A 57,671-nucleotide genomic window follows, 5' to 3' on the forward strand; every position below is an offset into this window, starting at 1 on the left:
TGGCCGTACAAGGGGCTGCGGCCAGCAGGATTAATCCGGCAATATAGCTGTCGATCTGATCTGCGGGCAAAAGGGGACGGAACAGCCAGGCGATGAACAGCCATCCCAGCAAAGCCATGGAGAAGGGTTTGATGGCCCAGTTGATGAAGACCGTCACGGCTATGCCTCGCCAATGCTCCTTGACCTGGCTGAGGGCTCCAAAGTCGATCTTTAACAGCATGGGGATGATCATCAACCAGATGAGGATCGCAACGGGAAGGTTAACCTGGGCCAGCTCCACGGCGGCGATGGCCTGGAAGGCATCTGGCGCAAAGTGACCCAGGGCGATGCCCGCGACGATGCACAGGCTGACCCAAACCGTCAGGTAGCGGGAGAAGACATCCAGTTCGGCGGCGTTTTCGCCGGTGCTGTCCTGGGGTTCCTTCTTCTGGGGTGGCCGGCTCATGGTTTCGTCACTCGCCCATCAGTCCGGTCCGTGACCAAGCCGATTTGATCGAGCTTATGCTGTAAAGCCAAGCGATCAAGGGACACCAGCGGGAGCGAAAGGAAAATTTCGATCCTGTGGGACAGCATCCGGTAGACATCTGCGGTCATCAAAGCCTGTTCGGTTCCGTTTCCCTCCGACAGGGTTGGATCGGGAACACCCCAATGGGCGGTCATGGGCTGACCGGGCCAAACCGGGCAGGGCTCGCCGGCGGCAGCGTCGCAAACGGTGAAAACAAAATCCATGGGGGGCGAGTCCGGTAAGGCGAATTCGTCCCAACTTTTGGAGCGGAAGGAGGCGGTGTCGTAGCCTTCCCGTTTCATCAGGTCGAGGGTCACGGAATCCACCTGTCCACGGGGATGGCTGCCACCACTGTGGGCCAGGACCTTGCCCCTGCCGAGACGGTTGAGGAGGCCCTCGGCCATGATGCTTCGGGAAGAATTGCCCGTGCAGAGGAAGAGGACGTGGTAGGGACGATCAGAAGCGCGCATGGGGGAGCTGTCCTTGCCAGTTCGGTTCAGTATCGAGACGTCAGGTGAGGAGGACGGAGTGGATCCGAGGTAAGCGGTCAAGGCGGTCAAGGTGGCGTAGCTGGCGGAATAGAGAATCCAGCGCCCGTCGCGTCGACTGTCCACCAAGCCTGCAGCCCGCAGGTCCTTCAGGTGAAAGGAGAGGGCCGAGGGGCTGAGCCCCGTGCAGGAGGACAAGTCCGTGGCACTGAGTTCTCCCACTTGGGTGAGGGTCCGAAAAACCGTCAATCGGGTGTCATGGGCGAGGGCTGCGAAGACTCTGGCCGCTGTTGCTGTGGTCATCATAGGATCAATGTTTCAATTATCGTTGAAGTATTCAAGTGTAATTTTGTGACAGTTTTGCAGAATGCGGCATCCGCGCGCTATTCGAATTGCGGATTCAGGGGCTGATTCTGTTAGGTTTTTCTCGGATTGATGATTGTGAGGAGTACCCAGGTGACCCTGACCCCCTATGCGCCGTTAAACGTTCTCAAGGCGTTGGCCGACGATCTGTGGATCATTGATGGACCTGTCACGCATATGCGCTACCTGTTCTGGAGCATGCCGTTTACCACCCGGGCGACCTTGGTTCGGTTGCCTGGGGGTGGCCTTTGGGTCCATTCCCCCACGCGCTTGACGCCCGAGTTGAAGGCCGCCGTGGATGCCCTGGGGCCGGTCACGGATCTGGTCGCGCCCAACAAGATCCACTGGGAGGGGTTGGCGGCATGGAAAGCGGCCTATCCCAAGGCTCGGATTCGGGCCGCGCCGGGGGTGACGGAAAAGGAGGCCGAGGGGGGCTTTACGGTCGATGAGGTGCTCGGGGCGACCCCGCCCGCAGATTGGGCTGGGGCCGTCGACATGCGCCTGGTGCCCGGCGATTTTATGACCGAGGCAGTTTTCTTGCATCGCCCCTCGGCCAGTCTGATCTTGACGGATCTGTATGAGAACTTCGCGCCGGACCGGGTCGAGGGGGTGGGCATGCGCATGTTGATGCGGCTGGGCGGCGTATTGCATCCCCATGGGGGAACGCCCAAGGATCTGCAGTTCACCTTCCGCTCCCACAGGGAGGAGATCCGAGAGGTCGCGCGCGTCCTGATTGGTTGGGCGCCCCGTCGGATCATCCTGTCCCACGGCGAACTGGTTGAGGCGGGAGCCTCCGGAACCTTGGAACCGGAGATCCGCCGGATTTTTGCGTGGACGGGTCTGTAGCTACGACGTGACGGGTTTGACCAAGGGAAGCCCGGTGACGTCATAGGTCCAAACCCGGAAAGAGGAGAGGATATGGGGGCCGAAGGAATGGATCAGGGGGACATCGGCGGCGTCCCGGCCATGGGCCACGACGATCCGGCCAATGCGGGGCTTGTTGTTGCGCGGGTCAAAGGTGATCCAACGCCCCCCCAGATAGACCTCCATCCAGGCGCTGAAATCCATGGGGTCCAGGATGGGGACGCCGATGTCGCCCAGGTATCCGTTCACGTAGCGGGCCGGGATGTTCATGCAGCGACAGAGCGCAATGGCCAAGTGGGCATAGTCCCGGCAGACGCCGGTCCGGTCCGAGTAGGCTTCATAGGCGCTGCGCGTCGCACGCGCGTTCATGTAGTTGAACGTGATGTGATTGTGAACGAAATTACATATGGCCTGAACCCGGTTCCAGCCCGGTGCCGTTTGCCCGAAGGTGTCCCAGGCGATCTGGCTCAAGCGGTCCGTTTCGCAATATCGGCTTCCCAATAGATAGACAAGGCACTCATCGGGCAGGTCGGCGACGGGAATCTCTTGGGCATCCCAATCGACCGGGTCGGTCTGGCCGCTATCCTCAATCGTGCCGTCTCCCCAAACCGTCAAGATGCCCGGGGGCGCAACGAAGCGCAGGCAGGTGTTGCCGAACAGATCCGTGTAGGTGGAGGTGTCAACGTCGGGATTGGTGACCGTGGTCTCGAGAGAGCGGATGTCGGCTTTCCGTTCGCTCCGGGTCCGCAGCAGGCAGATCACGGGCGTCGGGTTTTGGCATTGGATGGATATTTCATGGCCAAAGCGTATCAGCATGAAGACCGGTTCCTTTCGGGAAGCGTTGGGGCGGGAGGCTTCACGAGGGAACGGTCAGGATTTACGGCTTTTCTGGCCCGTGGTTTTCATGGCCAGGCGTTGTTCCCTCAGAGCACGGGTGCGTTCGGCGCGGGCGGCCCGTTCCTTGTCCAGGTCGGAAGGGGGCTTGTTGGGCGTGTTGGGTTCGGTCTTTCTGAAAGCCATTTCAGCCCGTTCCCACGCCTTACTTGTTGATTGAGGCATGTCTTAAGTCCTTGGTCGATGTGCGGTCCGACAAGATGAATCCCGAAACCTCTTCCCTATCTCGCGGAGCATTTCTGCTCGGGCGTGGGATGGGAAAGAGAGGCTGTGGGAGATCCCCTGGGGATCCGCGAAAGAGTCAGTGAGAAACCGCAGGAGGCTCTGAGCCCCAGGGCGGTCAAGGTGCATGTTATTTGTGGAAACGCTTTATCCCCTGCCGGTATTCCATGTATCGCAAATGGCGGTTGTGTGGGGGCCGGAGTCGGAAGACGTGTCTTCTTGGGGCGTGTCTTTCCGAAAAGGTCTGTTTGTTTCGGAAAGACGGAGATGACGTCGCGTTTCAACCTATATGCAAATGATATGAATCGCTGATGCCTTGAAGTCAATCGAATATTGCAATGTGAGTGAATTATTGTCTTTGGACGAGAGATATTTCACCAAACTGCATTGGCTGGCGGGAAGGTCAAGGGAAACGGGTGGGAAACCGGGCTGGTGGATGTTGGCTGGTCTGGACCGCAGCGGGAAAACGTGAAATCTTGCGCCCCGGCACGGTCGCAGGTGGACTCCCGCAGATATCGGGGGCGCCGATGGCATGTCGGGGAGAGGGAATAGGGCAATGAAGCTTTCCAACGAGGACATCTGTGCGCATATGGCTGATGGCAAAATTGCCTTCGAGCCGCCGCCGACCGAAGACCAGATTGGGGCCATGTCCGTGGACCTTCAACTGGGCAATGCGTTCCGGGTCTTCTTGCCAGGCAAGGCCAGCCATGTGGATCTGGCCCCGCCGGGCGGGTTGAAGGGGGAAGATATCGAGGCCCTGATGGGGCATGTGGACGTGGCCGACGGCGAGCCCTTCTACCTTCATCCCGGGGAATTCGCACTGGGGATCACCGTCCAACGGGTGCGCATTTGGGAAGGGTTGGCCGGACGACTGGACGGACGCAGCAGCCTTGCCCGACTGGGATTGATGGTCCATGCCACGGCCCATACCATCGATCCCGGCTGGGATGGGCGGATCACCCTGGAGTTCTTTAACTGTGGTCCTCTGCCCCTGGCCCTGCGGCCGGGCATGCGCATCTGTGCCATCAGCTTCGAAGCCTTGATGACGCCGTCCACGAAGCCCTACGCCCTGAGCCCGACCTCCAAGTACAAGGAGCAACTCGCCCCCCTCCCCAGTCGCATCAGCACCGAAGGGGCCGCCGAATAAGGCGCCCCAGGACCGGCAACCGGTCCGGCTGGAGGAGAGTCAGGCTCAAGCCCAAGGCGATGACCGCCGCGCCCCAAAGGTCCGTGGCGCGGATCTCCGATCCCAGCACCCAATGGGCGAGCAGGATACCCGTCACCGGATTGAGCAGGTGGAATGAGGCTGCCGTCCCCGCCCCATGGCGGCGGATGAGCACCAACCAAAGGGTCATGCCGAAGACCGTCACCACCAGTGTGAGATAGAGGATAGCGCCCGTCAGAGTCCAGGAGGGCAGTGCGGGGGGCAAAGGCTCCAACATGGCGATGGCGGGCAACAGAGCCAAACAGGCCCCCAGGGATTGCCAGAAGGCGAGCGGTCCCATGGGCAGGCGCCCCGCCTTGCCCCGAAACAGGACCGTTCCGAAGGAAAAAGCCAAACCGGATCCCAGGGCGTAGAGCAGTCCAAGGGGATTTGGGTTGGCATCCGTGCCGATTCCCGAGACCAGGGCGACACCCATCAAACCCAGCAGGACACCGAGAACCTTGAAGAGACTCAGGCGCTCCACCCCCGTGGCCGCGGCGATCAAGAGGGTGAAAAAGGGCGTCAGACCAATGACCACAATCACCACCTCGGGCCGCAAAAGGCGGATCGCGCTGAAGGACAGGCCAAGATAGATGGCGCCGTTGAGGACGCCCATGAGAAGGCCCAGAGTCATGGCCCGGCGATCCACCGGCCCCCAGGGGGAGGGCGCCCGCAAAGGGGGCAGGCTGGTGGCCTGGGCGCCCCGGCGCAGGGGGGGCGGGGAAGGGGGCTTCTTCTTGGGCGGGGGCGTGACACTGCGGGGGATCGCTTCCGGCAGTGTGATCAGGGCCGGGCTCAGCAGCAGTGCGGCAAGGGCGAAGCGCACGGCCAGGATCGTGAGGGGCGCCCATTCCACCAGGGCGACTTTGGCGACGATGAAGGCCGAACTCCAAACGAAGCTGAACAGCAGGATGAGGGCGGATGTCAGGATGCGGTCCATGGCGGGGTCTCCTCTTTTTCTGGAACCCGGTCAGCATGGATGGTTGGTTGGGGATGGAAAAATTAATAAGGAATGCATATAAATAAGTTTCACTGATTTATGGGGGATCTCATGGGAGTCGAGATGATCGAGGCACTGGGCGATCGCCGAGTGACCCTGGAGCAATTGCGGGCCTTTGTGCTGGTCAACGAGGACGGCGGCTTCATGCGGGCCAGCGAGGAATTGGGTCGAACCCAATCAGCGGTCAGCCAGAGTCTGCAAAAGCTGGAGGAGGCCGTGGGCTGCCGTCTGGTGGAGCGGCGTCGGGGGCAAGTGGAGGGGCTGACAGAGGAAGGACGACGATTCCTTCCGACTGCCCGGGAGATCCTGTCTCGGCTGACCGATGCCCTGGGGGCCTTGAAACGGCCAGAGCTGTTTGGGCGGGTTCGTTTGGGGGTGCCCGATGATTTTCCTCTGGCAGCCGTTCAGGGGGCGATCTCCCATTGTCTCGCCCTGAACCCGGGTTTGCGGGTGGAGGTGGAGTCGACCCTGTCGAGCAGGATCGCAATCCTGCTTGATCGCGGCCAGTTGGATGTGGGGGTGTATAAGCGCATGGTGGGGGCGCCCGACGTCGGCGTGGAAGAGGGCGTGCAAACCTGGGTCCTGCGCGAGGAACCCCTGGTCTGGGTGGCCCGGGATCGGATACGGATCGGCGCAGAGGCGCGGGCGGTGCCCCTGATCCTCTTTCCGGAGGGCTGCGCCTATCGGGCTGCGGCTCTGGCGGCTTTGGGGGGGGCTGGTGTTGCCCATTACCCGGCCTACGTGAGTTCGTCTTACGATGCCATCCGCAGAGCCCTTGATGCCGGGCTTGGGGTGGGCGTGCTCAGTTTGGGGGCCGTGGGGGCGATGCATCGGATTTTGTCAGAGGTGGATGGGTTTCCGCCCCTTCCCACTGTCCGGTTGCTGTTAACGGTGCGCGGTCGCGCGCCGGAGGCCCTGGGTCTGGCGGACATGCTTCGGGATTCGGCGGGGCTGATGCGTTTGCTTGACCCCGCCGCGTGATCGGCCGTTGGTTTTAATAGGCGCCGTTGGATTTGCCTAGAACGTCGATGGCCTCCTTATAGGATGCGGCCAGGGCGGAGGTTGCGCGGGCCAGCAGCACCGTGTCCACGCCCACGGCGACGAAAAGGGCGCCCGCGTCCAGATAGGTGCGGCTCATCTCCGGCGTGGCGGACAGGATCCCTGGTGCTTTGCCCAGGTTGGCAATGGTGCCGAGCGCGTCCGCGATAATCGCCTGAACCTCGGGATGAGCCGGGTTGCCCAGGTGGCCGAGCGCACCGGCCAGGTCGGCGGGGCCGATGAAAACACCGTCCACCCCTTCGACCGAGGCGATAGCGTTCAAATTCCTCAGGCCCTCGCGGTTTTCCACTTGGACCAGAAGGCAGATGTCCTCGTCGGCTCGGCCCAAATAGCCCCCGTCGCGGTTCCAACCGGAGGCCCGGGCCAGGGCTGTGCCAACACCGCGGATGCCCTTGGGGGGGTAACGGGTGGCGGCGACCAGGGCTTCGGCCTCCTCGGCGGTTTCGACCATGGGGACCAGCAGGGTGGGGGTGCCGATGTCCAGGAGCTGCTTGATCTTGGCCGGATCCTTGTCCACCGGTCGAACGACGGGGGCGGAAGGATAGGGGGCGATGGCGCGGAGCTGCTCCAGGATGGTGCGGAGGTCGTTCGGCGCGTGCTCGCCATCGATCAGCAGCCAATCGAACCCGGCGCCTGCGCAGATCTCGGCGGAATAGCCATCGGCGAGGCCCAACCACAGACCGATCTGGGTTTGGCCTTGGGTGATGGCGGTTTTGAAAACATTGGCCATGGCCTCATTCTCCCTTCGCGAAATGGCTGGTGATGGCGCCCATGGGACCATAATCCACATGAAAACTGTCGCCGGGACGGGCGGCCACCGGGCGGGTGAAGGATCCGGCGAGGATGACCTGTCCCGCCTCAAGCCCAATGCCATGGGGGGCGAATTTACGGCAGAGCCAGGCGATTCCATTGGCCGGGTGGTTCAGCACGCCCGCAGCCACGCCTGTCTCCTCGATCACCCCGTTACGATAGAGCAGCCCGGCGACCCAACGCAGGTCCAGGTCCAGGGGTTTGATGGGGCGCCCTCCCAGGATGATCCCGGCGTTGGCGGCGTTGTCGGAAATGGTGTCGAAGACTTTTCGGGGACGTTTGCTTTCGGGGTCGATGCGCTGGACGCGGGCGTCGATGATCTCTACGGCGGGGGTGACGTAGTCGGTGGCGTTCAGCACGTCGAAGATCGTCACCTTCGGGCCGAACAGGGGGGCCTTGAGGAGAAAGGCCAGCTCGATTTCCACCATGGGTGCGATGAAGCGGTCGGCGGGAATGGTGGCGCCATCATCGAATTGCATGTCGTCCAGCAGGGTCCCGTAATCGGGTTCGTCGATCTGGGAGGACTGCTGCATGGCCCGGGAGGTCAGGCCGATCTTATGGCCAAGGATGGACCGCCCCTCGGCGATCTTGAGGTCTACCCAAGCCTTCTGGATGGCATAGGCATCCTCAATGGTCATCTCCGGGTGGTCCAGGGAGAGCTGGCGGATCTGGACGCGGGATTGTTCCGCCTCGTTGATACGGGTCGCGGCGGCCTGGATGGTGGCTTGGTCGAGCATGGGCGGGTCCTCAGGTCTTTTTGAACTTGGAATGGACGTTATTGGACTTCCAGGTGCCCGCTTCATCGAATTCCGAGAATTCCATGGACAGCGCCAGATAGCGGCGGGCCTGGATGTCGGCGAAGTGGTCCTTGATCATGGCGAACAGGTCATCGCAGGCCTTCTTTTTCTGTTCGGGCGTGCGCCCTGCTCCCACCTTTAGGGAACAATGGACGAAGGCGTAATCCTCCTGCCCGTCGGCCATGACGTAGTCGGTCAGACGGATAGCGCGGGAGCGGATGCCGCCGATGGGGAAGACGCCTCCCTGGTCGATCAGGATTTGGTTGACCTTGCGCAGCACGGCCTTGATGTCCGTCTGGCCGTCCAGATTGTCGGTGTATTCCATGACGAAATGAGGCATGGGAGAGTCTCCGGATGGATCGGGTCAGACTGGGAAGCAGGCGTTGATCTGCCCCGTGCCAGAACTGGGGAAATAGTCGGTGATGATCTCCGCCTTGCCGGTGTAGTCGGCGCCGCCCAGCAGACCCAAAAGCATGGCCGTATCGTGCATGCCGCCCTCGCCATGGCAGAGGCTGGCGAAGGAAGGGAGCATCCTGATGAACTCCTTCCAGCGACCGTCCTTCCATAGTTCGACCACCCGTTGGTCCACTTGGTAGAAGAACTCGTCGGTGATCTGGTCCATGGCTTCTTCCGGGCTGCCGTCATCGCTGAAGCGATGGGAGAGCGAGCCGGAGGCGAAGACGGCGACGGTTTTGTCACTGGCCTCAATGGCTTCGCGTACCGCAGCACCCAGCGCCATGGAGCGATCCAGAAAATGCCAGGCGCACCAGGCGGCGATGGAGATGACTTTGAAATGGCGGTCCTGGTTCATATAGCGCATGGGGACCAGGGTGCCGTATTCCAGCTCCAGGCTGGCGACCTCATGGGCGCGGCAATTGATTTTGTCCTGCCGGTTGGCAGCCTCGGCGATGGCCCGGCCCAAGTCGGGGTCGCCGTCGTATTCGAAGGCCATGTCCTTGATGAAATGGGGCAGTTCATTGGACGTGTAGACCCCCTTGAAGAGGGGGCCGCAATTGATGTGGTAGCCGCCGTTCACCAGCCAATGGGTGTCGAAGACGACAATGGTATCCACGCCCAGGTCCCGGCAACGTTGGCCGATGATCTTGTGTCCCTGGATGGCGGCTTCGCGGCAGCCCTGGTGCTTGCCCGGCAATTCGGACAGATACATGGACGGGACATGCGTGATTTTCGCAGCGAGGGCGAGTTTGCCCATGGTCGTTAACCTCCCTGATGACCGCCCGTTTTCGGGCTGGCGCTTTGGTTTTTGTTCGTCATTCCCGCATGGGGACAGAGGGATGCCCATATCTCCTTCTTGCTTGGAGTTTTGTTAAGGTATTGTTTTTCCTCGTCATTCCCGCGCAGGCGGGAATCCAGGGTTGATTTCGGTGTCATCGGCGAAAAGCGCGCCCGTTGCGTCGACCGATTCCCTCACCTGTTCCCACCCTGGATGCCCGTTTTCACGGGCATGACGGCATTAGAGCAAATCCCGAGCAATCTGGAACAGATTGCGACGACGATTTTCTTTAATATCAGAGGTTTAGAGCATGTTGCGTGAATCACATTTCACGCAACATGCTCTAAATGCACCAAAAAGAGAAGACGGGTCTCCCCTTCCCTATTCCAATCCCCAGCGGGGGATCATGTGGGTACCCAGGGACATGCAGACGTTCTTGGGCTCGGTGAAGACTTCGAAGCTCCAATGGCCGCCCTCCCGCCCGGTGCCGGACGCCTTGACTCCGCCGAAGGGCTGGCGCAGGTCGCGGACGTTCTGGCTGTTGACGAAGACCATGCCCGCCTCGATCCCCTGGGCCATGCGCAGGGCCTTGGCATTGTTCTCCGTCCAGACGTAGGAGGACAGGCCATAGGCGATGTCGTTGGCGAGCCTCAGGGCGTCGGCCTCGTCCTCGAAGGGGATGAGGGTGGCGACGGGGCCGAAGATCTCGTCCTGGGCGATGGACATGGCGTTGTCCACGTCGGCGAAAACGGTTGCTTCGACGAAGTGGCCCTTGGAAAGCTGGCCCTCGAAGTGGGGCGTGCCGCCACCGGTGACCAGCGTAGCGCCTTCATCCTGGCCCTTGGCAATATAGCCGTTGACCTTCTCCCAATGGGCGCGGCTGATCATCGGGCCGATGATCGTCTTGGGATCCATCGGGTCGCCGACGGTGATGCGGGCCGCGCGGGCGGCGAAGTCGGCGACGAATTTGTCATAGATGGATTTTTGCACCAGGGTGCGGGATCCAGCCGTGCAGCGCTCGCCGTTGTTGGAGAAGATCATGAACAGCGCAGCGTCCAAGGCCCGGTCGTAGTCGGCGTCGTCGAAGACGATGAAGGGGGATTTGCCGCCCAACTCCATGGAGTACTTCTTCAATCCGGCCCGGGAGATGATCCGGTTGCCCGTGGCCGTCGAACCGGTGAAGGAAATGGCCCGCACATCCGGATGGGTGACCAGGTTTTCTCCGGCACTGGCGCCATAACCGTGGACGATGTTGAAAACGCCGGCAGGGATGCCCGCTTCCATCACCAGCTTGCCCAGGTGGTCGGCGCTCAAGGGGGAGAGCTCGCTCATTTTCAGCACCGCCGTATTGCCCAGCGCGAGGCAGGGAGCGGTCTTCCAGGTGGCGGTCATGAAGGGCACGTTCCAGGGGGAAATCAGGGCGCAGACGCCGACGGGCTGGAACATCGTGTAGTTCAGATGGCCGGTGTCCGACGGATAGCACTCCCCGTCCATGCGGGTGCAGACCTCGGCAAAGAAATGGAAGTTGTCCGCCGCCCGGGGCACCAGGGCCTTGCCGGTCTGGTGGATCACCTGCCCGGTATCCCGGGTCTCCATTTCGGCAATCAGGGGGACATCGCGGGTGATCAACTCCCCCAAGTTGCGCATGAGACGGGCGCGTTCCTTGGCGGGCAGGCCCGCCCATTTCGGAAAGGCCGCCTTGGCTGCGGCGACGGCGGCGTTGACTTCGGCTGCTCCACCGGAGGCCACTTCGGCCAGGACCTCGCCCGTGGCCGGGTTGACGGTCTCAAAGACTTCGGCGCTGGAAACGGACCGGCCGTCAATCAGGTGTTGGATCATGGAACGCGCCTCATCTGGTCAGGGAAAAATAGGTCTCGTCGTCGACGATGGTGTTGGTCAGGGAACAGATGCCCTCGATTTCGCAGACCACCTCGTCACCATGGGTGACATCGACCAGCCCCTCGGGCGTTCCGGTCAGGATCACGTCGCCCGGCTCCAGGGTCATGAGACCGGACAGGTAGGCGATCAGGGTGGCGACCGGGAAGATCATGTCCTTGGTCGTGCCCTCCTGGGTCACCTTGCCGTTGACCCGGGTCCGCAGGCTCAGGGCCTGGGGATCGGCGACGTCGGCGGCATCCACCAGCCAGGGGCCGAGGGGCGTGCAGCCATCCCGATTCTTCACCCGCAGGTTCGGGCGGTAATAGTTCTCCAGGTAATCGCGGATGGCATAGTCGTTGGCCACCGTGTAGCCCGCCACATAGCTCAAGGCTTCGGCCTCGGGTACGTCCTTGGTGGTTTGGCCGATAACCACGGCCAGCTCGCATTCATAGTGCATATAGGTGGCGTCCGCCGGGCGCCGGGAAACGCAGCGGTGGGCGGTAAAGGCATTGGCCCCCTTCAGGAAGACCAGAGGGCTCTCCGGCGCCTTGAAGGCCAGCTCCCGGGCATGGTCGGCGTAGTTCAAGCCCAGGGCGAAACAGGTCCTTGGGGTGACCGGAGGCAACCAGGTCACGGCGTCTTCGGCCACAAGGCGACCATCGGGAAGCTGGACCTGGCCGTCCTTTTCGGTGACGGCCAGGATGGCCCCGTTCAGCAGGATGCGTCCCCGTTTCATGCCCGGCCCCCCGCGATGTGCGTGGTGAGTTTGCCGAGGCCTTCGATCTCCACGGTGACTTCGGACCCTCTGGCGGCGATGGGCGCGCCCAGGGGCACGCCTGTCAACAGCACGTCGCCGGGGTTCAGGGTCATGAAGTCGGTGATGTCCACCAGCAACTGGGCTACGGACCGCACCATGTCGGAGAGTTTGCGCTCTTGGGCCAGGGCGCCGTCCACCAGCGTTCTCACCGTCAGGGTCGCTGGATCGCCCATCTCCGCAACCGGAACCAGCTCCGGTCCCAGGGCGCAGGAGCCGTCGAAGCATTTCTCCTTGATGGCCGGGCGGTAATAGGCGCCGCCGGACGCCATGACGTCTGCGGCCAGGGTGAAACCCGCGAGCGGATCCAGGGCCGTCTCGAGGGACAGGCGGCTGGCCGCCCGGTCCATGACCAGGGCCAGGGTGCCGCCGATCTCCAGCCCGGTCTCGCCGTTTGGCGGCGTGATCACCGCCCCATCGCCAACAACCGTGTTCCGCGGCTTGATGTAAAGGACCGGCGCCTGGGGCGGGGCATTATGGGGTGGCTCCGTCAGGGCAGCGCCCATGCGGGTCAGGGAGGCCCTGTCGTTGAGGATGACCCCATAGACCGTTCCGCCGAACGGATAGGGGGCATGGGTATAGGGGCGGCGCGAGGCTCCGCGCCCGGTCCCGATCTTGGTCATGCGACCTCCCTGGTCTCGCTGCCTTCCTTTTTGGAAGGGCTGTTTGTTCCTGTGGTCATGATCAAATCATTAACATATTACTGAGTCAAGGGGCGGCACTTGCCCCGTTTCATTTTGTTAATATGTTATCGTTAGGCGGCGCGGGGTGGTAAACCGGAGGCTGAGCCGCTATACCCGCAAGACACAGCAGGGAGGGATCACTGGCAATGGAGGAGCAAGAGGAGAGGAGCACCCCGACAGGGGCTATGGGACCGATCGCCTATGGCAACCTGCCCTTGTTGCTGGCGCGCTCTCGAGAAGCGGTAATCTCCCATTTCCGGCCTTTGCTGAAGCATATTGGCTTGACGGAACAGCAATGGCGGATCATCCGCGTGTTGGCCGACCAGGGCGAAATGGAACAACGCCTGTTGGCCGAGACCTGCCATATCCTGGGGCCGAGTCTGGCGGGGATCTTGAACCGCATGGAAGAGATGGGCCTGATTGACCGGCGCAAAGTGCCCACGGACCAGCGGCGGGTCATGGTTTCGGTCTCTGACAAGTCCCAGGCTTTGGTAAAAGAGATGGCGCCCTTGGTGGAAACCCAATACCGCTATCTGGAAGATGCCATGGGCCGGGAGTTCATCGAGTCCCTCTTCGCTCATCTGAACCAAATCCTGGCTTTGCGGGACCAACCCATCCGCCATGTGGAGCCCCCAGAGTCCCTCAAGCCGGTCCGGCGGGACGGCGAGGGCTGATCAGGGGGCGGGTGATTCCGGGGCTTTCAGGATCAGGTCGACAAGGGTCATCGCATCGGCTTTCAGGCGCGCGGAATCGTCATGGATGCGCTCCATAACGGCGAGGCCCCGGGTATGGGTGACGACAAGTCTGGCCGCCGCACCAACGGGGAGGCGCAGGTGGATCTGCTCCGACTCAAGGCGTTCGACGAGGCAGGTCTCCAGTCCAGTCAAGAGGGTCTGTAAAGCCTGTCGAATTTTCGGATCGCGCGCCGCTTCATCGGTCGCCGTCTTGGTTGTCAGGCATCCCCTGCCATTCTGCCGAATCGTCTCGATGGTGAAGTCGAAAAAGGCGGCCAGCGCCGCGCGTGGGTCCGGGGCGGCCAGGGTGGCGCGAACCCTCGAAAGATACCGGTCATGGAGCGCCAGGTAAGCGCGGAGAAACAGCGCCTCCTTGCTGCCGTAGGCGTTGTAGAGTGATCCCCTTTGCACCCCGGTCACGGCTGCGAGTTCCTGCATCGACGTGGCAGAGAAGCCCTTTTTCCAAAACAGCTCCAATGCGTCGCCCAGCAGCCGATCCTCGTTGAATTGCCTGACACCGACCATCGGCGACGTCCCCCCCCCCAATTGAGCGCCCCCTTGATGTAATCGGTCTTGACAGCTGCGTCAAATTTGACACTAGTGTCAATCTTGACGCAGGTGTCAAAGATTATCCCTGGATACCTACACATTGCCCTGCCGTCACCACAGCCCATCAGCCTCTCTTCGAGAAGGACATCCCATGATCCGCTTCTATTTCCACCCCACGCCCAATCCGGCCAAGATCGCCCTGTTGCTGGAGGAAACAGGTCTGCCCTACGAGTTGGTTCCGGTCGATATCAGCAAGGGTGAGCAGCATGCTGCGGCGTTCCGGGCGATCAATCCAAACGGCAAGGTTCCGGCTATCGTGGACACCGAGGGTCCCGATGGGGGGGAGGCGCGGGTTTTCGATTCAACGGCGATCCTGATGTATCTGGCGGAAAAGGTTGGCGCTTTCCAGGGGCGTCCGGAAGACCGCCCGGAGCTGCTGTCCTGGCTTCTGTTCATCGCTTCGGGTCTGGGACCGTTTTCCGGACAGGCTGTGCATTTTCAATATGCAGCGCCAGAGGGGCTCGACTACGCGTCCAACCGCTACCGTAGGGAAGTCGAACGCCATTATGCCGTTTTGGACGACCACTTGGCCGGGCGGACCTTTGTTGTCGGGGATCGCTTTACAATCGCCGACATCTCGGCCTGGGGATGGATTGACCGGGCGGCCCGGGTCATGAAGGGGGAAGAGGATCCCCTTGCGTCCTTCCCGAACTTGGCGCGGTTCATGGACACCATCAATGCCCGTCCCACTGTGGCCCGCGCTCGCGCTTTCGGAGCTGACCATACGTTCAAAACCGCCGTGGATGAGGAGACCAAGCGCGCCCTGTTTCCGTCAAATTATCCGCAGGAGGTCTGATTTCATCGTGATCTAATGGTGAAGGGCTGCAGCAGGTCTTTGCGCAGGTGAGGCAGAAGGATGGCAGCCCGCTTGGCGTTCGACCCCAATTGCACCCCCCCCCGCCAATTCCAAAGGCCGCAGTGAGGAAAGAGCTTGCCGCCGCCGTGCCAAGCAGGGCCAAGGCCAAGGCAAGGGATCGTCCATCGGGCAGCCAATCCATAGCCGACCTCTCGTTTTGTCCCTTGGGATGCGGGATTTGTGCGCCCTAAAGTGCTCCGAGGCCAAATTGGGCCACTTCTCGGCCCAATTTGGCCTCAAAGGCACTCTACATACCAAGCGGCGCGGGTTGAAACCCAGGCCGCTTTTCTTGCGTTCAAACGCCAGGCGGGCTGTTACGCGCCATAAGGCGCGGCGGCCACTTGGCCGCTTCCAAGGTGCGGTGAGGCAAACTCACCGCACCTGGGTATAAGTGGGTATCGGTCAAGGAATTGGAAAAAGGACAAAAAAATCCCCGGTCGGTAATAGGGGGGAACCGACCGGGGGAATACCCGGAGAGGAAATGCGTCGAGAGAGACTCCCCGGGCAGGGGAATAAGGGGATGAAATCTCGAAGGAAGACCCAAGGTTGGGCCACCAGTCTTGCGCCTTTAAATGAATCCTTCCCCAAATGGACACATTCTCTGGATCGGCACGCGACGCATCTTCCTTCGACAGGGAAAGACCTATCAGCTTTGTGTGCGACGCGGTATCGGCACGAATGCTGAGGATCTACGGGGTTAATCGGCTCTTCATCCGTAATAATACGGATGCGCGGCTGACGGAAATCAGGGCATCTGTCAAAACCAAACCTTCTTGTTTCAGGCGACCCTAACGATGCCTTTCCGAAAAAAAAGCCGGAGCATGACCCTCAAGCAGAAGATGATTTTGCTGGCGATTGTCCCGCTCGTTCTCTCCATGGCGTCTGTGACCGGCATGATCATCATGAAATCCCGGGCTCTGGTCGATGCCGAGGTCGGCGCTTTGGAGCGCCATGCTTTGAACGCGAAGAAGGCAGAGTTAAAGAACTACATGGCGCTCGCTTTGACGGCCATTGACCATATTTACCAAAACGCGGGGCCGGACGACGCGGAGGCCAAGGAGAAGGTTCGTTCTATCCTGAAGGAACTCCGTTATGGGCAGGACGGATATTTCTTCATCTATGACCGGAATGGGGTCAATATCGTTCACCCCAAACAGGCTTTCCGGGAGGGAGGACGCTGGCTGGACCTGAAGGACGTCCATGGTGTGCCCGTGGTCAAGCCCATGCTGGACAAGGCCTTGGCCGGGGGAGGCTTCCATCGCTACACTTGGGAGGTCCCCACCACGGGACAGGTCACCGATAAGATCAGCTATTCGGTCATGCTCGACCGCTGGGGTTGGATGGTCGGTACCGGGATCTACATCGACGATGTGTTGCGGGAGAGTGATCGGATCCGCGAGGATGTTTCCGCTAATATCCTGGAGATGGCGGTGGGTATGGCCGTGATTACCTTTGCCGGGATCGTCATGGTCTTCGCTTCGGGGGTGGCGGTAAACTTGGGGGAGCGGCGACTGGCCGATCGCAAGCTCAAGGACCTGACCCGACGCATCGTGGAATTTCAGGAGGAAGAACGGGCCCGTGTCTCCCGCGAGCTGCATGATTCGATCAGTCAGATCCTGGTGTCGGTGAAATATGCTCAGGAACTGGCCATGGATCGGGTGCGGGAGGGCGCCGACGATGCCTTGGGGCCCTTGGAGAAGGGGCAGGAGGCGCTTCGTCAGGCGATCAGCGAAGTGCGGCGCATCAGCCGTGACCTGCGACCCAGTCTGCTGGATGATCTGGGGCTGTCTCAGGCTCTGCAGGCCCTGGCCCGGGAGTTTGGTGAACGCACGGGGCTTCGGATGACGATTCGTGTGGCCGAGGATCAGGACACCCTGTCACCGGAAGCCCAGACGACCCTCTATCGGGTGGCCCAGGAAGCCTTGACCAATATTGAACGCCATGCCCAGGCCCGGCGGGTGAGCCTGCACCTGCGCCACGACCGGGAAGGCATGCATTTGCGGATTGAGGACGACGGTCGGGGATTTGACTCCGTGGAGATCAGCGACAGGACCCGGCCGGGGCAGGGAATCGGCTTGCGCAACATGGCTGAGCGAATGCAGTTCCACGATGGAAGCTTACAAGTGATATCCTCACCAGGCGGAGGGACAAAAGTGAGAGCCTCCCTGCCGCCGACAAATAGGGTTCTGGACCAGGGCGACATGTCCTTCAACCGGGATGCCCACAGGGAGACGGAAAGAGAATGACAATGGCCATACGGGTTTTGCTCGTGGACGACCATCCTTTGGTGGTCGAAGGGATCCATGCGCGCCTGGAGACGGAATCGGATATCACTGTGGTCGGCGAAGCTTTCGATGGGCTAGCGGCCCTATCCCTCATCGAAACGGTCCAGGCGGATATCGTGTTGATGGACATCAACATGCCCAAGCTGAATGGTATCGACACCATGGAGCGGATGAGGAGGGAACACCCAGACCTCAAGGTCCTGGTTCTGTCCATGCATGACAATCGGGAATATATCGCCAACGTCCTGCGGGCCGGGGCGCGGGGCTATGTGTTGAAGGATGTCCCCTCGCGCGAGATCGTCACGGCGATCCGTGCGGTCCACCGGGGCGGCAGTTACTTCAGCGGCCGGGTGTCAGAACAACTTCTGGACCTGGACCGGTCGGACAATGGACCTTTGACCAATCGGGAACAAACCATCCTGCACATGTTGGCCGAAGGGTTGAGTAACAAGGACATCGCCCGGGACCTGGACCTGTCCGTGCGCACGGTGGAAACCCACCGAACCAACATCAAACGGAAACTGGGAATCGACAGCACCGCAGGCCTGACCCGCTATGCCATGAGCCGCGGTTTGGTGAAATAGGAGAGAGGGGATCGCGAGGCGTATTTTCAGTCGGTGATCACAGGGCTTTCAATGCGCGGTTTTGCTGTGTTGGTGGCGAATTCCGTTGGTATACTCTCCCAAGGCCTCTGCGGTTGTGGGGAAACGCAGTATGAATCGCACAGTATATAACGAAAAAATTAAGCTTTTTGCTGGTTTTATCAATACTATGGCTGCGGCTTGCTTCTCGATTGGTGTCCTCGCACCCGTTGTCGCGACGACCTTTGATCTTCCGGCGGATGGAAAGGCAGGCGTGGGCGAAATGGTTTTCCGTGTTGTATATTGGTTCGCGGCATCCACTATACTCCACATCGGTGCATCATCCATTTTGGGGAGGTTGCGATAGCGATGGATATGGACGACTTCGCTTTCATCCTGTTGCCTTTGGCACTGTGCGTGGTGGGCTTGGGGATTATCGCTTGGGCTCGGTTGTGGCCGGTTCATGAGAAACGGTTGGCTACCAAGTATTCAAAGACGGAAAATGACGACGCCGCGATGGTCCGTCGTGACGTTGAGGCGATTATCGAACCTGTGTCCCTATTCGCATCGGGGCATCAAGCCAGAACCCATATGCGGAACGTGCTGAAAAGCGCCGAACTCACCGCACAGGGTGAGTATCCCTTACCCAATCCTTTACCCGAGGAGTTGAGGGAGTCGAGGCGGTTGTTTTTTGTCAAGGCATTCAATAAGTCCATTGGGGAGCGGGCGCAGCGTCGGAGTTTATGGGTGAAGGGTGCCGCCAAAAAGCAGGGAACAGGAAGAGAATCAATCTCCGGTCGATAAATCCTTCGGAGAAGGGGAAGACTCTGGCAATCTTCGCCTTTTCGGCTGGGCGATGGAAGGGTAGAGTCCGCTCACTTTTTCCTTCGCCCCGAAAACGAGATCATCTCCCATGCTCCAGATCAAGTACCTGCCCCATTACGACCGGGAGGCCTTTGGCCCCGTGGGCTATGCCAAGCCGGGCGATGCTGGCTTCGACCTGAAGGCCGCCCTTGCCGCGCCGGTCACCCTCGCGCCGGGGGATATCACCATTATCCCCGCCGGGATTGCGGTGGCCGTGCCCGAGGGCTTCGAAATGCAGGTGCGCTCCCGTTCCGGCCTGTCCACCAAGGGGGTGATCGTTGCCAACGCCCCAGGAACGGTGGATTCCGGCTACCGGGGCGAGGTGGGGGTGATCCTCACCAATATTTCCCGGGAGCCCATGACGATTCAGCCGGGGGACCGGGTCGCCCAGGCGGTCCTCGCCGCGGTTGCCCATATGCCCTTCCATGAGGTGACCGAGTTGCCTCCGTCGGAGCGGGGGGCTGGAGGCTTTGGGTCGACCGGCGTTTCCGCCACAGTCAAGGCCTGAGCTAGAGTGAAACGGGATCAGCTTGAGTCAAGCTGATCCCGTTTCACTCTAATTATAGAGATCTTAGAGTATCTTCGAGATCAAGTTTGGTCGCAAAGCGACCCAACTTGATCTCGGAATACTCTAACCCGTTTCGTTGCCCCAAACCGAGCTTAAAAGAGCCGCCGCATAAGGATCCCGCCCCATGTCCGAGCTGATTTTCGCCCCCACTGCCACGGTCGTCGCCTCTTCGGTCATGGATCCCGGAGGGATGGGACATTGGGCCGGAGAGATGGGCTATGGCGCGCTTCTCGCCGATCCCGAAACCCCCCTGGGGGATATCGCCCAGGCCGGGGCGGCGGGGGCCTCCGCCGACGCCCTGCCCGAGTTCTCCGGGCGGTTCTGCTACCGCTCCTTCAAGAAGGGGCGTCCGGCCAATGAATATGTCGGGCATATTCTGGACAGCGGTCATGGCTCCGTGCTGGAACACGCCTCCGTTTCCATGGCCATTGCCGGGGTCTCCCGCAGCCTGACCCACGAATTGATCCGCCACCGGGCGGGCACGGCCATCTCCCAGGAGAGCCAGCGCTACGTGGACGCCAAGGACGTGAACTTCATCCTGCCTCCGCTGCTGGTGGCCGAGGTGGAGCATCTGCGTGAAAAGGGCAACGGAACCGGAGCGGACGCCCTGGTCAAGGACTTTCTGGCCGACTGTATGTCCAGCCTGAAGGCCTATCAGAAGTGGCAGGAATCCTTCCGCGCCCATGTGGCGGAACTGGGGGTGACCGACAAGACCCTGATCAAAAAGCGCGCCAACGAGGCCGCCCGCTGCATGCTGCCCAACGCCACGGAAACCCGCCTCGTCTGGACCATGAACCTGCGGGCGGCCCGTCATATCATTGAACTGCGCGGTCACCGGGACGCAGACCTGGAAATCCGCCGGTTGGCTTGCCTGATGGCCCGCCGCCTGAAAGAGGTCGCGCCCTTGGTCTTCGAGGACGTGAGTCTGTTCACCGATGACGATGGCTTTGACAGCGTCAAGGTTGGCTACCGCAAGGTCTAAGATCTGATCTGGGGGGAGGGCCGTGCTATGGGGCGACCCTCGGAGCTGACAGCGACTCAGGCCCGGCGGATCGCATTGCGTGCCGCCGGGCTGGGACGCCGTCGCCCCAAGGCGGAACCGGGAACCCGCCATCTGACGGGGGTGCTGGATCGGCTGGGACTCCTGCAGATCGATTCGATTAACGTCCTGGCTCGGGCGCACCGGGTTCCCCTGTTCTCCCGCCTGGGACCCTATGCCGAAGCCTTGCTGACCCGCGCGGCCCAGGGGCCGCGCCGGACGCTTTTCGAATATTGGGGGCATGAGGCCTCTCTGATTCGTTTGGACCTCCATCCCCTGCTGCGGTGGCGCATGGCCGATGCCCGAGCCAATCGGGGTATCTATGGCGGGTTGGCCCGCTTCGCCCAGGACAAGGGGCCGCTGATCGATGCCGTGTTGGAGCGACTCTCCCGTGACGGTCCCTCCACCGCCCGCGCCCTCTCGCCGGAGGGGGAGGGGCGGACCGAAGCTTGGTGGGGGTGGAACAACACCAAGCGGGCTTTGGAATGGCTTTTCTGGGCGGGACTCGTGACCTGCCGGGAACGGCTGCCGACCTTCGAACGGGTTTATGACCTGCCGGAGCGGACCTTGCCGGGGGAGATCCTGGCCCTGGCCACGCCCCCCCGGGCGGAGGCCATGCGCGGACTGGTCGCAGTGGCAGCCAAGTCCCTGGGGGTGGCGACGGAATTGGACCTGCGGCGCTATTTCCGTCTCCCCTCCGGCGAGGTCGCCCAGGCCCTGGCCGTGTTGGAGGAAGAAGGGACCCTGCGCCCGGTCCAGGTGCGGGGCTGGGAGACTCCGGCTTGGCTTTCGGCGGAGGACCATGCGGTGACGCCCCTCAAGCTGGGCTGCCGTTTGCTCTCTCCCTTCGATCCTCTGCTGTTCGAACGCCCCCGGGTAGAGCGCCTGTTCGATTTCCATTACCGCATCGAGATCTATGTCCCGGCGGAAAAACGGGAATATGGCTACTACTGCCTCCCAATTCTGCTTGATGACCGGCTGGTGGGGCGGGTCGACTTGCGGGCGGATCGCGGGGCTAGGCGGCTGGTGGTGGAGTCACTCCACCTGGAGCTTGGGGTGGACCCGGCGGAACTCTCCCCAGCGCTGACCAGAGAGTTTTCTCTGGTGGCCCAATGGCTGGGTTTGAGTTTGGGGTAGGAGGTGTCGGAATCGGTGCCATTCCATCCAAATCCATGGTCCGGTCTTGAGGTCGGCGGAATCGGAGCTAAATGGGAGGTCATGACCGGGGGTTCTCCCCCATTCCCTCACCAAGGAGTCGCCCCGTTGAGTGATCAAACCGAATACACGCCCCCCAAGGTCTGGACCTGGGACCAGGAGAGCGGCGGCCAGTTCGCCAATATCAACCGGCCCATCTCGGGGCCAACCCATGACAAGGACCTGCCCGTCGGGAAACATCCGTTCCAGCTCTATTCCCTGGCCACGCCCAATGGGCAGAAGGTCTCGATCATGCTGGAGGAATTGCTGGCCCTGGGGCACACCGGGGCGGAGTACGATGCCTGGCTGATCCGCATCAACGAGGGCGATCAGTTCTCCAGCGGCTTTGTGGGGGTCAACCCCAATTCAAAGATTCCTGCGTTGATGGACCATTCGGAGCCGGAGCCGGTTCGGGTGTTTGAATCCGGGGCGATCCTGCAGTATCTGGCGGAGAAGTTCGGCGCTTTCCTGCCGACGGAGCGGGCCGCGCGGGCCGAATGCCTGTCCTGGCTGTTCTGGCAGATGGGCAGTGCTCCCTACCTTGGAGGCGGTTTTGGTCACTTCTACGCCTATGCGCCCTTCAAAATGGAATACCCCATCAATCGCTTCGCGATGGAAGTGAAGCGGCAATTGGATGTTCTGGACCGCCGCCTTGCGGAGGTGCCCTATCTCGGCGGCGAGGACTACACCATCGCCGATATCGCCACCTTCCCCTGGTACGGCGGGTTGGTGAAGGGACGGCAATATGAAGCCGCAGAATTCCTGTCGGTGCATGAATATACCAACGTTCTGCGCTGGGCCGATCGCATCGAGGCCAGACCTGCCGTGAAACGGGGGTTGATGGTGAACCGCGTGAAAGGCGACCCGTCGAAGCAGCTCCGCGAACGGCATGATGCGGGCGACTTCGACACCAAGACCCAGGACAAGTTGGAGGGGGAACAGGCGTAACCCCTCCCCAAAGAAGGGGCTTTTCCCCAAAGATGGAGGCGTTCAAAAGATCCAGTGCTTCGGGCCCTGGATCTTTTTTTATGGTCCCCAGAGCACCGTCGCTGGTCGCTTGCGGGGGCTTTGTGAGCGAAGAGTGTTCGCATCGCTGTGAAATCAGTAAGGTGAAACCTGGGGCAAGAGAAGAGGGTCGAGGAAATTGTCTTTTACACTCAGGCAACTGCAGTATTTCGTGGCCGTTGCCGAACAGGGGACGGTGTCGGGGGCGTCTCGTGTCTTGTCCATCTCGCAATCGGCCATTACGGAAGCGGTGAAGGAGTTGGAGAGTGATTTGGGGGTGTCGTTGTTCGAGCGGCATTCGCGGGGATTGAACATCACCCAGCAAGGACATCAGTTCCTCCGCCATGCCACGAAGATCCTCTCGAATGTCGCCGAGGCCAAGCAGGTCTTCACCGATGCACCCGATCAGAAATTCGGGTCCTTGCAATTGGGTGTGACCTCGCTGGTTGCCGGCTATGTGTTGTCCGATATTCTGGCCCGATATCGCCGCGCCTTTCCCGGCGTGGAAGTAAAGACCTTGGAAGATGACGGCAATTACCTGGAGCATCTTCTTGTGGGGGGCGAACTCGATGTCGCCGTCATGTTGCTCAACAATCTCCGTGACCGGCAGGCCCTGCAATTTGAAACGCTGGAAACCTCGCCTTTCAGCCTGTGGCTTCCCTCCGGCCATGCCTTGACGGCCAAGGACTCCATCGAGATGGCCGATATCGCCGATCAACAGTTGATCATGTTGACGACCGATGAAATGGAGGAGGCGACCCGCAAGCTGCTCGCCGTCTTCGATGCCCGCCCAAAGGTCGCCTTCCGGACGCGCTCGGTGGAGGCCGTCCGGAGTTTGGTGGCGACCGGGGCTGGGCTCGCGCTGCTGCCCGACATGATCTATCGCCCCTGGTCGCTGGAAGGCGACCGGATTGAGACACGCGACGTGTCGGCCTCCCTTCCTGCGGTCAATGTGGGGCTGGTCTGGCGCAGGGGCTTGAGCCTGTCCTCGCCCGTGAAGGATTTCATCGTGCTTGCCCAGACACAAAGAAGCCCGAGATTGCGGTGATCTGGGAGTGAATTCGGAAATTCCGATAGGATCTTTCTGTTTAATGAAATTGCGAAATCTCCCTTGCCTCGTATCCTCTTCCCTATCCAGAAAAGCGGTTTGGAGTGTCATTGATCGGCGGGAGATTCCATCCGCGCCGGGACCATAAAAGGGAGACTATGCATATGAAATCCACGCATTTGTTGAATTTCCTATCCGCCTCGGCCCTGACCATCGGCATGGTGGCGCCCGCCTATGCTGCGGATATGCAGACCTCCATTGGTCCGGGGGAAGGAGAAGTCGATATCGTCGCTTGGGCCGGTTATATCGAGAACGGGGAAAGCGACCCAGCCTATGACTGGGTGACCGATTTCGAAAAACAAACCGGCTGCAAGGTCAACGTCAAGACCGCCGCCACATCCGACGAAATGGTTACCTTGATGAATCAGGGGGGCTTCGATCTGGTGACAGCATCGGGAGATGCGTCGCTTCGGTTGATTGCTGGTGGCAAGGTGCAGCCCATCAATGTCGATCTGATCCCGAGCTGGAAGGCCGTCGATGAGCGCCTGCAGAATGCGCCTTGGCATACCGTAGAGGGCGTCCATTACGGGACCCCCTATCAGTGGGGGCCGAATGTGCTGATGTACAATACCAAGGCTTTCGGCGGAAAGGCGCCGGACAGTTGGGATGTCGTCTTCAAGGAAATGACCCTGCCAGACGGCAAGTCCAACAAGGGGCGTGTCCAGGCCTATGATGGTCCGATCTACATCGCCGATGCGGCGCTCTACCTGAAAACGGCGAATCCCTCGCTGGGGATCACGGACCCCTATGAACTGACCGAGGACCAATACGCGGCGGCGCTTGAGCTGCTAAAGGGCCAGCGTGCGTTGGTCAGCCGCTATTGGCACGATGCGACCGTTCAGACCGACGACTTCAAGAACGAGGGAATGGTGGCCTCCGGCTCCTGGCCTTATCAAGTCAATCTGCTGGTGGCCGATGGACAACCGATCGCCTCGACCATTCCCAAGGAAGGGGCAACCGGTTGGGCCGATACGACCATGATGCATGCCGAGGCTGCCCACCCCAATTGTGCCTATCTGTGGATGGAACATTCCCTGGACCCGAAGGTGCAGGGGGATGTGGCCGCCTGGTTCGGGTCGGTTCCCACGGTTCCTGCGGCTTGTGAGGGCAATGCGCTTCTTGGTGACGGCGGATGTGCCACCAATGGCTTCGATAATTTTGACAAGATTTCCTTTTGGAAGACGCCCGTTTCCACATGCGAGGCCGGTACCTGTGTGCCCTATCGCCGTTGGGTGAACGACTACATCGCGGTCATGGGCGGATAAGCCAGACCGTACCGGACGACGCTGGGCTGCCGCCCAGACCCGCTTGGGGGCATATGCCCCCAAGCCCCCTATTTTTCTATGACTGGGAGGCCGGGGCAGAGCTTTGCTTCAGATCCTGCCTCGTGCCGTCCTCTCAGGAGACGTCGAATGACGACTGCCGTCACGTTCCGTGCCGTATCCCGTCACTTTGGCCCCGTTCGCGCCGTCGACGCCGTCGATCTGGACATTGCCGCAGGGGAGTTCTTCGCGATGCTCGGGCCGTCCGGTTCGGGGAAGACGACCTGCCTGCGTCTGATCGCCGGTTTCGAACAGCCGACCAGTGGTACAATCACCATTTTCAAGGAAGACACGACCGGGGTGCCGCCCTGGCGCCGCCATGTGAACACGGTCTTTCAGGATTATGCGCTCTTTCCCCATATGAGCATTCGCGACAATGTCGCCTACGGATTGATGGTCAAAGGCGTTGACGCCAAGACCCGGCACAAGGCCGCCGAGGAGGCCCTGGAGCTGGTCAAGCTTGGCGGCTATGGCGACCGCAAGACCGGCCAGATGTCCGGTGGCCAGCGCCAGCGTGTGGCCTTGGCCCGCGCGCTGGTCAACAAGCCAAGTGTCCTGTTGCTCGATGAACCCCTGGGTGCGCTGGATCTGAAATTGCGCGAAGCGATGCAGGAGGAATTGAAGAGCCTGCAAAGAAAGCTGGGGATCACCTTTGTTCTGGTCACCCATGATCAGGGCGAGGCCCTGTCCATGGCCGATCGGGTGGCGGTGTTTAACCAGGGCAAGATCGTCCAGGCGGGCACGCCGGAGGATATCTACCACAATCCGAAGACCCGCTTCGTCGCCGATTTCGTCGGCTCGGCCAATGTTCTGCCGCCGTCGCTCATGGAAAAACTGACCGGAACATCCGCCTGGGCGGGATTGAGGCCGGAACAGATCGGCTTGTCCGGTGGCGAGGGCCGGTTGGCGATCGACGGCACGGTGACGGACTCGAGTTTCCTCGGCGCCGTGCGCCGTGTCGCGGTCAACGCCGACGGCCAAATCATCCACGCCAATCTCCCCGCCAATGTGGTGGTGCCCGAGGCCGGTGCCCCTCTGACGCTCCATTTCGAGCGGTCCGCCCTGACACTCCTGGACGATGCCTCATGATCGCGCCACCGACGGCTGACAGCCTTCCGTCACGGATATCCGGCGTGTTGTGGCGGCGGCCTGCCCTGCTCATCCTGCTACTCTTGACGCCGCCGCTCCTGTGGTTGGGCATTGTGTACGTGGGATCGCTGGTCTCGCTGTTGCTGCAAAGCTTCTTTTCCGTCGATGACTTCACCGGTCAGGTCAAATACGACCTGACCCTGTCCACCTATGCCGAGCTGTTTCGGCCATCGAATTTCGATATTCTCCGGCGCACAGTTGTCATGGCGGCACTGGTAACCATCGCCTCGGCGATCCTCGCCTTTCCCATCGCCTATTACGCCGCCCGCTACGCCAAGGGGCGTTGGAAGGCGGTCTTCTATCTCGGCGTCATGTTGCCGCTGTGGTCGAGCTATCTCGTCAAGATCTATGCCTGGAAGATGATTCTCTCCAAGGAGGGCATCATCAGCTGGGTTGCCGCCAAGCTGCACCTGACCTTTCTGCTGGAGGGTTGGCTGTCCCTGCCGGAGGTGGGGGGCAATTCCCTTTCGGTCAGTTCGACAGGCACCTTCCTGGTCTTCGTCTATATCTGGTTGCCCTACATGATCCTGCCGGTTCAGGCCGCCTTGGAGCGGGTTCCGTCCAATCTTGTCGAGGCGTCCTATGATTTGGGCGCGGCGCCCGGGAAGACCTTCCGCCATGTGCTGCTGCCGATGGCTCTGCCGGGCGTCGCTGCGGGCTCGATCTTCACCTTCTCGCTGACCCTTGGCGATTACATCGTGCCGGGCATTATCGGGACGTCCCGCTTGTTCATCGGCCAAGTGGTCTATGTCCAACAGGGCACGGCCGGAAACATTCCGCTCGCTGCGGCCTTCTCGGTCGTGCCGGTTGTCATCATGGCCTTCTATCTGTGGCTCGCCAAGAAACAGGGGGCTTTCGATGCGCTCTAATCACGGGAAAGCACCGCTGGCGCTGAAGCTGGCGGCGGGCGGGGGGCTTCTGTTCCTGCATCTGCCGATCCTTTTGATCTTCGTCTACGCCTTCACGACGGAGGACAAGAGTTTCCAATGGCCGCCCCCGGGTCTGACCCTGCGCTGGATCTCGGCCACCTGGGAGCGACCCGACGTCTGGCGGGCGCTGGCGCTGTCGGTCAAGGTCGCTTCGGTCGCGACGCTGTTGGCGATGACCCTGGGGACACTCTGCGCGGCGGCCCTGTCCCGGGCCCGCTTCTTTGGCAAGGAAGGCATCACCCTTCTGGTGATCCTGCCGATTGCCCTGCCGGGGATCGTTACCGGCATCGCCTTGCGGTCGGCCTTTGGTCTTGCGGATATGTCCTTTTCGTTCTGGACGATCGTGCTTGGCCACGCCACGTTTTGCATTGTGGTGGTTTACAACAACGCGGTGGCGCGCTTCCGGCGGCTGTCCACCTCCCTGGTGGAGGCCTCCTATGACCTTGGCGCCAATGGCTTCCAGACATTTCGCTACATCATTTTGCCAAATATTGGGACCGCGCTGCTTGCGGGGGGAATGCTCGCCTTTGCGCTGTCCTTTGACGAGGTGATCGTCACGACCTTCACCGCAGGTCAGCAACAGACATTGCCGATTTGGATGCTGGAGGAGCTCATCCGCCCCCATGAACGCCCGGTGACCAATGTGGTGGCCATGGCGGTGGTGCTCGTGACCTTCCTGCCCATCCTGTTGGCCTACTATATGACGCGTGACGGCGAAGAAACCGCCGGAGCCGGGAAGTAAACGGACAGAAAGGACTTTATGCATGGATACCGAAATGCTCATCGGCTCGGCCTTCGTCAAGGGAGAGGAGCAGGAGGAAACGATCCTGAACCCGAGAACCGCTGAAACCATTCTTGATCTGCCGGAGGCGTCACCCGCCCAGATCGACGCGGCGATTGGCTCGGCCAAGGCCGCCTTCTCGGGCTGGTCGAGGACGACCCCGGCGGACCGGTCCGGCTATCTCCTGAAGATCGCCGACGCCATCGAAGCCGAGGCAGAGGGCTTTGCGGCGCTGGAGGCCTTGAATTGCGGAAAGCCCTATACCGCCGTTCTGAACGACGAAATCCCCGCAATTGTCGATTGCTACCGCTTTTTCGCGGGCGCGGTGCGCACCATGCCAGGGGCGCTGGCTGGGGAGTACCTCCCTGGCTTGACCTCGATGATCCGCCGGGATCCGGTGGGGGTGATCGGGTCCATCGCGCCGTGGAACTATCCGCTGATGATGATGGCCTGGAAACTTGCGCCCGCCCTTGCAGGTGGAAATACAGTGGTGTTCAAGCCATCGGAACAGACGCCGCTGACCGCGCTGAAAATGGCCAAGCTGCTGGCCGCCATCCTCCCGGAAGGCGTGGTCAATATCATTCTCGGTCGGGGTGAAAGCGTGGGCAATGCCCTGATCAACCATCCGTCCATCAATATGGTGTCCATCACTGGAGATATCGCCACCGGTAAGAAGGTGCTCCAGGCTGCCGCCAAATCGGTCAAGCGCACCCATCTGGAACTGGGCGGCAAGGCTCCGGTGGTCATTTATGGGGATGCGGATCTGGAGGCGGCGGTCGCCGGGATCCGAGCCTTCGGGTACTACAACGCGGGGCAGGATTGCACGGCGGCTTGCCGGATTTACGCCCATAAGTCCGTGTACGACAAGTTCGTCGCGGACCTGTCGTCGGCGGTGTCCACCATCCACTACGATGACGCCGACGACAGCAAAAATGAGATCGGTCCCCTGATTTCCGCACGCCAGCGCGACCGGGTCGCCAGCTTTGTGCAACGGGCCGCCGAGGTCTCGCATATGGAAGTGACGACCGGAGGTGCTCTGCCGGACGGCCCGGGCTTCTATTACAAGCCAACGGTGATTGCCGGAGCCTTGCAGACGGACGAAGTTGTGCGGCGCGAAATCTTTGGCCCGGTCGTCTCGGTCACGGCCTTTGGCGACGACGACGATGTGATCGATTGGGCGAACGATTCGGATTACGGCCTCGCGTCTTCGGTGTGGACGAAGGACATTTCCAAGGCGATGGCCGCCTCGGCGCGGCTGCGTTACGGCTGCACCTGGATCAATACGCATTTTATGCTGTGCAACGAAATGCCGCACGGCGGCTTGAAGCAGTCCGGCTACGGCAAGGATATGTCGCAATACGCCCTGGAGGACTATACGGTCGTGCGGCACGTCATGATTAATCACGCGTAGGGCGGAGTGTTGTCTGACGCCCGATGGAGCACGGTACACGACAGGGGATGATTTCCCGTCACGGGGCTTTGCCCCGTTCCCCCCCCCTCTTTGGCGAGTCTGGGGCCGAAAGGCCCCAGACTCCGGGCTAAGAAAAATGGGGGTTTGGGGGCATTTGCCCCCAAATGGGCTTGGGCAAGCGCCCAAAAAATATAGGACACTGTCGTGCACGGTGCTGATGGCGACCGAAATGCATGGGGGAAGCCCCATGCATTTTGTCGGTCTATGTTGCGGTCAGCGGTTTGCGCTGGGGACGAACAGGGCTGAGCTGGAGACGCCAAAGCCCTTCCACCTAGAAAAGGGGGGCGTTGTCTCAAAGCTATGTTTCTAAAGCTGGAAAATTGGAGCGGGTGAGGGGAATCGAACCCCCGTATTCAGCTTGGGAAGCTGATGTTCTACCATTGAACTACACCCGCCTAGGCGCGTCAGAGCGCGTCCGGTCCATCCATATAGTCGAGCCTCGGGCGTTTGGCAAGCGGTCGATGTGATGCTTTCTTCAACCCATGCCTCCGCCCATTCTGGACAGGACCGACGCCAGATGGTATCGCGGGAGCCCCCATGGGGGAATGGACGGGTGGAGAGCGGATTCTCCCCGTCGTCATGGACCCTTTCGATCCAAGGATAAAGACAGTGGCCGCCCTGCAGCCGGTTCGAGGAACCCACGACTATCTGCCCGATGACTCCCGCGCCCACCGGGCGGTGGAGGACACCGCACGGGAGGTCGCCGAACGCTTCGGCTTTGGCGAGATCATCACCCCCATCTTCGAGTTCACCGATGTGTTCGCCCGCACCCTGGGCGATACCTCCGATATCGTGACCAAGGAGATGTACACCTTCGAGGACCGCTCCGGTGATCGCCTGACCCTGCGTCCGGAGAATACCGCAGGCGTAGCCCGGGCCTTTATCTCCGGCGGTTTGGCCCAGAGTGTCCCCGTCAAGCTGTTCTACCGCGGCCCCATGTTCCGCCACGAACGCCCCCAGAAGGGACGCCTGCGCCAGTTCCATCAGGTTGGCGTCGAACTGCTCGGTGTGGAAGGGCCCCTGGGGGATGTCGATGTGATCTCCCTGGGCTATCAGCTTTTGGACGCTTTGGGGTTGACCGGGCGCTCCATCCTGCATCTGAACAGTTTGGGGGACCCGGAAAGCCGTCAGGTCTACCGGGAGGCCCTGGTCGCCTATCTGTCCGGCCATAAGGACAAGCTCTCCGAAGACAGCCTGACCCGCATGGACCGCAACCCCTTGCGTATCCTCGATTCCAAGGATGAGGGCGACCGGGAGGTGGTTGCGGGCGCTCCCCTGCTCTCCGATCACCTGAATGCCACCAGTCGGGATTTCATGGAGCGGGTAACCGGCGGCTTGACGGATCTGGGTATCGCCTTCGAATACGATCCCAAGCTCGTGCGCGGGCTGGACTACTATTGCCATACCGCCTTTGAGTTCGTGACCACCGATCTGGGCAGCCAGGGAACAATCCTGGCCGGTGGCCGCTATGATGGGCTGGTCAAGCAGATGGGGGGGCCACCCACGCCGGGTATCGGGTGGGCCGCAGGCGTGGAACGTCTGGCCATGCTGCGGGGTGAGGACGCCGTGACCGCGCCGCGTGCCATTGCCATGATCCCCACCGGGGCCGATGTGGAAAGCGAGGCCCTCAAGCTTGCTGACCGTCTGCGCCGGGCCGGGTTCACCCTGGACCTGGGCTATTCCGGGAACATGGGCAAGCGCATGAAGCGGGCCAACAAGATCAATGCCCGGGCGGCCATCATCGTCGGAAGTGACGAACTGGCCCAAGGCACCGTGGCCGTCCGTGACCTGGATAGCGGGGATCAGGAAACCGTCGCCCTGTCGGCGCTGGAGGCGGTCCTGGTTCGCTTCCGTTAGGGGTCCCTCCCCATGGACGAGGGATCAATGGAAACGGATCGCGCAGGCCTGGAGGGATACGCCTTGGTGGAGGTCAACCACCGGTGCACCCCCATGGGTCTGCGCGACCGTCTCGCCCTCGACGATCCCGGTACGGCTGCCCTGCTCGCCCTGCTGAAGGAGCGGGGAGTGCCCGAGGCTGTGGTTCTGGCCACCTGTGATCGGGTGCAGATCTGCGCCCATGGCGCTGTCGCCGCCCCCCTTGCCCGGATCCTGCTGGATACGCTCCTGGATTGGGGGGGGCTGGCTCCCGGATCTCTGGAAGGAGTCCATCTGACGCTTCTGGGGGCAGCGGTCCCCGCCCATGTCTTTCGGGTTGCGGCCTCCCTGGACAGTCAGGTGATCGGCGAACCCCATGTTTTGGGGCAAGTGAAGGCCGCCCACCGTCTGGCCCGGGATGCAGGCATGGTCAAAGACGACCTCGAAGCCCTGCTGGCGGCGGCCTATGGCGCGGCCAAGACCGCCCGGGCGGAAACGGCGATCGCAGAGGGGGCGGTCAGTATTGCCTCGGCGGCGACGCGGGTTGCCCGGGACCTGCATGGCGACCTGTCCGGCGTGACCCTCCTGTTCCTGGGAACCCAGGACATGGGGGAGTTGGTGGTCGAGCAATTGCGTGCCGCTGGGGTGGGGCATGTGATCGTCTGCGCCCCCCGTCGTCCCCGGGCCGAGGCCGTTGCCGCGCGGATGGGGGTTTCCGTGGCCGACCACGGGGATTTGATGAATTTATTGGTGAGCGCGGATATCGTGGTTGTCGGGCTGGGCGGAGGGGCCGTGGCCTTGGGAGAGGAGGCCATGCGTGCCGCCCTGAAGCGCCGTCGAAACGCGCCGGTGTTGGTGGTCGATACGGGCATCCCGTCCAATGTCGACCCCGGCGTGCAGCGGCTGGACGCAGCCTTTCTCTACGACCTGACCGATCTGGAGGCTGTGGCCGAGAAGGGGCGGGCGAGCCGGGACACCGCAGCCCATGCGGCGGAAGCTCTGGTGGCCCGGGCCGTGGAGGCCTTCGTCAAGGACCGGGGGGGGCGGGTGGCGGGGCCAGCGATCGCCGCCTTGCATGCCCTGTTCGAGGCCAATCGGGCTCGAGCCTTGGCCGAGGCGCCAAATGATGCGGAGAAGGCCACCCGTTTGCTGGTGGGGCGGCTGTTGCATGGTCCCTCCAAGGCCCTGCGGGCCATCGCTGCGGAAGGCGGCGACCCGACGGGGGCGGAGGCCTTGATCAGACGACTGTTTACACTGCCCCCTGACGACGGATCGCCAGGGGTGGGAGAGGATAAGGAAGAAGACAGACCATGAGTTTAGAAGAAAATCTCTCCCGGGTGGTGGCCCGGTACGACGAATTGCGGTCGTTGTTGTCCTCCAGCACTGGAGGCGGCGAGGATTTCGTGCGCATGTCCAAGGAATTGTCGGATCTGACTCCCATTGTCGAGGCCATTGATGCGCTCAACGATGCGAAGGCCGAGTTGGAAGACAGCAAAGCCCTGCTCAGTGATCCGGACATGAAGGACTTGGCGCGCGAAGAAATCGATCGTCTGGAAGACCTGGTCCCCACATTGGAACACCAGGTGAAAGTCCTTTTATTGCCCAAGGACGAGGCCGATGACCGGGGTGTGATCCTGGAAGTCCGGGCCGGGACCGGCGGCGACGAAGCGGCCCTGTTCGCTGCGGAGCTGTTGCGCATGTATGAACGCCATGCCCAGGACCATGGCTGGCGGTTCGAGGTTATGGATGTCAACGAAACCGACATCGGCGGTTTGAAGGAAGCCAGTGCCAGCATTTCCGGCAAGGGAGTCTTTGCCAAGCTCAAGTTCGAATCCGGCGTCCACCGGGTCCAGCGGGTGCCGGTGACGGAGGGGGGAGGACGCATCCACACCTCGGCGGCCACCGTGGCCGTCCTGCCCGAGGCGGAGGAGGTCGACGTGACCATCGACGAAAAGGATCTGCGTATCGATACCTATCGCTCCCAAGGCGCGGGCGGGCAGCATGTGAACACCACCGACAGCGCCGTGCGCATTACCCACGTGCCGACCGGGGTCGTGACCCAATGTCAGGAAGAAAAGTCCCAGCATAAGAACAAGGCCAAGGCCATGAAGATGCTGATGGCCAAGTTGTACGACACCGCACGGCAAAATGCCGACGACGAGCGGGCCGCAGCGCGGAAAAGTCAGGTGGGGTCCGGCGACCGGTCCGAGCGCATCCGCACCTATAATTTCCCCCAAGGCCGGGTGACCGATCACCGTATCGGCTTGACCCTGCATCGCCTGCCGGAGGTCATGGCCGGGACAGCGCTGGACGAGGTCATCGATCCGCTGATCGCGGAGGATCAGGCCGCCCGTCTGGCGGAACTCGGCAGGTGACAGAGATCCTGGGGGAGGGGGCTGCGATCCGTTTCGGGGAGTGGCTGACGCAGGCGGCCGCACGGTTGTTGGCTGCGGACGTGGAGGACTCCCGGCGGGATGCCCGACTGCTGGCCGCCCATGCTTTGGGCGTCTCGGCGGGATCCTTGCTCACCGCCGGGGATCGCATTCTGACGGTGGACGAGCAGGCGGTGCTGGAGCGGCTCATCGCCCGGCGGGCGGGGCGGGAGCCCGTCTCGCGCATCCTCGGGCGCCGGGGGTTCTGGTCGCTGGATTTGGCTTTGGGACCCGATACCCTGGACCCCCGGCCTGATACGGAAGTTCTGGTGGAGCTGGCCCTGGATGCCTTGCCCGAGCGGGGAGCTCCTGGGCGAATTCTCGACCTGGGAACCGGAACGGGGTGCATTCTGTTGGCTCTGTTGACGGAAAGACCGAATGCGACGGGGATTGGGGTGGATATTGCTGCGGGTGCCGTGGCCGTCGCTCGGGACAATGCGCGGTCCATTGGGCTGGAGGATCGGGCGGTGTTCGTCGAGGGCAATTGGACCGATGGCCTTGAGGGAGTGTTTGACTTGGTGGTGTCCAATCCGCCCTATATTCCCCATGGGGACATGGCGGGGCTGGAGCGGGAGGTGATTGCCTTTGATCCCCACAGGGCCTTGGATGGGGGCACCGATGGCCTCGACCCCTATCGGATCCTGGTTGGGACGGTGCCTCGGCTGCTTCGACCGGGGGGGTGCATTGCGGTGGAGTTTGGTATGGGGCAGGGGGGAGCTGTCGCGGAAATTTTCGATGGGGGGGGCTTTGAATGGCTCGAAACACGGCGAGATCTGTCCGATTTGGAGCGCTGTTCCTTGTACAGATGGGGAAGATTGTGAAAAACCCGCTGACAGGATGGGGGTTCAGTGAAAAAAGGTCTGGAAAAAAGACCAAGGGACGAATAGGGTTCTAACGAACGCGAAGGAAATCCTCGTATCTCCTCAAGGGGAAGAGGGCCTCGTCGGGATCCCCAGGAAAAGCCGTGCAGACCTTCTCTCAACGGGAAGGCCCCGTCGGGTTGGGCCGAGGGGAGTGTCGAGCCGGAGGAAAACGGGGTATCGGGCATGAATTGGGAACGGCGTGGCCGGTTCCCGATAAAAATACCGGATCGGTGGGGGCCGCCGGACTCGCGACAGACGGATGGAATTGGGTGGGAGATCCTGGGTGGGGCTCCGAAAGCCGTTTGGCGCGCTGGTTGAGATAACGGGAACGATCAGATTCGAAGGCAACCGAATCGCAGTGGTTGTCGTGATGGGCTTGGTCCCATGATCGGCGACCTGCCCTTTTGTTCAGGGGGACACCTTTGGACAGGGAATACGATGCGGATTTCAATAACGCTCCTCTTTCGGGGGAGACGCCTTCGCGGATCTTGCGGAGGGAAATGGAACGGAGCCGTGCAGTGATTGCCGGACTCGTTCGACTTGACTGCAACCGGATGGTCTTCCGGTTTGGTTTTGGGTCTATGTCCGTGGAAACACGGGATTTGGGTCCGACACGCGCCACCTGGATGGCGTCGGGACTGGTGGTCCGCTGGTTTGGCGGATACCCCGTTCCAAACGTCCGATCGCCGGTTTAGGACAAAAGGGGGGAAATCCCCTTCCGATTACGGCGCGAACCACTGTTTATCCTATCGTCACCATAGAGATTTGACGGCACCATGAAAAATGCGAACAACAGAGGTCGTCCCCGCGGCCGCAGCAATAGCAATATGAACGGTAAACGCCCGCCCAATCGGAACCAGGTTTTCGATAGCAATGGTCCGGGAATTCGGGTGCGTGGGAACGCCCAGCAATTGGTCGAAAAATATCTGGCGATGGCCCGGGACGCATCCTCCCAGGGGGATCGGGTGCTGACGGAGAATTGCTACCAGCATGCAGACCATTATCAGCGTGTTCTCAATGCCCTGACCGGACGCTATATCAAGCCTGATGATCAGCAGCAATCCTCGCCCAATATGGATGACGATGAGTTTGGTGACGACGAGGATGGGGGCGAGTCCTACATCGATCCCAATGGCGAACAGCCTCGCGAGCAGCGGGAGTACCGTGAACAACGGGAACCTCGGGAGCAGCGCGAGCCCCGCGAGCCTCGAGGTCGGGGGGGCCGCCGGAGCCGTCAGGATCGGTCCGACCGTCCGGAACGGACAGAACGTCAGGACCGCCCGGAACGGACAGAGCGCCAGGACCGTCCGGAACGGTCAGAACGTCAGGACCGTCCGGAACGGTCAGAGCGCCAGGATCGTCCGGAACGGTCAGAGCGCCAGGATCGTCCGGAACGGTCAGAGCGCCAGGATCGTCCGGAGCGGTCAGAGCGTCAGGACCGTCCGGAACGGACAGAGCGTGAAGACCGAGCGGCAGCCCCCGCAGCCGAGGGCAAGAGCGATGTCGAAGAGCGGCCCGTAACCCCGGTGGAGGCTCAAGGGGAGACACCCGTTGCGTCGACGCCCCCGGAAGCCCCTGTTGCTGCGCCCCCGGAGGCTCCTAAGGAGGCTCCGGCTTCTTCGGATACGACGGAACAGTCGTCGGTAGGGGCCGCGGACGCGGCAGAGAAGCCCGTTCGGCCCCGCCGTCGCCGTCGGACGGCTGCGGAAATGGCCGAAGCCCGGGCTGCCAAGGAAGCCGCCAAGAAAGAGAGTGGGTCTGAGGAAAAAGCGGAGAACCAGAACGTTCCCGCCTAAAGTGTTCCGAGATCAAGTTGGGCCAAGACGTGCCGAACTTGATCTCGAAGGTCCTCTAAGAGTCCGACGGTGACGACGACGGTATTGAAACAATGAGAGTTGTTTCTGGTTGGTCTCTAAAGACATCAAGGCTGCGCCCCGGTTTGGGGCGCGGCCTTTTTTCATGTCTGTTTGGAGTGTAGCGACGGTTTTAGAGTGAAATGGGGCCAGCTTGTTCCAAGCTGATCCCATTTCACTCTAGGCTTGCACGGCGTCCGGCGGCGATCAGCCCGTAAATACAGGCCGCGACCACCAGGAAGGCGCCGACTTGCTGGGGAGTGACCGACTCGTCGAGGAAGAACGCGGACAGCACTATGGTCAAGGCGGGCCAGGGGGTGGTGATGGAACTGGCCATGGAAACGGCAATGAAGCGCATGGCGTGGAACCAGACAATCAGTTCCACGGTATAGACGAACCCTAAGGCCAAAGCGAAAGTTTGCCCAGACAGGTCTCCCAGGCTGTGCAGAAGGTTCCCCGGTGCGAGGATCGCGGCCAGTATTCCCAGGAATAGGGTGGAGAGGAGAACCCGGATAAAGGTCACTTGAACCGGCGTAATGGGGGTGTTGCCCAGTTCCTCGCGGATGATAACGTGGGCGATACTCCAAAGGAACGGGACCGCGAGGGCCACCAGGAACCAGGGGGAAAGCCCCTCAATCCGGAAGGTTCCATCCGTTCCCAGGAAGATCAGGGCCGCAATCAGACCCACCGTGAAGAGCAGTTCCAAAGGGGTCTTGCGGCGCTTCAGGAACAGGCTTTCCCACAGGATAGCGAACAGGGGATAGGCCTGAATGGCAATGGCTCCACTGACCGCCCCGGCCTTTTCCACGCCCAGGACATAAAGGTAGGTGGACAATCCGAACAGAACGCCGGTGATCAAAGTCACCAGGATGGTCCGGGTGCGTTCCCGGGGCGGGAAGGTTGCGCCGAAGATCCCTTTTCTCCCGGAAGCCGCCTCGTGAAGGAACAGGGGCAGGGCAAAGACCACCTGCCAGCAGGACAGGAAAAAGGCGAAGGTCAACGCGTCGATTCCCGACGGTCGCCCGTTCGACAAAATGGGCATGATCCCCAGAATGCAAAGACAAATGAAGGCCAGGGCGATGCCTCGTCCGGACTGTGTGTGAGTCATGGCAAAAATCCGTGGTCAATTGCAGTGATTGGTAGGATGATTGCTCTCTGAAATAACGGTATCAATGGATACATTGCACTGATGGCAATATGGACCCCAAGCTTGACGGGACGGCGCGGTCCCAAGTATCGGCAAATTCTGGACGCTTTGACCGAGGAGATCGAGGCGGGCACCCTGGTGCCGGGCATGCGCCTGCCCCCCCATCGGGATTTGGCCTACGCTTTGGGGGTTTCGGCCAATACCACCAGTCGGGCCTATGCCGAGGGGGTGGCCCGGGCGCTTCTGCGCGGGGAGGTGGGCCGGGGAACCTATGTGCGGGAACTGCCCGGTCCGGCGCCCCACGAGGGCCCCATGGATTTATGCCGCCCTCCGGCGGAGGGGCCGATTGATCTCTCCCGCAATTTGCCTGCGCCTGGGGACGGCGCGATGTATCTGGCCCAAACCTTGGCCGAGTTGAGTCGGGGCGCGGACCTGCGGGGTCTTCTGGATTACCAGACGGAGGCGGGCCAACCGGGGCAGGTGGTTGCTCTGGTCCGCTGGTTGGAAGGGCTGGGGGTTCCATCCCTGAGGGACGAGGTGGTGATCACCATCGGCGCCCAGCACGGGATCCTTGCAACCCTGATGGCGGTGACCCAACCCGGGGACCTGTTGGCGACGGAGGCTCTGACCTATGCCCCCCTGCGGGCGATGGCTCGGCGGTTGGGGCTGCGGACCAGGGCGGTCGCGATGGATGGGAAAGGGCTGAGTCCGCAGGCCCTGGATGCGCTTTGCCGGGAGGCATCGGTGCGCGCCCTTTACCTGACGCCGACCTTTCAAACCCCCACGGGGGTGACACTGGAGGCGGATCGGCGGGCGGAGCTGGTAGCCATCGCTCGACGCCACGACCTGTTGGTGATCGAGGATGATGTCTTCGGTTCCCTCGCTCCGGTCCGCCCGCCCGCATTGGCCACCCTGGCTCCGGAGCGGACGATTTATCTGACGAGCCTGTCCAAATGCCTGGGGCCGGGGTTGCGGGTGGGCATGGCCAAGGCTCCCAAGGCCTTGGCCGAGTGCATCCGGGGGTCGGTGACCCTGTCCTGCTGGATGCCGCCGCCGCTGATGGCTGAGGTCGCCGCCTGCTGGATCCGCGAGGGCAGCGCGACGCGGATGGCCGAGGCACGGCAGGTCGGCACGGCTCGCCGCCGGACCCTCGCCCGGGAGGTGCTGGGGGGCCTCGATGCCGGGGTGGGCGATTATGCGCCCCATGTCTGGCTGGTGGCGCCGGAAGGGTGGACAGCGGATTCTCTGAGAGCCGAGGCGGCGCGGCGCGGTGTCTGGATTACGGAGGGGGCGGCTTTTGCAACAGATCCGGCGACCTGTCCGGAAGCCGTCCGGATCTGTCTGGGGCATGAGGCCGATGAGGGCCGTTTGCGGCGGGGATTGGCCTGTCTTCGGGATATCTTGAGCGGGCCGAGGGGGGGATCTTCTCTCATTCTATAGGCCTAAAAATCCCGTTGCGCGGCGCCTGGACCAAGCCCATATGAAGAAAAGACCGTAAGCCTGGAAGGGCCAACGGAGGTCGCTCATCGGGAGGGCCTCCTGTTCGGGTGGGTCACGGACCGGGAGAACCGGTGCCTAGATCAAATGGTTAGAGCATCGCGTGGACCGGAAAACCGGTTCCCACTTTTCCGCTTGATGTTCTAGCATTGATGTCCGTGAACCGCTCCAACCGCCCTGTCCACAGAAAGGGTGAGGATTAGGACATGGATTTTGAAAAACTGACGGACCGCTCCAAGGGGTTCCTTCAGGCCGCGCAGACCATTGCCCTGCGCGAAACGCACCAGCAGGTGACGCCTGAACATCTGCTGAAAGCTTTGCTCGACGACAAGGAAGGGCTGGCCGCCAATCTTATTCAATCGGCGGGGGGCGATGCCGTCCGCGCGTTGGATGCCGTGACTGCGGAGATCGATAAGCTCCCCAAGGTCCAGGGTGCCAGCCAGATGTACGTGTCCCAGCAGCTCGCCCGGGTGATTGATCAATCCATTGCCATGGCCGAAAAGGCCGGGGACAGTTTCGTCACCGCCGAACGTCTGTTGGTGGCTCTTGCCCTGTCTGACGGGCCGAGCAAGCGCATCCTGGCCGACGCCGGAGTGACGCCCCAGGCGCTCAACCGCGCCGTGGAAGCCTTGCGCCAGGGCCGCACCGCCGATAGCGCCGGGGCCGAGGGGCAATATGATGCGCTCAAGAAATACGCCCGCGACCTGACAGCCGTGGCTCGGGAGGGCAAGCTTGATCCGGTGATTGGCCGGGACGAGGAGATCCGCCGCACGGTCCAGGTCCTCAGCCGCCGGACCAAGAACAATCCGGTGCTGATCGGCGAGCCCGGCGTGGGCAAGACCGCCATTATCGAGGGCTTGGCCCTGCGCATCGTCAACGGTGATGTGCCCGAGGGGTTGAAGGACAAACGGCTGATGGCCCTCGACCTGGGCGCCATGGTCGCGGGCGCCAAGTTCCGTGGCGAATTCGAGGAGCGGCTGAAGGCCGTTCTGACGGAAGTCTCTGCGGCTGCGGGCGAGATCATCCTGTTCATCGACGAAATGCACACTCTGGTGGGTGCGGGCGCGGCAGAGGGCGCCATGGATGCGTCCAACCTGCTGAAACCGGCCCTGGCCCGAGGCGAGCTGCATTGCGTCGGTGCAACCACGCTTAACGAATACCGCAAGCATGTGGAGAAGGATGCGGCCCTGGCCCGACGGTTCCAGTCGGTCTTCGTCTCTGAACCCACGGTGGCCGATACGATCTCCATTCTGCGGGGCATCAAGGAGAAATACGAGCTGCACCACGGCGTGCGCATCGCCGACACCGCTCTGGTGGCGGCGGCGACCCTGTCCAACCGCTATATCACCGACCGATTCCTGCCCGACAAGGCCATTGATCTGATGGACGAGGCGGCGTCGCGCCTGCGCATGCAGGTCGACAGCAAGCCGGAGGAACTGGATGAACTGGACCGCCGGGTGATCCAGCTCAAGATTGAGCAGGGGGCTTTGCGTAAAGAATTCGATGCCGCCTCCAAGGCCCGTTTGGGCGAGCTGGAAAAGGAGTTGGCCGATCTGGAGGTCAAGGCCGGTGCCCTGTCCGAGGAATGGCGGCGGGAGAAGGAAGGGCTCGCCGGAGCGACCAAGATCAAGGAACAGCTTGATCAGGCCCGGAACGAACTGGATATGGCCAAGCGTCAGAGCAATTGGGCTCAGGCGGGGGAGTTGGAATATGGTGTCATCCCCGATCTGGTGAAGGCCCTGGAGCAGGCGGAGAACGCCGAGAGCCAAGGGCGTCTTGTCAACGAAGTGGTGGACGACGCGGCCATTGCCTCCGTCGTTTCCCGTTGGACCGGCATCCCCATGGATAAGATGCTTACCGGCGAAAAGGACAAGTTGCTAAGGATGGAGGAGGCTCTGGCCAAGCGGGTTGTTGGCCAGAAGGAGGCCTTGGTTGCCGTATCCAACGCCGTGCGCCGGGCGCGTGCGGGGTTGGGTGATCCCAACCGCCCCATGGGCTCCTTCCTCTTCCTCGGTCCCACGGGGGTGGGCAAGACGGAGTTGACCAAGGCGCTGGCGAGCTTCCTGTTCGACGATGAACAGGCCCTGTTGCGCATCGATATGTCCGAGTACATGGAGAAGCATGCGGTCTCCCGCCTGATCGGTGCTCCTCCGGGTTACGTGGGCTATGACGAAGGCGGTTCCCTGACCGAAGCCGTGCGCCGTCGACCCTATCAGGTGGTTCTGTTTGACGAGGTGGAGAAGGCCCATCCCGATGTGTTCAATGTCCTTCTGCAGGTGCTCGACGACGGGCGGTTGACGGACGGTCAGGGACGGACGGTGGACTTCCGCAATACCTTGATCGTGCTGACCTCCAACCTGGGGGCGGATATCCTTGCCGGGCAGGCGGAGGGAGAGGATTCTGGCGCGGTGCGCGGCGAGGTCATGGAATATGTCCGCGCCGCCTTCCGGCCCGAGTTCCTTAATCGTTTGGACGAGGTGCTGTTGTTCCATCGCCTGTTCCGCGAGAACATGGCCGGGATCGTCGACATCCAGATTGCCCGTCTGGTGGACCGCCTGAAGGACCGAAAGGTGGGGTTGGAACTGGACGCGGGCGCCCGGGAGTGGCTGGCGCAGCGTGGTTACGACCCGGTCTATGGCGCGCGTCCCCTGAAGCGAGTCGTCCAGCGGGCCTTGGAAAATCCCCTGGCCGTGATGGTGCTGGAGGGCAAGATCGTGGATGGCGACACCGTTCGGGTGTCCTCGGGCGAAGGGGGGTTGGTGGTCAACGGCCAGGCCCTCTCCTTTGACGAGGCCGCATGACCGAGACCATCGAATATGAGGGGCTGGCGCCATTGCCAGCCCTTCTCTCCAACGACGCTGTGGCTGCGGCGGTGGATGCGGCGGCAGTCCGGTATCTGGAGGCGCGGCGGGCGCGGATCCATGCGTTCACCGAACGGACCTATTCCTTTGGAGCGTCCCTGAAGCTACACCGCAAAGCCTTTGGCTGGGACATCGCCCGGGCACCGGCCAATATGGCGCTGGCCCTGCCCCAGGTTCTGGTCAGTGGGACCGGTTGGGGCCTGGGCAAGTTAGGGCGCCGTTGGGCTCCGGCGGCCCGGGCCGGGGAGAAGCTGGAGCGCACAACCCTGATGCTCTCGACGGAGGTCGGGCGGGAACTGACCTTTCGGTTGTTCGATGAGTTTTTGGAAATGCCCATGGAGGATAGCAGGGGCCGCCGGGTGACGAAGGACGCCTTGGCCACGGAAATCCTGGCCGACCCCCGCATCCAGGCGCTAACCGAGGCCGTGGCCCGGGAGGTGGCGGCCCGTCGGGACGATCCCGTCTTCCGCGCCAAGCTGGAAAGCAATCTGGCGGCCTATGTGGGGGGGCGGACTGCGGCTGCGGAGCTGGTCAATGCCTTCGTCTGCGCTGGCACGGGGGTGGCGCTGGCTCAAAACCTGACGCCGGGCACCTGGGGGCTGTCTACCCTGTTGGCCGGTATGGTGGCCCAGCATTTCGCCGTAGCGGGCTTTCCCCTGGGTGCGACCCTGGGCTCGGTTTGGTACGGCATGTTTCCGGCGGCGGCGTCCAGCGCGGTGATGGGGGCGACCTTCGCTGCGGTGGCGGGCGCGGTTTCTGTGGTTGGGGCCTTCGCGGGTGTGGTGGCCGATCCGATTCAGAAGCGCTTGGGGATCCACCAGCGGCGCCTCGGCAAGCTGGTGGATAGTCTGGAGGGGGACCTTAGAGGCACCGAAGGCAAACCCCTGGTCCTACGAGACCATTATTTGGCGCGGGTTTTTGATCTCATGGACCTGCTGACCACGGCCCATCGCATGGCCACAGCGGGATAGGGGGACCCTCCCATAATAGGTGCCGTCACGCGTTGCGGCATTGTGTCTTCGGACAGAAAGGCGGCGATGGTGGTCTCGCCCAGGCCTTCCAGGCGAAAACCATTGTTCGCCAGAGTATTCCGAGATCAAATTGGGTCACGTTGCGGCCATAGTATACGACAGTGTCTCGTTTTTTTTGGGCGATTGCCCAAGCCCATTTTGGGGCCAATGCCCCCAACCTCTCCTCCCTTTTTTATGGCCTGGGATCTGGGGCCTTTCGGCCCCAGTGGGGGAGGGGCAAAGCCCCGTAATGGGGAAACACATCCTGTCCTGTATCGTACTTTGCGGCCCAACGCTGCCACGTTGGACATGAAGGATGTCATGGCGGTGGTGCGCTTGTCGTGGAAACATTTTGACTGAAATTTCTCGTTGATGGTGTGTATTTCTGTTTCATTCAATACCGCTTCCCCTGCTAGTCTACCCAACTGCGGACCAGAAAGTGTCAGCGTGTGGGGGATCGGATATGAGATCCAAAACGGAAGGTTTGAACGCACTTCTTAGGAACTTTCCCTTGTTCGAGAGCCTGTCGGACGAGGCGATTGAGGAAATTCTGTTAAAGGCAGATAGGGTCTCCTTCGCCCAAGGAGAGGTCATCGTTTGGACTGGCGAACCGAGCGAACACCTGTTTGTCGTTGTCAGCGGCATCGTGGCCATCACTGCAGAACGACCCTGGACACCCGAAGCAACGGCTTGGGCCTTCTTCAAACCGGGCGAATGCTTGGGCGAGGTTGGCGTGATCCAGGGCGTGACCCGGACCGCCACGGCTTCGGCGGTTATTGATGTGGAGACTCTGCGCATTGGCCGGAAGGATTTCCTGGAGCTGATGCACTGTCACGCGAACCTGGGCTTTAACATGTCCCGCATGATCGCCCAGCGACTTGCCCAGAACGCCGCCCGGTTCAAGGGCATGCAACGGCGCTCTCGGTTGGTGGCTGTGATTGGTGTGCGGCGGGGGGTGGGGGCATCGACCATCTCCCGGGCCTTGAAATATTTTCTCGGTGATTACAGCCAGAAAACCGTCGGCTATGCCCATTGTATCGCCGAGGAAGTGGATCCCCGAAAGTGGGATTTCCCCTCCGTCGTTCAGGAGGGCATCGAGGACGCCGATTTTGCTGATCTGCCTGCCGCTGTGCGGGTCACCGCTATGGTAGAACGGCTTTGCACCGCCTTCGACGTGGCTGTCGTGAGCTTGCATGCCTCCGCCGACCGCTCCCTTGTGACCCCGATCATCGAACGTGCCGACGAAGTGGTCTTGGTTACTGATGGCGATCTGCGCGCCGGGGATCTGCGGGAGGCCCGCTCTTGGGCGTCCCGCCTGGCCCAGTCCAGCCTAACCACCATGTGCACCATCCTCAACCAAGTCCATGAGGGAGACCTGCAACCGGATCTGCGCCAGTCCGAGGACATTGATTATATCCTGGAACACTTGCCTGGCCTAAAGCGGGGGCCGCCATCCGATCCGGTGCGGGCTGCATTCGGCTCCATGGGGAGCACAATCGGAGACCGGATGGGCAAGCCCCATGCCGTTGGCCTTTACATCCCCACCACCATCGACGTGGACCAGACCTTTGATGCTCAGGCCATCGTGGAGAAGACCTGTGACTTTCTTGGCCAGTGCTTCGGCGGCGCGACGGTCAGCAAAAGTCGCGGAGTCTGGCGTTCCGACGACAAGGGGCTGGTGGGGGAGGACATATTCGTGGTGCGCAGCCATTGCAACGAGGAAAAGCTAAATGCGCATGTTCCTTCGATAACGGCCTATATGAAGCAGCTCAAAGGGGAGTTGTCCCAAGAGGCCATGGCTATGGAAATAGACGGTCGGCTCATAATCCTATAACGTTTCAACTACACCGCGATATAACGGGTCCGAAACGGATCCAGGTGGTGCGGACCCAAAAGAAGCGAGGGGGGTGACATGGGTGGGGTGAATACGGCGACTGGGGACGAAACGGAGACGAAGTCGGTCTTTCGCCGCTACCGGTCTATCATGGCGCTGACTTACCTACTCTCTTTGGTCATTGCCGTCGGTCTGTCGGGTTGGCTTTATGTGATCAACCTCGACTCCCGCCTGGACCGGATCGCGATCGACGTGCGGGAGCACAAGGTTACCCTGGATCGAATCGTCGAATCTTCGGTGAACTTTGTCTCGGGTATGCGTCTGTTCTCCGAAAACTGGCTGCGTCACACCAGCGGTCGCTTAGCTGGGGACGCGCCCCTTTATCGGGCCCTGCGGGCGTCGGAAGCGAATGGTTTCCTGACCTTGGATCAGCTTCCTCCCGGTATCTCCCGGGACGAGGTGGGCAACCTGACTGCGCCCTGGCCGCTGGTGCGCAACGAGGATGCCTTCCAACAGGAAGTGGGCATGGCCCTGGCTTTGAACCCCATGTTTCGCATTATCAAAAATGCCATCCCCAATGCCGCTTGGGTCTACTACACCTCGGAATCCAAGTTCATCAACATCTTCCCCTACGTGGAGTCCAAGGATTTTCGGTTCACCGAGGACCTCTATACCCACGGGTTCTATAAACAGGGCCTGCCCAAGAATAACCCGGAACGGCGCCAATTTTGGTCCGAGGCCTATATGGACGAAGCGGGCAAGGGGCTGATGGTTTCCCTGGCCGCGCCGATCTACCGGGAAGACGACTTTCTGGGAACAGTGGCCCTGGATTTGACCCTGAGCGAGCTGAACAAGTATATCAGCGAACTGAACTATGGGTTAGGCGAAGGCTTCATCGTTAATGACTTAAGCCAGCTTCTCGCGCATCCGTCGGGCGATGGTGAAAGGGTAGGCGAGGTCCTGACCGGTGATCAGGGTTTGCCTTTCGAGCTGCGGGGGCGATATGAGGAGATCCTCGCGGCCGACTATACGGGGGGGTATCAGCTCTTCGACGGCTACTACGTGTTCCTGGCATCCATGGACAAGGCACCTTGGCGCTTGGGCTATGTGGTACCCAAGGGGGTGGTCAACGCCGAGATTCTCTGGTTGATCCTGCCCGAGGGGGTCTATCTGCTGCTGTCTCTGACGGCCATGTTGTTGGTGGCCAACTATTTGACTCGCAAGGATTTCATCGACCCCTCCCAGGCCCTGGTTCGGTTCATCGACCGGCGTTCCTCCGGGGGGCGGGTGGCCCTGCCTCAGGTGCCGGACGGCTGGCGCCCCTGGATCGAGAAGGTGGATTCCGCCTTCGATTCCCATGGCCAGATCATTGCCCTGCGCCAGGAACTGGAAACCGCCCATACCATCCAGCATTCGGCCCTGACCACAGATTTCCCCGATACGGGCCAAGTGATGATGCATGGCATGATGCGCGCAGCGAAGACCGTGGGCGGAGATTTCTATGACGTCATCCCCTTGGGGGGCGACCGCTATGGCATCGTTATGGCCGACGTCTCGGGCAAGGGCATCCCTGCGGCCCTGTTTATGATGGTATCCCGGACCATTCTGCGGACCATTGCTGTCTCTGGCGACCACCCCTCGGCCTGCTTGGCCCTTGTCAACGACCAACTCGCCACCAACAACGAGGGCTCCATGTTTGTCACCCTGTTCTACGGGGTCTACGACGCCTCCTCCGGACAGTTGATCTATGCGAACGGGGGGCATAATCCGCCGGTGGTTCTGCGGGCCGATGGCGGGACAGAGGCCCTACCCGGAACCGGGGGCATGGCGCTGGGCATCATGGAAGGTCTGCCCTTTGCGGAGAAAACCTGGGACCTGGAGGTCGGCGGAGGCCTGTTCCTCTACACCGATGGGGTAACCGAGGCGGTGGATCCAACCCTGGCCGAATATGGCTTTGATCGCCTGTTGGATCTGCTGAAGGGCCGAACGGACCGCTCCCCAACGGAGCTTTGCACCCTGGTGGTAGAGGACATCGACCGCTTTGCGGGGACCGAGCCGCAGGCCGACGACATCACCTGTTTGGCGCTATCGCGGAAGGCCTGAGAGCCCAACCCCATTTGGGGACGAATGCGCCCAAACCCCCATTTTTTATGGTTTGGGGTCTGAGGCCTTTCGGCCCTAGACCCGCCAAAGAGGGGAGGGACGGGGCAAGGCCGCGTGACGGGAAAGCACCGACTGTCGTGTACGGTGAACGCGGACATCCAGGGTTGATTTTGGTGTCGGTGCTCAAATGCACTGGGCTCAAACGCACTGGCGTCGGGGGATTTGCCTCCGTTGCCTGTTTTCAGCGGCACATGTAGCCGTAGCGGGTGCCTCCCAGAACGGGGTCGGTGACCTCGATGTGGTGCAGGTGGCTGCCGTAGCCGATGACCGCGATGGTCATGTCAGGCGCTCCGTTCCGGTGGGCGGTGACCTGGTCTCCGGCCATGGTATAGCGGACGGCTTCCTGGCTGGGAGAGGCGCCAAGAGTCTTGATCTGGCTGTCCTCAATCTCGAGAGCGTTGGAGCAGGAATCGGGGACGAATTCATCGTCCACCCGCATGGCTTCGTCGAACATTTCCCAACGGCCCACCAGAAAGGGCGGCGCTTGCGTCGTGGGGCGGGTGTAGTCGTGGGCTTTCAGATATTCTTCCAGATAGGTTCGGAACCCCTGGGCTTGCAGGATCTTATCGAGGTATAGCTCGATGTTGTTTTTCTTCAGGTCAGCGTAATAGGCCTCCATGGCGTGCTCCTCGTGATTCAGTAGCAGGACGTATCCCGCGAGAAGAACCAGCGTCGTCAGGGCCACGATTGCACGGCGCCGACTGCTGCGGAGCGCCAGGGGGAGGCGTAACGTCGTCATCACTATTCCGTCCAAAGGGGCGACAGGTCAGAGTCGCTCAATATGGTCTTTTGAAAGACCATGAAAAACCTGGGTGTTGGACCCGTGCGGTCCGTTGTCGATTCGGCATCCGCCAAATACTCACCGAACATGGACCAATGCGGCAGACGCAGAGGTGACATGTCGACTATGGCCAGACTTGGGCCAATCCGTGATTGGGCGTTGAAACAACACCGCCGTTATGTCAAACACGGGGGAGATTTGCAATTCCTCGATTTGCGATTTTTGGCGCATGGGTGGTGTTTGTTGTCCAGGGGAATTGGACGGCGAATGCCGTTTTGTATGAATGGTGGATATCGAAATGGGTTCTGGAACGGTCGTGGCCTCCCGGTCACGGGTTCGAATGGGTTTGCTGGCTCTGTGCTCTTTGGCCCTCGTGGTGGGTGTGGTCACGGGTATTGGCGCTGCGGCATTGAGAGTGCTGATTTCCCTGGTGCACAACCTGTTGTTCCTGGGGGAGTTCGGCTGGACCTATGAAGCCAACGATCCCACACCGGCCAGCGCTTGGGGGCCGTTCGTCATCCTCGCTCCCATCATTGGCGGGCTGGTTGTCGTTTTCCTGGTGCGCCGCTTCGCGCCCGAGGCCAAGGGCCATGGCGTGCCGGAGGTGATGGCCGCCATCTTCTATAACAACGGCATGATCCGCCCCATTGTGGTGATCGTGAAGTCCCTGGCTTCGGCCCTGTCCATCGGCAGTGGGGCGTCCGTCGGGCGCGAAGGCCCCATCATCCAAATCGGCAGTGGTATCGGCTCCACCCTGGGGCAGGTCTTCAAGCTACCCAAATGGCAGACCATCACCCTGGTTGCCGCCGGGGCGGGGGCGGGCATCGCGGCGACTTTCAATACGCCTCTGGGCGCGGTGATGTTCGCCATTGAGCTGATGATGCCCGAAGTGAGTGCCCGGACGTTCCTGCCCGTGGTCATCGCCACTGGCGCGGCCACCTACGTGGGGCGGATCTTCTTCGGTATTGCACCGGCCTTCACCGTTCCCACGGGTGTGCTGCCCGATCTTCTGTTCCCCAGTGCCGCCCAGTTCCTGCCAGTCTATGTGATCTTCGGCATGATTTGTGGTGTCGCTTCGGCGGTCTTTGTGCGGTTCCTTCACTGGGTGGAGGATCTATTCGATGACATGCCGTTGAACCCCTATGTGAAGAACGTCATCGGCATGACCCTCATCGGCGTGATGATGTATGTCTTCTTCCTGATTTATGGGCGTTACTTCACCGATGGCGTGGGTTACGCCACCATTCAGGGTATTCTGAATGGGGATCTGCAATTCGCCTATCTGATGGCCATCCTGTTCCTGGCCAAGATGATTGCCACCTCGGTCAGCTTGGCCGCCGGGGCCTCGGGTGGCGTGTTCTCCCCCTCCCTGTTCCTGGGGGCGACTCTGGGCGGCTGTTTTGGCGCGGTGCTGTCCACGCTTTGGCCGCATCTGGGGTTCGGTCCCATCCAGTTTGCCATCATTGGCATGGCGGGTATTGTTGGTGGTGGGACGGGGGCGGCGCTGACGGCCATCCTGATGATCTTCGAGATGACGGGCGATTATACGACCATCGTGCCGGTGATCATCGCAGTCGCTGCGTCCATCGGCACCCGGCGCATGATCATGGAAGACAATATCTACACCATGAAGCTGGTGCGTCGGGGCCAACATATCCCCAAGGACCGTCATTCCCACATGTTCACCATCCGCAAGGCACGGGATATCATGGCTCCCGTCGCGGGAGTCGTCGCTCTGGAGACCTTGCCCGAGTCGGTGCGGCAGGCGGGGAACGGGTCCGTTCGGATGGTCGCGGAAAAATACGCTGCGGTGAAAGATGGAAAAGGGCGTTTCGTTGGCGTTATCGCGAGCGACGCACAGGGGGCTCCCTTGTCCGGGGCTGGCCTGGAGCGCTCCTTTACCGTGATCCGCGAGGGGGACTTCCTGCAGGTGGTCATGACTCGGATGGCGCGTCGCGATGCCCGCGCCGCAGTGGTCATGAACGAAAAGGGCACCTTGCGGATCCATCGGGTGTCAGGCGTGATCCACCGAGACAGCCTGGCTGACGCGATTCTGGTCGATTATAAAGACTGATCATGGTGGGTCTGGGAGGCCCTGCCTCCCAGCCTGCGATCAGCAGGTTGTGTCGTGGGTGAAGACAAAGACCTCGTCCGGGATCAGTGCCAAGCCGACGATATCCCCCGGGCTCATCGGCGGCAAATCGTGGATATGGGCGTGTAGGGGGGTGCAGGCCACGTCCGTCTCCACCGCCAGGGTGATGTCGTGGATCCGCCCCAGATGGCGGATATCCAGGACCCTGGCCCGGGGTTGGCTGGCACTGGGGGTGGGGGAGAGCACAAACCCTTCTGGCCGGACCATGGCCAGACAGGCGGTACCCTCGGCCAGACCTGGGGCGGGCAGGGGGCCGACGGGGGTATCGGCCAGACCACCCCGAACCACGGATGGCAGTTCGTTGATCTCTCCGAAGAATCGGGCGGTGAAGGGGCAGGTGGGCTGGTGATACAGCTCCGCGGGCGGGCCCTGCTGGATGACCCGGCCCCCGTCCATCAGCGCGATTTGATCGGCCATATACATGGCTTCTTCCGGATCATGGGTGACCATGACCGCAGCGACCTTGTTCTTACGCAGCACCTGGAAGGTTTCCGCCCGAATCTGCTGGCGTAGACGCGCATCCAAACCGGAGAAGGGCTCGTCCAGCAACATCAACCGAGGTTCCGGTGCGAGCGCCCGGGCCAAGGCCACCCGCTGCTGTTGGCCCCCGGACAGGGTGTGGGGATAGGCTCGACGGTAGTCGGCCATGCCCACCATCTCCAGGGTCCGGGTGATCTGCTCTTGCCGCTTTTCCTTGGTCAGATGGGTGAGGCCAAAGGCCACGTTTTCGGCCACGGTCAGATGGGGAAACAGGGCGAAGTCCTGGAACAGGAAGCCAATGCGCCGCTGCTCGGGGGGGACGGCCCTGGGGCCATCGGCGACGATTTCCCCATCCATCAGCACCTGTCCGGACCAGGGGTGTTCCAGACCGGCGGCGATGCGCAGGGTCGTGGTCTTGCCGCAGCCCGAGGGACCGAGGAGACAGAGCAGATGTCCGGGCATCAAGGATAGGGAGACCCCTTTGACCACTTGGCGCTCGCCATAACCATGGGTGACCTCCCGGAGCTCCAGGCTGGGGATCGACAGGGATTTACGCTGGTGGGTGGTCACGGTCAGGATCTCCTTAATCCCTGGGAGTGCTTACCCCTGGGGTCTGTCGTCGGTCTGGTGGGACCAATCCCGGGATTGGGCGATGGAACGGCTGAGAAGGATCACGGGAAGCAGTCCGGCGGTAACAATGGCCAATGCCCCCAGGCCCGCTCGTTCGATCTGCTCGCTGGAGGCGAACTGAAAGACATGGGTTGCCAGGGTGTCGAAATTGAAGGGGCGTAGCAACAGGGTTGCGGGAAGTTCCTTCATGCAATCGACGAAGACCAGCAGGATTGCCGTGAGCAGGCTGCCTTTGATGATCGGTAAGTGGACCCGAAGCAGGACCTTGCCTGGCCCACAGCCAAGGGTTCGGGCCGCCATGTCGACGGTGGGACGCACCCGGCCCAGGCCGGCTTCCACCGTACCGTAGCTCAGGGCCAGGAATCGGACCACATAGGCAAACACCAGGGCGAAGAGCGTCCCGCTGAGCAGCAGGCCCGTGGAAACACCGAAGGCGTCCCGCATGAAACCGTCCAGGGCGTTGTCGAAGGCGCCAAAGGGGGCGAGGATACCGATCGCGAGGACCGTGCCGGGGACGGCGTAACCGAGACTGGCCAAGCGGGTGAACCATTTCAGGGCTTGGCCTTTCCCCAGGCGGAGGGCATAGGCCATGAACAGACCAATGGATAAAGCCACCACCGCCGCAGTCAGGGACAGGCTCAGGCTGTTGGTGGCATAGCGGGCGAAGTCGGGGGTCCAGCTTTCGGAAAAGCGCAGGACGGCATTGCGTGCCAGGACGCTGGCGGGAACCACGAAGCCGAGGAGCACCGGCAGGGCGCAGGCCAGCGAGGCCAAAGCGGCATGTGGGCCGGTCAGGCGCTTGCCCTGCACCGGGCGCATGCGGGTGCCTGTGTTCTGGTAGGCTTTCTTGGCCCGGGCCCAGCGCTCCAGGGCGATCAACACCATGATAAAGACAAGCAGCACGCAAGCCACCTGGGCGCCTCCGGCCCGATTTCCCATGATCAGCCAAACATTGTAGAGGCCGTTGGTCAGGGTCTGGACGCCGAACAGCTTGACCGTTCCATAGTCGTTCAGGGTTTCCATGAGAACCAGGGCGAGACCCACGGCCAGGGAGGGGCGGGCCATGGGCAGGGCGACTCGGCGGAACCCCTGCCAAGGGGTGCAGCCCAGGGTTCGGCTGACCTCCAGCGTGCATTGGGACTGCTCCAGGAAGGCGGAGCGGGCCAGCAGATAGACATAGGGGTAAAGGACCAGGGTCATCATGGTGATGGCCCCACCGAGACTGCGGATTTGGGGGAACCAGTACTCTCGGGGCGATGTCCAGCCGAAGAGAGCCCGCAGAACACCCTGGACCGGTCCGGCATAGTCCAGCAACTCGGTATAGGTGAAGCCGATGATGAAGGCGGGGACGGCCAGGGGCACCAAAAGCGCCCATTCGAACAGGCCGCGCCCGGGAAACCGGTACATGGTGACCAGCCAGGCGGTTCCCGTGCCGATCAGGAAGGTGCCCAGGCCCACGCCACCCATGAGGGACAGGGTGTTTGCCACATAGGTGGGTAGAACCGTTTTCGCGAGGTGGGGCCAAATGGTTGGGTCGCCGGGCAGGAAGGCCATGACCACAACGGCGATCACGGGAATGGCGACAATCGTCGCGGCCACGGCGGCGCCCAAGGTCCAGAGAGAGGGTAGCCAAGTCCGGGAGACGCGCAGGCCATCAGCGAGGGGGGATTCCAGAGGGGGAGCTCCCCCCGGCCCGATGGCTCCGGCTTCCGTCGTCATGGCTTGCTACCCCTTGGCACACAGTCGTTTAGTACAAACACAAGGACGCGCGACGTGTTCGGGGCCCTGGTCCGAACACGTCGCGCTCTTCGAGGCTCCCCGGGGGGACTTGGGGAGTCTCGACATTGAGTAAAGGCGCTACGGCCCTTCGTTGAAGCCTGTCTCATTGACGAGGCGCAGGGCTTCGTCGGCATGGGAGGCGATGGTTGCCAAGGGAATGGGGTCACCTGTGAACTCCCCCCAGGAGGCCACCAAGGGACTCAACGGGACTCCAGGCTTCACCGGATATTCATGGTTCACCGTAGCATACAGTTCCTGGGCTTCCTCGCCGGACAGGAATTCCATGAGCTTCAGTGCATTGTCCTTGTTGGGGGCGCTTTTGGTCATGGCCATGCCGCTGATGTTCACATGGGTGCCATGGCCATCCAGGTCCGGGAAGACCATATAGGCGCTTTCCGCCCAGGCCCGTTGCTCCGGATCGTCCAACATGGCGCCCATGTAATAGGTGTTCGCCAGGGCCAGGTCACAGACGCCTTCCATGATTTCCTTCACCTGATTGCGGTCGGCACCGGTGGGTTTTTCCCCCAGGTTCGCCTTCACCCCTTCCAACCAAGTGCGGGAGGCATCAATGCCCACATGTTCGATCATCGCGCCCAGAAGGCCAATGTTATAGCTGTGGTCGCCCGGGCGGGAGCAGACCTTGCCCTTCCACTTCGGATCGGTCAGGTCGTTATAGGAGGTGATGGTCCCCTTGGGCACCCGCTCCTTGGAGGCATAGATGGCCCGAGCCCGGGTGGTCAGGCCGAACCACAGACCCTTGGGGTCGCGGAAATTCGGTGGAATATTCTCGTCAAGAACGGCGGAGGACACGGGTTGGACGACATCGGCCTTGGCCAGCTCCGTCAGGCGGGCGATGTCCACGGTCAGGACGAGATCGGCGGGGCTGTTCATTCCCTCAGCCTTCAGGCGCTCCACCAACCCTTGATTGGTGAAGACCACATTGGTTCGGATCCCCGTTTCCGCAGTGAAGGCGTCCAGCATGGGTTGGATAAGAAAAGGCTGCCGGAAGGAGTAAATGTTGACCTCCTCTGCCGCCAATGCCGTGGCGCCTCCCACGAAGGACGATACAGCGAGGGCTGCCCCCGCCAGAAAGGTCCGAGTGATGTGCATCCGAAGAGTTCCCCTATCTGTCCGTGGCCGGTCAATCTCGTTGAGAATGAATATCATGCTCAATATCTAACGTGACACAAGCGCCGATGCAAGGGGGGAAATGGACCCCAAGTCCTATTGGCATCGGCCCTTTTTCAAGCGAATCAGTCTAAATTTGCGCATGCGTCTGAAAACTAGTCTCACTTCATAACCCTAATCTGAACATGGATATGGCGCAAGAGGTTCGTCGCCAGTGACGTGTCACAGGTGATCGTTCCGTGCTGGGGCTTGACGATGTTTAGGAGCAACCACTCTCTTCCCGTTTCAGCGGTCATTCTGGAGCTAGGTGGGGAAACCCCCTTGGAAGGAGTGACCGACCCCGGTTATTCTTGACTTATTAGAGGGGTTTTTCGAAGGGATGTGTTTTCGTCGGAATTGCCCTCGGGAACCGGGGAGACGAGAAGCCAAGGGGGGAGGGGGACGCAGTGTACGCCTTGAGTGAGGCCTTTCTGTTCATGGTGGCTGCACTGCTCACCGTGCCGGTGTTCAAGCGGCTCGGCCTGGGTTCTGTGCTCGGCTATTTGACGGCTGGTATCCTGATTGGTCCGGCCATTTCAGGGCTGGTGACGGATGTGGAGAACATCCTTCATTTTTCCGAATTGGGTGTCGTCCTGTTGCTGTTCATTATTGGCCTTGAGTTACAGCCCAAGCGGTTATGGGCCCTGCGCAAGCCGGTCTTTGGCATGGGCGGTGCTCAGGTGGTGGTGACCGGTACGGTTTTAGCTCTGGTGGGACTGTTTCTGGGATTGCGCTGGGATGCCGCGCTGGTGGCGGGTGTGGGCTTGGCCTTGTCCTCCACGGCGTTCTGCTTGCAGATTCTTGCCGAAAGGGGGCACCTGCGCACGGCCTATGGGCGAAATGCCTTTTCCATTCTCCTCTTCCAGGATCTGGCGGTGGTTCCTGTTCTGGCCCTTGTTCCCCTGCTGGCACCCGGAACAGCGGCTGCTGACGACCTGGGAGCGGCCCTGGTTGCCGTGGCCAAGGCGGTGGGGGTGATCGTCGCCGTGGTGGTTCTGGGCCACTATGTGGTGGGGCGGTTCCTGGGATTCGTGGCCAAGTCCGAAGTGCCGGAGATGTTCACCGCGGCGGCCCTGGCCTTGGTGATCGGCGTGGCTCTGTTGATGGAAGCGGTGGGGTTGTCGATGGCCCTGGGCGCTTTCCTCGCCGGGGTTTTGCTGGCCGATTCCCTGTACCGCCACGAACTCGAGGCCACCATAGAACCCTTCAAGGGGCTGCTGCTGGGGCTGTTCTTCCTTGCCGTGGGGATGAGTGTCGATTTGGGCTTGATCTTCAACCATCCCAGCATGGTTGCAGGGCTGATTTTGGGCTTGTTGGCGGTGAAAGGCACGATTCTGTTCCTGCTGGGGCGTATCTTTGGCGCTACGCCCCGGTCGGCCCTTTCGCTCGCAGCCCTGATGCCGCAGGGGGGCGAGTTCGGGTTTGTGATTTTTGGGGTGGCGACGGCCACGGGGATTCTGGCGAAAGATACCGCCGACTTGCTGCTGGTGGTCGTGGCTCTGTCCATGGCACTCACCCCTCTTTTGGTGCAGTTGAACGCCCTGGCGCAAAATCGAGCACCTCGGGTGGAGAAAGCCCCGACCTATGACTCCATCGAATCGGAGGAGGATCACCGCGTCATCATTGCCGGCTTTGGGCGTTTTGGTCAGATCATTGCCCGAACGCTGCGCATGGCGGGGATTCCCTTTACGGCCTTGGAAGCCGATTTTGAGCAGATCGGCTTTGTTCGCCGATTCGGCAGTACCGTCCATTATGGGGATCCCTCCCGTCCGGATCTGCTGCGCGCTGCGGGAATTGACAGGGCCGAAGTGTTCGTTCTGGCCGTGGATGACCCGGAAAAGGCCCTGGATATTGCCGCCTATGTCAGGGAGCATTATCCCAACGTCAGGGTGCTCGCCCGGGCGCGCAACCGCACCTATGCTTACAAACTCATGGAGCGGGGTGTTTATAAGGTGTTCCGGGAAACCTATGGCTCCAGCCTGGAAATGGCCCAGGAGGTTTTTTTAGATCTGGGTTATTCGGATTCGATGGCTACGCGGACGGTGAAGCTGTTCCGTGAGCATGACGAGGCCCTGATGGCCGAGCAGTTTGAGATCCGCCACGATGAAGAAGCTTTGATCGCCAGCGCCCGAGAAGCGGCAGAGGAACTCCGGGGCCTGTTCGAGCAAGATTCCGGTGGCGATCATGCGGCGCCTAACCTGCGTCTGCCACCGCTCCAGGTCCAGGGTGATGTGTGTGCCATGCCCGGCGATTCAGGGGCGAATCCGGAGAGGGCTGATTAGAGTGCCTTCGAGGCCAAGTTGGTCCAAGAAGCATAGTAAACGACCGTCCGTACTTTTCAGTCACGGAACTTTGCCCCGCTCCCCCCTCGTTGGCGAGACTGGGGGCGAAAGGCCCCAGTCTCCAGTTTGTTGCTTTTAAAAGAGAAATGGGGGTTTGGGGGCATCCCCCCCAAATGGGCTTGGGCAATCGCCCAAAAAAGACGAGACACTGTGGTGTACTACGGCCAAGACGTGGCCCAATTTGATCTCAGAGCACTCTAGATCATCGAGTGGATCATGTGATCTGAGGAGTTTTGTTCCAGGAAAAACGGCCCCCACTTGGCATAGGGGCCGTTTTTCTGTCAGTAGGCCAACGGTTCCACTCAATCGGCGCGGGCGACCTTGGTGACCGTAGGGGAATTCTGGAAGGCCACGTCGATCCGTTGACGCTCTGCCTTGAAGGAGGCCAACTCCGTCCCTTTGAGGGTTTTGCCGGAGGGGAAGCGGACATTCAAAGGATTCACTTGAGTGTTTTGCTTGAGCACTTCGTAATGCAAATGAGGCCCCGTGGACCGTCCGGTGGTGCCCACATAGCCGATAATTTGCCCCTGTTTGACCCGGCTACCTGCTTTTATGCCCTTGGCAAAGCCTTTCATGTGGGCATAGGCCGTTTTGAACTCGCTGTTATGGCGGATTCGCACATAGTTGCCGTAGGAGCTGAAGGGACCGGCTTTCTCGACAATCCCATCGCCTGCGGCATAGATCGGTGTCCCCCGCGGCGCCGCGAAGTCTACGCCCTTGTGCATCTTGGAATAGCCTAAAACCGGATGGAAACGTTTACCAAAGCCGGAGGATAAGCGGGCTCCATTGATGGGAGTGCGCAGCAGCGCCTTACGGACGCCTTCGCCCTTTTCGTTGTAATAGTCGACGTTCCCGTCTGCGTCCTCGAACCGATAGAGATTGTACTTGGTTCCTGACAGGGTCATAGACGCATAAAGAACATCTCCCGTGTGAGCGAGTCGTCCATCTTCGGTGTAGTACTCGTCATAGAAAATTTGGAAGCTGTCGTTCTTGCGGATATCCCGCTGAAAATCCACATCATAGGAGAAGATACGGATCAGCTCGGCCAAGGCGGACTGGGATGCTCCAACCTCCAGGCCTGCCTCGAACAGACTGGACTGGATGACGCCATCCTGGCGTAGAACTTGGCGGACGAGGGGCTCATCCTGGGCGGAGGCGTGGAAGGCTCCGTTCTCATCCTGATCCAGGGTGATGGTGGTGCCAACGGAGGGTTCGAAACGCAGCCCGACAAGGTCAACGCTGGTGGTGGTGCTTTCCGCGTCGCCTTCACCGAGGGGCTCTTCGTGCGGGCGGAGTTCCAGGGTCAACTCATGTCCTGGCCGGATGTTTCGCGGATCGAAAACAGTGCGCATGGCGTCGACGGCCGCATAGGCTTCGGACCGGGGAACGTCCTGTTCACCAAGCAGCTTCATCAGGGTGTCGCCAGAGGAGACCGTGATGGTCAGCGCGATGGTGTCTCCCGGCTCTCCCAGGTCTCCTGTGTCTGCGACCGTAG

The 57,671-nt window shown here is 61.4% G+C and carries 49 protein-coding genes, 1 tRNA gene and 1 pseudogene (2 of these 51 only partly in view); 30 read left to right on the plus strand and 21 right to left on the minus strand.

Annotated elements, in window-relative coordinates:
• The 3 genes and pseudogenes from arsB to ACLIRY_RS17255 all read right to left on the minus strand — a co-directional run.
• A protein-coding gene (gene arsB, locus ACLIRY_RS17245) for an ACR3 family arsenite efflux transporter (RefSeq protein ID WP_413206706.1) crosses the window boundary here: on the minus strand, positions 1–385 show its 5' end (the start). It extends 671 nt beyond the left edge of the window; the window shows 385 of its 1,056 coding nt (coding positions 1–385); the start codon lies at positions 383–385; its stop codon lies beyond the left edge, outside the window.
• Positions 386–441: 56 nt separating this feature from the next.
• On the minus strand, positions 442–975 hold the full coding sequence (locus ACLIRY_RS17250; protein WP_413206707.1) for an arsenate reductase ArsC: 534 nt from the start codon (positions 973–975) through the stop codon (positions 442–444).
• A gap of 90 nt (positions 976–1,065) precedes the next feature.
• Positions 1,066–1,299, minus strand: a pseudogene (locus ACLIRY_RS17255) (ArsR/SmtB family transcription factor); the annotation flags it as partial.
• Between the two features lie 150 nt (positions 1,300–1,449).
• Between ACLIRY_RS17255 and ACLIRY_RS17260 the strand changes: the two are divergent.
• Complete coding sequence (locus tag ACLIRY_RS17260; RefSeq protein WP_413206655.1) at positions 1,450–2,202, plus strand: DUF4336 domain-containing protein; 753 nt, start codon at positions 1,450–1,452, stop codon at positions 2,200–2,202.
• Here the strand turns inward: ACLIRY_RS17260 and ACLIRY_RS17265 are convergent, their stop codons facing one another.
• Both ACLIRY_RS17265 and ACLIRY_RS17270 read right to left on the minus strand, forming a co-directional pair.
• Positions 2,203–3,036, minus strand: a complete 834-nt coding sequence (locus ACLIRY_RS17265; RefSeq protein ID WP_413206656.1) for a transglutaminase-like domain-containing protein — start codon at positions 3,034–3,036, stop codon at positions 2,203–2,205.
• 54 nt (positions 3,037–3,090) lie between these two features.
• A complete protein-coding gene (locus ACLIRY_RS17270; protein WP_413206657.1) occupies positions 3,091–3,240 on the minus strand; it encodes a hypothetical protein in 150 nt (49 codons plus the stop codon).
• Positions 3,241–3,892: 652 nt separating this feature from the next.
• Between ACLIRY_RS17270 and dcd the strand changes: the two genes are divergently transcribed.
• Positions 3,893–4,483 (plus strand): dCTP deaminase, encoded by a 591-nt coding sequence (dcd, locus tag ACLIRY_RS17275; RefSeq protein WP_413206658.1) that lies wholly within the window; start codon positions 3,893–3,895, stop codon positions 4,481–4,483.
• Here dcd and ACLIRY_RS17280 read toward each other — a convergent pair.
• Positions 4,458–5,480 (minus strand): DMT family transporter, encoded by a 1,023-nt coding sequence (locus ACLIRY_RS17280; protein ID WP_413206659.1) that lies wholly within the window; start codon positions 5,478–5,480, stop codon positions 4,458–4,460. The genes dcd and ACLIRY_RS17280 overlap by 26 nt on opposite strands.
• Positions 5,481–5,591: 111 nt before the next feature.
• Here ACLIRY_RS17280 and ACLIRY_RS17285 point away from each other — a divergent pair, with 111 nt between their 5' ends.
• Positions 5,592–6,521, plus strand: coding sequence for a LysR family transcriptional regulator (locus tag ACLIRY_RS17285; RefSeq protein WP_413206660.1), 930 nt, complete (start codon positions 5,592–5,594; stop codon positions 6,519–6,521).
• 13 nt (positions 6,522–6,534) lie between these two features.
• On the opposite strand, the gene hpaI is transcribed toward ACLIRY_RS17285, so the two are convergent.
• From hpaI to ACLIRY_RS17320, 7 genes are all read right to left on the minus strand, one after another.
• Positions 6,535–7,329, minus strand: a complete 795-nt coding sequence (gene hpaI / locus ACLIRY_RS17290; RefSeq protein WP_413206661.1) for a 4-hydroxy-2-oxoheptanedioate aldolase — start codon at positions 7,327–7,329, stop codon at positions 6,535–6,537.
• A gap of 4 nt (positions 7,330–7,333) precedes the next feature.
• Positions 7,334–8,146 carry a 2-oxo-hept-4-ene-1,7-dioate hydratase gene (gene hpaH / locus ACLIRY_RS17295; protein ID WP_413206662.1) on the minus strand — a complete coding sequence of 271 codons (813 nt, stop codon included), beginning with the start codon at positions 8,144–8,146 and terminating at the stop codon, positions 7,334–7,336.
• Between the two features lie 10 nt (positions 8,147–8,156).
• Positions 8,157–8,546, minus strand: coding sequence for a 5-carboxymethyl-2-hydroxymuconate Delta-isomerase (locus ACLIRY_RS17300; RefSeq protein ID WP_413206663.1), 390 nt, complete (start codon positions 8,544–8,546; stop codon positions 8,157–8,159).
• Positions 8,547–8,570: 24 nt separating this feature from the next.
• Positions 8,571–9,419 carry a 3,4-dihydroxyphenylacetate 2,3-dioxygenase gene (gene hpaD / locus ACLIRY_RS17305; protein ID WP_413206664.1) on the minus strand — a complete coding sequence of 283 codons (849 nt, stop codon included), beginning with the start codon at positions 9,417–9,419 and terminating at the stop codon, positions 8,571–8,573.
• Between the two features lie 402 nt (positions 9,420–9,821).
• Positions 9,822–11,279, minus strand: a complete 1,458-nt coding sequence (hpaE, locus tag ACLIRY_RS17310; protein WP_413206665.1) for a 5-carboxymethyl-2-hydroxymuconate semialdehyde dehydrogenase — start codon at positions 11,277–11,279, stop codon at positions 9,822–9,824.
• Positions 11,280–11,289: 10 nt separating this feature from the next.
• Positions 11,290–12,054, minus strand: a complete 765-nt coding sequence (locus ACLIRY_RS17315) for a fumarylacetoacetate hydrolase family protein (protein ID WP_413206666.1) — start codon at positions 12,052–12,054, stop codon at positions 11,290–11,292.
• Complete coding sequence (locus ACLIRY_RS17320; RefSeq protein ID WP_413206667.1) at positions 12,051–12,755, minus strand: fumarylacetoacetate hydrolase family protein; 705 nt, start codon at positions 12,753–12,755, stop codon at positions 12,051–12,053. Before ACLIRY_RS17320 ends, ACLIRY_RS17315 begins: the two co-directional genes overlap by 4 nt.
• A gap of 206 nt (positions 12,756–12,961) precedes the next feature.
• On the opposite strand from ACLIRY_RS17320, the gene hpaR reads away from it, so the two are divergent.
• Positions 12,962–13,489, plus strand: coding sequence for a homoprotocatechuate degradation operon regulator HpaR (hpaR, locus tag ACLIRY_RS17325; protein WP_413206668.1), 528 nt, complete (start codon positions 12,962–12,964; stop codon positions 13,487–13,489).
• On the opposite strand, the gene ACLIRY_RS17330 is transcribed toward hpaR, so the two are convergent.
• A complete protein-coding gene (locus ACLIRY_RS17330) occupies positions 13,490–14,074 on the minus strand; it encodes a TetR/AcrR family transcriptional regulator (RefSeq protein WP_413206669.1) in 585 nt (194 codons plus the stop codon).
• A 175-nt stretch (positions 14,075–14,249) separates the two neighbouring features.
• Here ACLIRY_RS17330 and ACLIRY_RS17335 point away from each other — a divergent pair, with 175 nt between their 5' ends.
• The 14 genes from ACLIRY_RS17335 to ACLIRY_RS17400 all read left to right on the plus strand — a co-directional run bounded on the left by ACLIRY_RS17335 (position 14,250) and on the right by ACLIRY_RS17400 (position 29,250).
• Positions 14,250–14,954: a glutathione S-transferase family protein gene (locus tag ACLIRY_RS17335; protein ID WP_413206670.1), complete on the plus strand. Its 705-nt coding sequence runs from the start codon at positions 14,250–14,252 to the stop codon at positions 14,952–14,954.
• Between the two features lie 881 nt (positions 14,955–15,835).
• Positions 15,836–17,260, plus strand: a complete 1,425-nt coding sequence (locus ACLIRY_RS17340; RefSeq protein ID WP_413206671.1) for a cache domain-containing protein — start codon at positions 15,836–15,838, stop codon at positions 17,258–17,260.
• Positions 17,257–17,883: a response regulator transcription factor gene (locus ACLIRY_RS17345; protein ID WP_413206672.1), complete on the plus strand. Its 627-nt coding sequence runs from the start codon at positions 17,257–17,259 to the stop codon at positions 17,881–17,883. Before ACLIRY_RS17340 ends, ACLIRY_RS17345 begins: the two co-directional genes overlap by 4 nt.
• 366 nt (positions 17,884–18,249) lie before the next feature.
• Complete coding sequence (locus ACLIRY_RS17350) at positions 18,250–18,684, plus strand: hypothetical protein (protein WP_413206673.1); 435 nt, start codon at positions 18,250–18,252, stop codon at positions 18,682–18,684.
• A 109-nt stretch (positions 18,685–18,793) separates the two neighbouring features.
• Entirely contained in the window at positions 18,794–19,252 is a 459-nt protein-coding gene (gene dut / locus ACLIRY_RS17355) for a dUTP diphosphatase (protein WP_413206674.1), read from the plus strand.
• A 184-nt stretch (positions 19,253–19,436) separates the two neighbouring features.
• A complete protein-coding gene (gene thyX / locus ACLIRY_RS17360) occupies positions 19,437–20,294 on the plus strand; it encodes an FAD-dependent thymidylate synthase (protein ID WP_413206675.1) in 858 nt (285 codons plus the stop codon).
• Positions 20,295–20,321: 27 nt separating this feature from the next.
• Positions 20,322–21,488, plus strand: coding sequence for a winged helix-turn-helix domain-containing protein (locus tag ACLIRY_RS17365; RefSeq protein WP_413206676.1), 1,167 nt, complete (start codon positions 20,322–20,324; stop codon positions 21,486–21,488).
• A 126-nt stretch (positions 21,489–21,614) separates the two neighbouring features.
• On the plus strand, positions 21,615–22,493 hold the full coding sequence (gene yghU / locus ACLIRY_RS17370; RefSeq protein WP_413206677.1) for a glutathione-dependent disulfide-bond oxidoreductase: 879 nt from the start codon (positions 21,615–21,617) through the stop codon (positions 22,491–22,493).
• Between the two features lie 196 nt (positions 22,494–22,689).
• Positions 22,690–23,598, plus strand: coding sequence for a LysR substrate-binding domain-containing protein (locus tag ACLIRY_RS17375; RefSeq protein WP_413206678.1), 909 nt, complete (start codon positions 22,690–22,692; stop codon positions 23,596–23,598).
• Between the two features lie 164 nt (positions 23,599–23,762).
• A complete protein-coding gene (locus ACLIRY_RS17380) occupies positions 23,763–24,923 on the plus strand; it encodes an ABC transporter substrate-binding protein (RefSeq protein ID WP_413206679.1) in 1,161 nt (386 codons plus the stop codon).
• A 147-nt stretch (positions 24,924–25,070) separates the two neighbouring features.
• Positions 25,071–26,069, plus strand: coding sequence for an ABC transporter ATP-binding protein (locus tag ACLIRY_RS17385; protein WP_413206680.1), 999 nt, complete (start codon positions 25,071–25,073; stop codon positions 26,067–26,069).
• Entirely contained in the window at positions 26,066–26,998 is a 933-nt protein-coding gene (locus ACLIRY_RS17390; protein ID WP_413206681.1) for an ABC transporter permease, read from the plus strand. The genes ACLIRY_RS17385 and ACLIRY_RS17390 overlap by 4 nt, the downstream gene beginning before the upstream one ends.
• A complete protein-coding gene (locus tag ACLIRY_RS17395) occupies positions 26,988–27,800 on the plus strand; it encodes an ABC transporter permease (protein WP_413206682.1) in 813 nt (270 codons plus the stop codon). The genes ACLIRY_RS17390 and ACLIRY_RS17395 overlap by 11 nt, the downstream gene beginning before the upstream one ends.
• 22 nt (positions 27,801–27,822) lie before the next feature.
• Complete coding sequence (locus ACLIRY_RS17400; protein WP_413206683.1) at positions 27,823–29,250, plus strand: gamma-aminobutyraldehyde dehydrogenase; 1,428 nt, start codon at positions 27,823–27,825, stop codon at positions 29,248–29,250.
• A gap of 381 nt (positions 29,251–29,631) precedes the next feature.
• Here ACLIRY_RS17400 and ACLIRY_RS17405 read toward each other — a convergent pair.
• Positions 29,632–29,705: transfer RNA gene (locus ACLIRY_RS17405), tRNA-Gly, on the minus strand.
• A gap of 214 nt (positions 29,706–29,919) precedes the next feature.
• Here ACLIRY_RS17405 and hisS point away from each other — a divergent pair.
• The 5 genes from hisS (at position 29,920) to ACLIRY_RS17430 (ending at position 36,276) form a co-directional block, all read left to right on the plus strand.
• Positions 29,920–31,167 carry a histidine--tRNA ligase gene (hisS, locus tag ACLIRY_RS17410; protein WP_413206708.1) on the plus strand — a complete coding sequence of 416 codons (1,248 nt, stop codon included), beginning with the start codon at positions 29,920–29,922 and terminating at the stop codon, positions 31,165–31,167.
• 27 nt (positions 31,168–31,194) lie between these two features.
• Positions 31,195–32,499, plus strand: a complete 1,305-nt coding sequence (gene hemA / locus ACLIRY_RS17415; RefSeq protein WP_413206684.1) for a glutamyl-tRNA reductase — start codon at positions 31,195–31,197, stop codon at positions 32,497–32,499.
• A complete protein-coding gene (gene prfA / locus ACLIRY_RS17420) occupies positions 32,496–33,560 on the plus strand; it encodes a peptide chain release factor 1 (RefSeq protein ID WP_413206685.1) in 1,065 nt (354 codons plus the stop codon). The genes hemA and prfA overlap by 4 nt, the downstream gene beginning before the upstream one ends.
• The gene (gene prmC / locus ACLIRY_RS17425) at positions 33,557–34,438 is read left to right on the plus strand and encodes a peptide chain release factor N(5)-glutamine methyltransferase (protein ID WP_413206686.1); all 882 of its coding nucleotides are present in this window, start codon (positions 33,557–33,559) and stop codon (positions 34,436–34,438) included. Before prfA ends, prmC begins: the two co-directional genes overlap by 4 nt.
• 869 nt (positions 34,439–35,307) lie before the next feature.
• Positions 35,308–36,276 (plus strand): DUF4167 domain-containing protein, encoded by a 969-nt coding sequence (locus ACLIRY_RS17430; protein ID WP_413206687.1) that lies wholly within the window; start codon positions 35,308–35,310, stop codon positions 36,274–36,276.
• A 232-nt stretch (positions 36,277–36,508) separates the two neighbouring features.
• Here ACLIRY_RS17430 and ACLIRY_RS17435 read toward each other — a convergent pair whose 3' ends face one another.
• The gene (locus ACLIRY_RS17435; protein ID WP_413206688.1) at positions 36,509–37,441 is read right to left on the minus strand and encodes a DMT family transporter; all 933 of its coding nucleotides are present in this window, start codon (positions 37,439–37,441) and stop codon (positions 36,509–36,511) included.
• Between the two features lie 81 nt (positions 37,442–37,522).
• Between ACLIRY_RS17435 and ACLIRY_RS17440 the strand changes: the two genes are divergently transcribed.
• From ACLIRY_RS17440 to ACLIRY_RS17460, 5 genes are all read left to right on the plus strand, one after another.
• The gene (locus ACLIRY_RS17440) at positions 37,523–38,920 is read left to right on the plus strand and encodes a PLP-dependent aminotransferase family protein (protein ID WP_413206689.1); all 1,398 of its coding nucleotides are present in this window, start codon (positions 37,523–37,525) and stop codon (positions 38,918–38,920) included.
• Between the two features lie 263 nt (positions 38,921–39,183).
• Positions 39,184–41,778 (plus strand): ATP-dependent chaperone ClpB, encoded by a 2,595-nt coding sequence (gene clpB, locus ACLIRY_RS17445; RefSeq protein ID WP_413206690.1) that lies wholly within the window; start codon positions 39,184–39,186, stop codon positions 41,776–41,778.
• On the plus strand, positions 41,775–42,809 hold the full coding sequence (locus ACLIRY_RS17450; RefSeq protein ID WP_413206691.1) for a DUF6635 family protein: 1,035 nt from the start codon (positions 41,775–41,777) through the stop codon (positions 42,807–42,809). Before clpB ends, ACLIRY_RS17450 begins: the two co-directional genes overlap by 4 nt.
• Positions 42,810–43,359: 550 nt before the next feature.
• On the plus strand, positions 43,360–44,682 hold the full coding sequence (locus tag ACLIRY_RS17455; protein WP_413206692.1) for a cyclic nucleotide-binding domain-containing protein: 1,323 nt from the start codon (positions 43,360–43,362) through the stop codon (positions 44,680–44,682).
• A gap of 78 nt (positions 44,683–44,760) precedes the next feature.
• Positions 44,761–46,785 (plus strand): SpoIIE family protein phosphatase, encoded by a 2,025-nt coding sequence (locus tag ACLIRY_RS17460; protein ID WP_413206693.1) that lies wholly within the window; start codon positions 44,761–44,763, stop codon positions 46,783–46,785.
• A 241-nt stretch (positions 46,786–47,026) separates the two neighbouring features.
• On the opposite strand, the gene ACLIRY_RS17465 is transcribed toward ACLIRY_RS17460, so the two are convergent.
• Positions 47,027–47,584: a hypothetical protein gene (locus tag ACLIRY_RS17465; protein WP_413206694.1), complete on the minus strand. Its 558-nt coding sequence runs from the start codon at positions 47,582–47,584 to the stop codon at positions 47,027–47,029.
• Between the two features lie 325 nt (positions 47,585–47,909).
• Here ACLIRY_RS17465 and ACLIRY_RS17470 point away from each other — a divergent pair, with 325 nt between their 5' ends.
• Positions 47,910–49,700 carry a chloride channel protein gene (locus tag ACLIRY_RS17470; protein WP_413206695.1) on the plus strand — a complete coding sequence of 597 codons (1,791 nt, stop codon included), beginning with the start codon at positions 47,910–47,912 and terminating at the stop codon, positions 49,698–49,700.
• A gap of 39 nt (positions 49,701–49,739) precedes the next feature.
• Here the strand turns inward: ACLIRY_RS17470 and ACLIRY_RS17475 are convergent, their stop codons facing one another.
• From ACLIRY_RS17475 to ACLIRY_RS17485, 3 genes are all read right to left on the minus strand, one after another.
• Positions 49,740–50,828, minus strand: coding sequence for an ABC transporter ATP-binding protein (locus tag ACLIRY_RS17475; RefSeq protein WP_413206696.1), 1,089 nt, complete (start codon positions 50,826–50,828; stop codon positions 49,740–49,742).
• Between the two features lie 30 nt (positions 50,829–50,858).
• A complete protein-coding gene (locus ACLIRY_RS17480) occupies positions 50,859–52,607 on the minus strand; it encodes an ABC transporter permease (protein ID WP_413206697.1) in 1,749 nt (582 codons plus the stop codon).
• A gap of 138 nt (positions 52,608–52,745) precedes the next feature.
• Positions 52,746–53,777 carry a Fe(3+) ABC transporter substrate-binding protein gene (locus ACLIRY_RS17485; RefSeq protein WP_413206698.1) on the minus strand — a complete coding sequence of 344 codons (1,032 nt, stop codon included), beginning with the start codon at positions 53,775–53,777 and terminating at the stop codon, positions 52,746–52,748.
• Between the two features lie 464 nt (positions 53,778–54,241).
• Here ACLIRY_RS17485 and ACLIRY_RS17490 point away from each other — a divergent pair, with 464 nt between their 5' ends.
• Positions 54,242–56,116 (plus strand): monovalent cation:proton antiporter-2 (CPA2) family protein, encoded by a 1,875-nt coding sequence (locus ACLIRY_RS17490; RefSeq protein ID WP_413206699.1) that lies wholly within the window; start codon positions 54,242–54,244, stop codon positions 56,114–56,116.
• A 362-nt stretch (positions 56,117–56,478) separates the two neighbouring features.
• Here the strand turns inward: ACLIRY_RS17490 and ACLIRY_RS17495 are convergent, their stop codons facing one another.
• On the minus strand, positions 56,479–57,671 hold the 3' portion of the coding sequence (locus ACLIRY_RS17495; RefSeq protein WP_413206700.1) for a peptidoglycan DD-metalloendopeptidase family protein. The gene runs 715 nt beyond the window's last position; 1,193 of the gene's 1,908 nt are visible here — the last part of the coding sequence; its start codon lies beyond the right edge, outside the window — the gene reads right to left on this strand; its stop codon occupies positions 56,479–56,481.

It is taken from the genome of Rhodospirillum sp. A1_3_36 (assembly GCF_047263945.1).
GTDB lineage: Bacteria > Pseudomonadota > Alphaproteobacteria > Rhodospirillales > Rhodospirillaceae > Rhodospirillum.

Coding starts and splice junctions, on each gene's coding strand:
- ACLIRY_RS17250 (WP_413206707.1), bottom strand. CDS start 975: ATGCGCGCTTCTGATCGTCCCTACCACGTCCTCTTCCTCTGCACGGGC.
- ACLIRY_RS17265 (WP_413206656.1), bottom strand. CDS start 3,036: ATGCTGATACGCTTTGGCCATGAAATATCCATCCAATGCCAAAACCCG.
- ACLIRY_RS17270 (WP_413206657.1), bottom strand. CDS start 3,240: ATGGCTTTCAGAAAGACCGAACCCAACACGCCCAACAAGCCCCCTTCC.
- dcd (WP_413206658.1), top strand. CDS start 3,893: ATGAAGCTTTCCAACGAGGACATCTGTGCGCATATGGCTGATGGCAAA.
- ACLIRY_RS17280 (WP_413206659.1), bottom strand. CDS start 5,480: ATGGACCGCATCCTGACATCCGCCCTCATCCTGCTGTTCAGCTTCGTT.
- ACLIRY_RS17285 (WP_413206660.1), top strand. CDS start 5,592: ATGGGAGTCGAGATGATCGAGGCACTGGGCGATCGCCGAGTGACCCTG.
- hpaI (WP_413206661.1), bottom strand. CDS start 7,329: ATGGCCAATGTTTTCAAAACCGCCATCACCCAAGGCCAAACCCAGATC.
- hpaH (WP_413206662.1), bottom strand. CDS start 8,146: ATGCTCGACCAAGCCACCATCCAGGCCGCCGCGACCCGTATCAACGAG.
- ACLIRY_RS17300 (WP_413206663.1), bottom strand. CDS start 8,546: ATGCCTCATTTCGTCATGGAATACACCGACAATCTGGACGGCCAGACG.
- hpaD (WP_413206664.1), bottom strand. CDS start 9,419: ATGGGCAAACTCGCCCTCGCTGCGAAAATCACGCATGTCCCGTCCATG.
- hpaE (WP_413206665.1), bottom strand. CDS start 11,279: ATGATCCAACACCTGATTGACGGCCGGTCCGTTTCCAGCGCCGAAGTC.
- ACLIRY_RS17315 (WP_413206666.1), bottom strand. CDS start 12,054: ATGAAACGGGGACGCATCCTGCTGAACGGGGCCATCCTGGCCGTCACC.
- ACLIRY_RS17320 (WP_413206667.1), bottom strand. CDS start 12,755: ATGACCAAGATCGGGACCGGGCGCGGAGCCTCGCGCCGCCCCTATACC.
- hpaR (WP_413206668.1), top strand. CDS start 12,962: ATGGAGGAGCAAGAGGAGAGGAGCACCCCGACAGGGGCTATGGGACCG.
- ACLIRY_RS17330 (WP_413206669.1), bottom strand. CDS start 14,074: ATGGTCGGTGTCAGGCAATTCAACGAGGATCGGCTGCTGGGCGACGCA.
- ACLIRY_RS17335 (WP_413206670.1), top strand. CDS start 14,250: ATGATCCGCTTCTATTTCCACCCCACGCCCAATCCGGCCAAGATCGCC.
- ACLIRY_RS17340 (WP_413206671.1), top strand. CDS start 15,836: ATGACCCTCAAGCAGAAGATGATTTTGCTGGCGATTGTCCCGCTCGTT.
- ACLIRY_RS17345 (WP_413206672.1), top strand. CDS start 17,257: ATGACAATGGCCATACGGGTTTTGCTCGTGGACGACCATCCTTTGGTG.
- ACLIRY_RS17350 (WP_413206673.1), top strand. CDS start 18,250: ATGGATATGGACGACTTCGCTTTCATCCTGTTGCCTTTGGCACTGTGC.
- dut (WP_413206674.1), top strand. CDS start 18,794: ATGCTCCAGATCAAGTACCTGCCCCATTACGACCGGGAGGCCTTTGGC.
- thyX (WP_413206675.1), top strand. CDS start 19,437: ATGTCCGAGCTGATTTTCGCCCCCACTGCCACGGTCGTCGCCTCTTCG.
- ACLIRY_RS17365 (WP_413206676.1), top strand. CDS start 20,322: ATGGGGCGACCCTCGGAGCTGACAGCGACTCAGGCCCGGCGGATCGCA.
- ACLIRY_RS17380 (WP_413206679.1), top strand. CDS start 23,763: ATGAAATCCACGCATTTGTTGAATTTCCTATCCGCCTCGGCCCTGACC.
- ACLIRY_RS17385 (WP_413206680.1), top strand. CDS start 25,071: ATGACGACTGCCGTCACGTTCCGTGCCGTATCCCGTCACTTTGGCCCC.
- ACLIRY_RS17390 (WP_413206681.1), top strand. CDS start 26,066: ATGATCGCGCCACCGACGGCTGACAGCCTTCCGTCACGGATATCCGGC.
- ACLIRY_RS17395 (WP_413206682.1), top strand. CDS start 26,988: ATGCGCTCTAATCACGGGAAAGCACCGCTGGCGCTGAAGCTGGCGGCG.
- ACLIRY_RS17400 (WP_413206683.1), top strand. CDS start 27,823: ATGGATACCGAAATGCTCATCGGCTCGGCCTTCGTCAAGGGAGAGGAG.
- hemA (WP_413206684.1), top strand. CDS start 31,195: ATGGAAACGGATCGCGCAGGCCTGGAGGGATACGCCTTGGTGGAGGTC.
- prfA (WP_413206685.1), top strand. CDS start 32,496: ATGAGTTTAGAAGAAAATCTCTCCCGGGTGGTGGCCCGGTACGACGAA.
- ACLIRY_RS17430 (WP_413206687.1), top strand. CDS start 35,308: ATGAACGGTAAACGCCCGCCCAATCGGAACCAGGTTTTCGATAGCAAT.
- ACLIRY_RS17435 (WP_413206688.1), bottom strand. CDS start 37,441: ATGACTCACACACAGTCCGGACGAGGCATCGCCCTGGCCTTCATTTGT.
- ACLIRY_RS17440 (WP_413206689.1), top strand. CDS start 37,523: ATGGCAATATGGACCCCAAGCTTGACGGGACGGCGCGGTCCCAAGTAT.
- clpB (WP_413206690.1), top strand. CDS start 39,184: ATGGATTTTGAAAAACTGACGGACCGCTCCAAGGGGTTCCTTCAGGCC.
- ACLIRY_RS17450 (WP_413206691.1), top strand. CDS start 41,775: ATGACCGAGACCATCGAATATGAGGGGCTGGCGCCATTGCCAGCCCTT.
- ACLIRY_RS17460 (WP_413206693.1), top strand. CDS start 44,761: ATGGGTGGGGTGAATACGGCGACTGGGGACGAAACGGAGACGAAGTCG.
- ACLIRY_RS17465 (WP_413206694.1), bottom strand. CDS start 47,584: ATGACGACGTTACGCCTCCCCCTGGCGCTCCGCAGCAGTCGGCGCCGT.
- ACLIRY_RS17470 (WP_413206695.1), top strand. CDS start 47,910: ATGGTGGATATCGAAATGGGTTCTGGAACGGTCGTGGCCTCCCGGTCA.
- ACLIRY_RS17480 (WP_413206697.1), bottom strand. CDS start 52,607: ATGACGACGGAAGCCGGAGCCATCGGGCCGGGGGGAGCTCCCCCTCTG.
- ACLIRY_RS17485 (WP_413206698.1), bottom strand. CDS start 53,777: ATGCACATCACTCGGACCTTTCTGGCGGGGGCAGCCCTCGCTGTATCG.